Origin of the sequence: uncultured Pseudacidovorax sp., from assembly GCF_913773995.1 — a bacterium.
Lineage (GTDB): Bacteria > Pseudomonadota > Gammaproteobacteria > Burkholderiales > Burkholderiaceae_C > Xenophilus.
Genome location: NZ_CAJYES010000042.1, coordinates 1 through 52,274, shown reverse-complemented (window position 1 = coordinate 52,274; position 52,274 = coordinate 1). Strand labels below are relative to the sequence as shown.

The 52,274-nt window shown below is 70.5% G+C and carries 51 protein-coding genes; 32 read left to right on the top strand and 19 right to left on the bottom strand.

The window, feature by feature from the left end; translation table 11 throughout:
* Positions 1 to 312 precede the first annotated feature (312 nt).
* From QZ772_RS04195 to QZ772_RS04160, 8 genes are all read right to left on the bottom strand, one after another.
* Positions 313 to 1,485, bottom strand: a complete 1,173-nt coding sequence (locus QZ772_RS04195) for an ABC transporter substrate-binding protein (RefSeq protein WP_295523327.1) — start codon at positions 1,483 to 1,485, stop codon at positions 313 to 315.
* Positions 1,486 to 1,606: 121 nt separating this feature from the next.
* Positions 1,607 to 3,439, bottom strand: a complete 1,833-nt coding sequence (locus QZ772_RS04190) for a long-chain fatty acid--CoA ligase (RefSeq protein WP_295523335.1) — start codon at positions 3,437 to 3,439, stop codon at positions 1,607 to 1,609.
* Between the two features lie 163 nt (positions 3,440 to 3,602).
* On the bottom strand, positions 3,603 to 4,394 hold the full coding sequence (locus QZ772_RS04185) for an ABC transporter ATP-binding protein (protein WP_295523333.1): 792 nt from the start codon (positions 4,392 to 4,394) through the stop codon (positions 3,603 to 3,605).
* Positions 4,395 to 4,506: 112 nt separating this feature from the next.
* A complete protein-coding gene (locus QZ772_RS04180) occupies positions 4,507 to 5,325 on the bottom strand; it encodes an ABC transporter ATP-binding protein (protein WP_295523325.1) in 819 nt (272 codons plus the stop codon).
* On the bottom strand, positions 5,322 to 6,398 hold the full coding sequence (locus QZ772_RS04175) for a branched-chain amino acid ABC transporter permease (RefSeq protein ID WP_295523323.1): 1,077 nt from the start codon (positions 6,396 to 6,398) through the stop codon (positions 5,322 to 5,324). The genes QZ772_RS04180 and QZ772_RS04175 overlap by 4 nt, the downstream gene beginning before the upstream one ends.
* A gap of 3 nt (positions 6,399 to 6,401) precedes the next feature.
* Positions 6,402 to 7,277, bottom strand: a complete 876-nt coding sequence (locus QZ772_RS04170) for a branched-chain amino acid ABC transporter permease (protein WP_295523320.1) — start codon at positions 7,275 to 7,277, stop codon at positions 6,402 to 6,404.
* 49 nt (positions 7,278 to 7,326) lie between these two features.
* The gene (locus tag QZ772_RS04165) at positions 7,327 to 8,133 is read right to left on the bottom strand and encodes an AraC family transcriptional regulator (protein ID WP_295523318.1); all 807 of its coding nucleotides are present in this window, start codon (positions 8,131 to 8,133) and stop codon (positions 7,327 to 7,329) included.
* A gap of 358 nt (positions 8,134 to 8,491) precedes the next feature.
* Entirely contained in the window at positions 8,492 to 9,520 is a 1,029-nt protein-coding gene (locus QZ772_RS04160; RefSeq protein ID WP_295523316.1) for an OmpA family protein, read from the bottom strand.
* Between the two features lie 203 nt (positions 9,521 to 9,723).
* Here QZ772_RS04160 and QZ772_RS04155 point away from each other — a divergent pair, with 203 nt between their 5' ends.
* On the top strand, positions 9,724 to 10,572 hold the full coding sequence (locus tag QZ772_RS04155) for a 3-hydroxybutyryl-CoA dehydrogenase (RefSeq protein ID WP_295523314.1): 849 nt from the start codon (positions 9,724 to 9,726) through the stop codon (positions 10,570 to 10,572).
* 252 nt (positions 10,573 to 10,824) lie between these two features.
* Positions 10,825 to 11,064, top strand: a complete 240-nt coding sequence (locus tag QZ772_RS04150) for a hypothetical protein (protein WP_295523312.1) — start codon at positions 10,825 to 10,827, stop codon at positions 11,062 to 11,064.
* 109 nt (positions 11,065 to 11,173) lie between these two features.
* On the opposite strand, the gene QZ772_RS04145 is transcribed toward QZ772_RS04150, so the two are convergent.
* Both QZ772_RS04145 and arfB read right to left on the bottom strand, forming a co-directional pair.
* Entirely contained in the window at positions 11,174 to 11,416 is a 243-nt protein-coding gene (locus QZ772_RS04145; RefSeq protein WP_295523310.1) for a hypothetical protein, read from the bottom strand.
* 75 nt (positions 11,417 to 11,491) lie between these two features.
* Complete coding sequence (arfB, locus tag QZ772_RS04140) at positions 11,492 to 11,896, bottom strand: alternative ribosome rescue aminoacyl-tRNA hydrolase ArfB (protein WP_295523308.1); 405 nt, start codon at positions 11,894 to 11,896, stop codon at positions 11,492 to 11,494.
* Between the two features lie 173 nt (positions 11,897 to 12,069).
* On the opposite strand from arfB, the gene QZ772_RS04135 reads away from it, so the two are divergent.
* The 4 genes from QZ772_RS04135 to QZ772_RS04120 all read left to right on the top strand — a co-directional run bounded on the left by QZ772_RS04135 (position 12,070) and on the right by QZ772_RS04120 (position 15,142).
* Positions 12,070 to 12,888, top strand: a complete 819-nt coding sequence (locus tag QZ772_RS04135) for a crotonase/enoyl-CoA hydratase family protein (RefSeq protein ID WP_295523306.1) — start codon at positions 12,070 to 12,072, stop codon at positions 12,886 to 12,888.
* A 94-nt stretch (positions 12,889 to 12,982) separates the two neighbouring features.
* Positions 12,983 to 13,432 carry a MarR family transcriptional regulator gene (locus QZ772_RS04130; protein ID WP_295523305.1) on the top strand — a complete coding sequence of 150 codons (450 nt, stop codon included), beginning with the start codon at positions 12,983 to 12,985 and terminating at the stop codon, positions 13,430 to 13,432.
* A gap of 49 nt (positions 13,433 to 13,481) precedes the next feature.
* Positions 13,482 to 13,907 (top strand): organic hydroperoxide resistance protein, encoded by a 426-nt coding sequence (locus QZ772_RS04125; RefSeq protein ID WP_294377960.1) that lies wholly within the window; start codon positions 13,482 to 13,484, stop codon positions 13,905 to 13,907.
* 254 nt (positions 13,908 to 14,161) lie between these two features.
* On the top strand, positions 14,162 to 15,142 hold the full coding sequence (locus QZ772_RS04120; RefSeq protein WP_295523302.1) for an alpha/beta hydrolase: 981 nt from the start codon (positions 14,162 to 14,164) through the stop codon (positions 15,140 to 15,142).
* A 24-nt stretch (positions 15,143 to 15,166) separates the two neighbouring features.
* Here QZ772_RS04120 and QZ772_RS04115 read toward each other — a convergent pair whose 3' ends face one another.
* The gene (locus QZ772_RS04115; protein ID WP_295523331.1) at positions 15,167 to 16,054 is read right to left on the bottom strand and encodes a LysR family transcriptional regulator; all 888 of its coding nucleotides are present in this window, start codon (positions 16,052 to 16,054) and stop codon (positions 15,167 to 15,169) included.
* 127 nt (positions 16,055 to 16,181) lie between these two features.
* Between QZ772_RS04115 and QZ772_RS04110 the strand changes: the two genes are divergently transcribed.
* From QZ772_RS04110 to QZ772_RS04085, 6 genes are all read left to right on the top strand, one after another.
* Positions 16,182 to 17,906, top strand: coding sequence for an acyl-CoA dehydrogenase family protein (locus QZ772_RS04110; RefSeq protein ID WP_295523300.1), 1,725 nt, complete (start codon positions 16,182 to 16,184; stop codon positions 17,904 to 17,906).
* A 123-nt stretch (positions 17,907 to 18,029) separates the two neighbouring features.
* The gene (locus tag QZ772_RS04105) at positions 18,030 to 18,956 is read left to right on the top strand and encodes a tripartite tricarboxylate transporter substrate binding protein (RefSeq protein WP_295523329.1); all 927 of its coding nucleotides are present in this window, start codon (positions 18,030 to 18,032) and stop codon (positions 18,954 to 18,956) included.
* Between the two features lie 16 nt (positions 18,957 to 18,972).
* Positions 18,973 to 20,103 carry a CoA transferase gene (locus tag QZ772_RS04100; RefSeq protein ID WP_295523298.1) on the top strand — a complete coding sequence of 377 codons (1,131 nt, stop codon included), beginning with the start codon at positions 18,973 to 18,975 and terminating at the stop codon, positions 20,101 to 20,103.
* Positions 20,104 to 20,233: 130 nt separating this feature from the next.
* Positions 20,234 to 21,349 (top strand): DUF2855 family protein, encoded by a 1,116-nt coding sequence (locus QZ772_RS04095; protein ID WP_295523296.1) that lies wholly within the window; start codon positions 20,234 to 20,236, stop codon positions 21,347 to 21,349.
* A 144-nt stretch (positions 21,350 to 21,493) separates the two neighbouring features.
* Positions 21,494 to 22,513, top strand: coding sequence for a serine/threonine protein kinase (locus QZ772_RS04090; RefSeq protein ID WP_295523293.1), 1,020 nt, complete (start codon positions 21,494 to 21,496; stop codon positions 22,511 to 22,513).
* Positions 22,506 to 22,772 carry a cysteine-rich CWC family protein gene (locus QZ772_RS04085; RefSeq protein ID WP_295523291.1) on the top strand — a complete coding sequence of 89 codons (267 nt, stop codon included), beginning with the start codon at positions 22,506 to 22,508 and terminating at the stop codon, positions 22,770 to 22,772. Before QZ772_RS04090 ends, QZ772_RS04085 begins: the two co-directional genes overlap by 8 nt.
* On the opposite strand, the gene QZ772_RS04080 is transcribed toward QZ772_RS04085, so the two are convergent.
* Positions 22,753 to 23,343, bottom strand: a complete 591-nt coding sequence (locus QZ772_RS04080; protein WP_295523289.1) for a hypothetical protein — start codon at positions 23,341 to 23,343, stop codon at positions 22,753 to 22,755. The genes QZ772_RS04085 and QZ772_RS04080 overlap by 20 nt on opposite strands.
* A gap of 517 nt (positions 23,344 to 23,860) precedes the next feature.
* Here QZ772_RS04080 and QZ772_RS04075 point away from each other — a divergent pair.
* The 9 genes from QZ772_RS04075 (at position 23,861) to QZ772_RS04035 (ending at position 32,253) form a co-directional block, all read left to right on the top strand.
* Positions 23,861 to 24,229 (top strand): hypothetical protein, encoded by a 369-nt coding sequence (locus tag QZ772_RS04075; protein WP_017757875.1) that lies wholly within the window; start codon positions 23,861 to 23,863, stop codon positions 24,227 to 24,229.
* Between the two features lie 75 nt (positions 24,230 to 24,304).
* The gene (locus tag QZ772_RS04070) at positions 24,305 to 27,463 is read left to right on the top strand and encodes a hypothetical protein (RefSeq protein ID WP_295523288.1); all 3,159 of its coding nucleotides are present in this window, start codon (positions 24,305 to 24,307) and stop codon (positions 27,461 to 27,463) included.
* Complete coding sequence (locus tag QZ772_RS04065) at positions 27,460 to 27,921, top strand: hypothetical protein (RefSeq protein ID WP_295523285.1); 462 nt, start codon at positions 27,460 to 27,462, stop codon at positions 27,919 to 27,921. Before QZ772_RS04070 ends, QZ772_RS04065 begins: the two co-directional genes overlap by 4 nt.
* 68 nt (positions 27,922 to 27,989) lie before the next feature.
* Positions 27,990 to 29,189, top strand: a complete 1,200-nt coding sequence (locus QZ772_RS04060; protein WP_295523283.1) for a hypothetical protein — start codon at positions 27,990 to 27,992, stop codon at positions 29,187 to 29,189.
* Positions 29,186 to 30,193 (top strand): hypothetical protein, encoded by a 1,008-nt coding sequence (locus QZ772_RS04055; protein WP_295523281.1) that lies wholly within the window; start codon positions 29,186 to 29,188, stop codon positions 30,191 to 30,193. Before QZ772_RS04060 ends, QZ772_RS04055 begins: the two co-directional genes overlap by 4 nt.
* 194 nt (positions 30,194 to 30,387) lie before the next feature.
* Positions 30,388 to 30,648, top strand: a complete 261-nt coding sequence (locus QZ772_RS04050; protein WP_295523278.1) for a hypothetical protein — start codon at positions 30,388 to 30,390, stop codon at positions 30,646 to 30,648.
* Positions 30,645 to 31,265, top strand: coding sequence for a hypothetical protein (locus tag QZ772_RS04045; protein WP_295523276.1), 621 nt, complete (start codon positions 30,645 to 30,647; stop codon positions 31,263 to 31,265). The genes QZ772_RS04050 and QZ772_RS04045 overlap by 4 nt, the downstream gene beginning before the upstream one ends.
* On the top strand, positions 31,262 to 31,987 hold the full coding sequence (locus tag QZ772_RS04040; protein WP_295523274.1) for an OmpA family protein: 726 nt from the start codon (positions 31,262 to 31,264) through the stop codon (positions 31,985 to 31,987). Before QZ772_RS04045 ends, QZ772_RS04040 begins: the two co-directional genes overlap by 4 nt.
* Positions 31,988 to 32,007: 20 nt before the next feature.
* Entirely contained in the window at positions 32,008 to 32,253 is a 246-nt protein-coding gene (locus QZ772_RS04035) for a zinc-ribbon domain-containing protein (protein ID WP_295523272.1), read from the top strand.
* A 17-nt stretch (positions 32,254 to 32,270) separates the two neighbouring features.
* Here the strand turns inward: QZ772_RS04035 and QZ772_RS04030 are convergent, their stop codons facing one another.
* Entirely contained in the window at positions 32,271 to 33,671 is a 1,401-nt protein-coding gene (locus QZ772_RS04030) for a putative zinc-binding metallopeptidase (RefSeq protein WP_295523270.1), read from the bottom strand.
* 214 nt (positions 33,672 to 33,885) lie between these two features.
* Here QZ772_RS04030 and QZ772_RS04025 point away from each other — a divergent pair, with 214 nt between their 5' ends.
* The 4 genes from QZ772_RS04025 (at position 33,886) to QZ772_RS04010 (ending at position 39,066) form a co-directional block, all read left to right on the top strand.
* Positions 33,886 to 35,370 carry a DHA2 family efflux MFS transporter permease subunit gene (locus QZ772_RS04025; protein WP_295523268.1) on the top strand — a complete coding sequence of 495 codons (1,485 nt, stop codon included), beginning with the start codon at positions 33,886 to 33,888 and terminating at the stop codon, positions 35,368 to 35,370.
* Between the two features lie 108 nt (positions 35,371 to 35,478).
* A complete protein-coding gene (locus QZ772_RS04020) occupies positions 35,479 to 35,880 on the top strand; it encodes a VOC family protein (protein WP_295523266.1) in 402 nt (133 codons plus the stop codon).
* 38 nt (positions 35,881 to 35,918) lie between these two features.
* Entirely contained in the window at positions 35,919 to 36,683 is a 765-nt protein-coding gene (locus QZ772_RS04015) for a class II glutamine amidotransferase (RefSeq protein WP_295523264.1), read from the top strand.
* A gap of 133 nt (positions 36,684 to 36,816) precedes the next feature.
* On the top strand, positions 36,817 to 39,066 hold the full coding sequence (locus QZ772_RS04010) for a TonB-dependent receptor (protein ID WP_295523263.1): 2,250 nt from the start codon (positions 36,817 to 36,819) through the stop codon (positions 39,064 to 39,066).
* A gap of 13 nt (positions 39,067 to 39,079) precedes the next feature.
* On the opposite strand, the gene QZ772_RS04005 is transcribed toward QZ772_RS04010, so the two are convergent.
* Complete coding sequence (locus QZ772_RS04005) at positions 39,080 to 40,006, bottom strand: LysR substrate-binding domain-containing protein (protein WP_295523261.1); 927 nt, start codon at positions 40,004 to 40,006, stop codon at positions 39,080 to 39,082.
* A 230-nt stretch (positions 40,007 to 40,236) separates the two neighbouring features.
* Here QZ772_RS04005 and QZ772_RS04000 point away from each other — a divergent pair, with 230 nt between their 5' ends.
* Genes QZ772_RS04000 through QZ772_RS03990 form a run of 3 tightly spaced genes read left to right on the top strand, consistent with a single transcriptional unit; the run spans position 40,237 to position 43,203 of the window.
* Positions 40,237 to 41,094 carry a MaoC family dehydratase N-terminal domain-containing protein gene (locus QZ772_RS04000; RefSeq protein ID WP_295523259.1) on the top strand — a complete coding sequence of 286 codons (858 nt, stop codon included), beginning with the start codon at positions 40,237 to 40,239 and terminating at the stop codon, positions 41,092 to 41,094.
* Between the two features lie 45 nt (positions 41,095 to 41,139).
* A complete protein-coding gene (locus QZ772_RS03995; RefSeq protein WP_295523257.1) occupies positions 41,140 to 42,321 on the top strand; it encodes a CaiB/BaiF CoA-transferase family protein in 1,182 nt (393 codons plus the stop codon).
* A gap of 15 nt (positions 42,322 to 42,336) precedes the next feature.
* Positions 42,337 to 43,203 (top strand): CoA ester lyase, encoded by an 867-nt coding sequence (locus QZ772_RS03990; protein ID WP_295523255.1) that lies wholly within the window; start codon positions 42,337 to 42,339, stop codon positions 43,201 to 43,203.
* 80 nt (positions 43,204 to 43,283) lie between these two features.
* Here the strand turns inward: QZ772_RS03990 and QZ772_RS03985 are convergent, their stop codons facing one another.
* The 3 genes from QZ772_RS03985 to QZ772_RS03975 are packed head-to-tail and all read right to left on the bottom strand — an operon-like array spanning position 43,284 to position 46,688.
* On the bottom strand, positions 43,284 to 44,450 hold the full coding sequence (locus QZ772_RS03985; protein ID WP_295523253.1) for an acyl-CoA dehydrogenase family protein: 1,167 nt from the start codon (positions 44,448 to 44,450) through the stop codon (positions 43,284 to 43,286).
* Positions 44,451 to 44,481: 31 nt separating this feature from the next.
* Positions 44,482 to 45,435, bottom strand: coding sequence for a glutathione synthase (gene gshB / locus QZ772_RS03980; protein ID WP_295523251.1), 954 nt, complete (start codon positions 45,433 to 45,435; stop codon positions 44,482 to 44,484).
* Positions 45,432 to 46,688, bottom strand: coding sequence for a benzoate/H(+) symporter BenE family transporter (locus tag QZ772_RS03975; RefSeq protein WP_295523248.1), 1,257 nt, complete (start codon positions 46,686 to 46,688; stop codon positions 45,432 to 45,434). The genes gshB and QZ772_RS03975 overlap by 4 nt, the downstream gene beginning before the upstream one ends.
* Positions 46,689 to 46,826: 138 nt before the next feature.
* Here QZ772_RS03975 and QZ772_RS03970 point away from each other — a divergent pair, with 138 nt between their 5' ends.
* Both QZ772_RS03970 and QZ772_RS03965 read left to right on the top strand, forming a co-directional pair.
* Positions 46,827 to 47,243, top strand: a complete 417-nt coding sequence (locus QZ772_RS03970; protein WP_295523246.1) for a nuclear transport factor 2 family protein — start codon at positions 46,827 to 46,829, stop codon at positions 47,241 to 47,243.
* A gap of 10 nt (positions 47,244 to 47,253) precedes the next feature.
* Positions 47,254 to 48,204, top strand: a complete 951-nt coding sequence (locus tag QZ772_RS03965) for a polysaccharide deacetylase family protein (RefSeq protein WP_295523244.1) — start codon at positions 47,254 to 47,256, stop codon at positions 48,202 to 48,204.
* 21 nt (positions 48,205 to 48,225) lie between these two features.
* Here the strand turns inward: QZ772_RS03965 and QZ772_RS03960 are convergent, their stop codons facing one another.
* Positions 48,226 to 49,749: an amidase gene (locus tag QZ772_RS03960; protein ID WP_295523242.1), complete on the bottom strand. Its 1,524-nt coding sequence runs from the start codon at positions 49,747 to 49,749 to the stop codon at positions 48,226 to 48,228.
* Positions 49,749 to 50,765, bottom strand: coding sequence for a tripartite tricarboxylate transporter substrate binding protein (locus QZ772_RS03955; protein ID WP_295523240.1), 1,017 nt, complete (start codon positions 50,763 to 50,765; stop codon positions 49,749 to 49,751). Before QZ772_RS03955 ends, QZ772_RS03960 begins: the two co-directional genes overlap by 1 nt.
* Before the next feature lie 115 nt (positions 50,766 to 50,880).
* On the opposite strand from QZ772_RS03955, the gene QZ772_RS03950 reads away from it, so the two are divergent.
* Positions 50,881 to 51,837 carry a LysR family transcriptional regulator gene (locus tag QZ772_RS03950; RefSeq protein WP_295523238.1) on the top strand — a complete coding sequence of 319 codons (957 nt, stop codon included), beginning with the start codon at positions 50,881 to 50,883 and terminating at the stop codon, positions 51,835 to 51,837.
* Between the two features lie 150 nt (positions 51,838 to 51,987).
* The coding region (locus tag QZ772_RS03945) for a RidA family protein (protein WP_295523236.1) at positions 51,988 to 52,274 on the top strand (287 nt) is incomplete at its 3' end.

Here is a 52,274-nt window from a genome sequence, read left to right as displayed (position 1 = left end):
TGCTTCGTGAACTGACTCGCGGCAGTTGTTTGAGCGCAGCGCGAAGCGCGTAGCGAGTTCTGCCGCGGCCCGTCCATTCGAGCACCGCAGCGGAGTCGGCCCGCAGGGCCGACCGACCCCGTATGAGCCCACGCGCCCTGAGCCTGGCGCCGGCGCCCACCCCGGACCTCGCCCGCCCAGCTGAGCGCCAACGCCAGCATCCACACTCAGCTCAGCTCAACTCAGGCCAAGCCAGGCAAGCACCTGCCCAGCTCACTGCAGCTCAAGCCAGACCAGCACCCGCCCCCAACCCTCGGGTCTGATCCGCCCCCCTCACTCCGCCACGTAATCCGACACGACCTTCCACTTGCCATCCACGATCTGCGACAGCCGCGACGCGTTGTTGCCAAGCCGCTTGGTCGCTGTGAAGGTCATCTTGGGCGAGCCGAACATGTCCGGCTCGAAGGTGCTCGCGTCCATGATCTTGATGAAGGAATCGGTCGTCAGATTGGCCCCGGCCTTCTGCGCCACCTGCGCGAAGTCGTCCACGATGGAATAGCCGTAGACCGAGAACACCGTCGGGTCCTCGTTGAACTTGGTCTTGTACTTGTTGGCCCAGAAGCGGATCTTGTCGTTCTGCTCGTCGGTGTACGGGTTCTGCACCGTCATGGTGGCGTACATGCCGTCCATCGCCTTGCCGCCCAGCTTGTGGATCAGGTCGGTGTAGGCCGCGCTGGAACCCAGGAACACCGGGTTGAAGCCGGTCTTGCGCGACTCGCCGATGGTGCCTATGGTTTCGCGGATGATGGTGCCCAGCACCACCACCTCGCAGCCGGCCGCCTTCATCTTGGCCACCTGGCTGCTGAAGTCGGTCGCGCCGCGTTTGAAGCTGGTCTTCTCGGCCAGCTCCATGCCCGCGGCCTTCAGGCCCGCCTCGGCGCCGCGGTTCACCTCCAGGCCGAACTCGTCGTCCTGGTAGATGGTGCAGACCTTCTTGGCGTTCTTCTCCTTCACCATCTTCGGCAGCGCCATGCGGATCTGGTCGTAGTAGGTGGCGGCAAAGGAGTACTTGAGCCGGTTGAGCGGCTCGTACATCTCGCGCGCCGCCGTGATCGGGAAGAAGTTGATGATGTTCTTGTCGAACTGCACGGGCATGGCCGCCATGTTCTGGGCGGTGCCGATGTGGCCGGCCATGATGAAGATCTTGTCCTGGTTGACCAGCTTCTGCGCCGCCAGCACGGCCTTCTTGGGGTCGTAGCCCGAGTCCTCCACATAGAGCTTGAGCTTGCGGCCGTTGATGCCGCCCTGCTCGTTGATCTCCTCCACGCGCAGTTGCATGCCGTTGCGGGCCTGCTTGCCGAAGCCGGCCAGCGGGCCGGACAGGTCCTGGATGGTGCCGATGCGGATCTCGTCCTTGCTCACGCCCTGCTGCTGGGCATGGGCCAGCAGCGGGAGGCCGAGCGCGAGAAGGGCGACCGAGGTCGCGGCGGGGCGAAAGGTCTTCATGGGCTGTCTCCTTGGGTGGTCGGGGTATCGCGGGTTTGCAGACTGCGGGACGGGGCTTCGACAGGCTCAGCCCGACCGGATGGCGGCACATGGGCGGATGGGCCGCACGGCCCCTGTACTCCTACGCCGCATACATCGCCTCGATCTGCGCGGCGTACTTGGCCTGCACCAGCTTGCGCTTGAGCTTCATGGTGGGTGTCAGCTCCTCGTCCTCGGCACTGAGCTGGGTGTCGAGCAGGAAGAACTTCTTGATCTGCTCGACGCGCGCGAACTTGGCGTTGACGCGGTCGATCTCGCCCTGGATCAGGTCCTGCACCTCGCGGGCGCGCGTCAGGCTGGCGTAGTTGCTGAAGGGCACGTCGTGGTCCTGCGCGAATTTCTCGACGTTCTCCTGGTCGATCATGATGATCACCGTGAGGTAGGGCCTGGCATCGCCGATCACCACCGCATCGGTGATGTACGGGCTGAACTTGAGCTCGTTCTCCAGCTCGCTGGGCGTGATGTTCTTGCCGCCCGCGGTGATGATGATGTCCTTCATGCGGTCGGTGATGCGGAAAAACCCGTCCGCGTCCACCGTGCCCACATCACCCGTGTGCAGCCAGCCGTCGGCATCGATGGTCTCTGCCGTCTTCTCGGGCTGGTTGAGGTAGCCCATGAAGACGTTGGGGCCGCGCACGCGGATCTCACCCGTGCCTTCGTCGATGCGCACTTCGTTGTAGGCGGTGGCCGGGCCGATGGAGCCGGGCTTGATGCGGTCGGCCGGCATGCCGGTGGAGGCGCCACCGGTCTCGGTCATGCCCCAGACCTCCAGCATGGGCACGCCCAGCGCCAGGTACCAGCGGACGAGATCCGGCGAGATGGGCGCTGCGCCCGTCACCAGGAAGCGTGCGCGGTGGATGCCTATGAGCTTGCGCACGTTGTCCAGCGCCAGCACCCGCGCCAGGCGGAACTGCAGCCTGAGCGCGCCATCGACGGGCTGGCCGGCCAGCACGCGGTCGGCGATGCGCTCGCCCACGCCGATGGCCCAGGCATAGGCGGCGCGCTGCAGCGGCGTCGCCTCCTTGAGGGCGATCATCACGCCGGAATAGAACTTCTCCCACACGCGCGGCACCGCGAGGAAGACGGTGGGCGCGATCTCGCGCACGTTCTCCGGCACCGTCTCGGGGTTCTCGACGAAGTTGAGCACCGAGCCGGTGTACATGGCGAAGTACTCGCCGCCCATGCGTTCGGCCACATGGCACAGCGGCAGGAAGCACATGCGCTCGTCGCGCTCGTCCTGCGCGATCAGCGTGTTGTAGCCGCGCATGGCATACACCAGGCCGCCGTGGCTGTGCATCGCGCCCTTGGGCTTGCCGGTGGTGCCCGAGGTGTAGATCAGGATGGCCAGGTCGGCCGGCCTCAACTGCCCCACGCGCTCGTCGATGGCCTGCGGATGGAGCCGCAGATGCTCGCGGCCCAGGGCGCGCAGGTCGTGCAGCGACAGCACGTCGGGGTCGTGGAAGTCGCGCAGCCCCTTCATGTCGAAGACCACCACCTTGCGCAGCCGCGGCAGTTGCGCCCGCACGGCCAGCGCCTTGTCGAGCTGCTCGTCGTCCTCGACGAAGAGCACCGTGGTCGACGAGTCCTCGCACAGGTAGTGCACCTGGCTGGCCGAGTCGGTTGGATAGATGCCGTTGGAGACGCCCGCGCAGCTCAGCACCGCCAGGTCGGCCAGCACCCACTCGATCACCGTGTTGGACAGAATCGACGCACAGTCGCCGGGTGCGAAGTCCAGCGCCATCAGGCCATGCGCGATCTCGGCCACCGCCTCGGCCGTCTGCTGCCAGGTCCAGGCGCGCCAGATGCCAAGCTCCTTCTGCCGCATCCACACGCTGTCTCCGCGCAGGCGCGTGGCGTTCCAGAACACGGCGGGCAACGTCTCGCCGGGCACCACGATGTCGGCGCGCGGCGCCATGTGGGCCGTGTCCCAGAGGCCCGTGGGCACACGGGCAGGGCCGTTGGCGGGCACGGCAGAAGCGGCAGCCGGTGCCGAGGCATCCAGCCCGGCGCGCAGGAAGCCCGCTGCAGCACGGGCGAGTGTGAAGGTCGGAGTGCGCATGGTGCGGGCCTTTCGTCGTTCAACGCCAGGTCTTCTTTTTCTTCCAGCGCCGCTCGCCGCGGGCGCCGGTCTCCTGCATGCCGAGGTAGAACTCCTTGATGTCCTCTTTCTCGCGCAGGCGCTCGCAGCTGTCCTCCATGACGATGCGGCCGTTCTCGAGCACATAGCCATAGTCGGCCGCGTTGAGCGCCATGTTGGCGTTCTGCTCCACCACCAGCAGCGTGGTGCCGCGTTCGCGGTTGATGCGCACCACGATCTCGAAGATCTCCTTGGTGAGCTTGGGCGACAGGCCCAGCGAGGGCTCGTCCAGGAGGATCAGCTCGGGCGCGGCCATGAGCGCGCGCGAGATGGCCAGCATCTGCTGCTGGCCGCCGGAGAGCAGCCCGGCATCCTGCGTTGCGCGCTCGCGCAGGATGGGGAAGTAACCGAACACCGTCTCCAGGTCGCGCGCCACACCGTCGCGGTCGCGGCGGGTGTAGGCGCCCATCAGCAGGTTGTCGCGCACCGACAGCAGCGGGAACACCTCACGTCCTTCCGGCACATGCGACAGGCCCTGATGCACGATGAAGGCCGGGTCGCGCGCGGTGATGTCCCGGCCCTTGAAGTGCACCGAGCCCTTGCGCGGATCGATGATGCCGGAGATGGTCTTGAGGATGGTCGTCTTGCCCGCGCCATTGCTGCCGAGCACGGTGGCGATTTCGCCGCGCCGCACCTTGAGGCTGACGCCGCGGATGGCCTTGATGGGGCCGTAGGCGCTCTCGACGTTGAGCAGCTGCAGCACGTCCTGCGCGGGCTCGGCGCCGGCGCTCATTGCAAGGCCGGCATGCACCGGCAGCGTGGTCGACGCGATGGCGGTGCCGGTACTCATAAGCGCGCTCCTTCGTGATCCTCGGCGGAACATCCACGCGATGCGGCGGCGCGCGTCATGCCACCACCTTCGGCCGCCGCAGGCTGCTCACGTCTTCGGCGGTGCCGAGGTAGGCCTCGATGACCCGCGCATCGGCCTGCACCTCGCGCGCGCTGCCTAGCGACAGCACCTCGCCCTGGGCCATGGCCAGCACGCGGTCCGACACCTTGGAGACCAGCGTCATGTCGTGCTCCACCATCAGCACGGAGATGCCCAGCTCGTGCTGGATGTCCTGGATCCAGAAGGCCATGTCCGCGGTCTCCTCCACGTTCAGGCCGGACGAGGGTTCGTCCAGCAGCAGCAACTGGGGCTCGGTGCACAGGGCGCGCGCCAGCTCGACCACCTTGCGCACACCGTAGGGCAGGCCGGCCACGAGCGAATCGCGGTGGTGCTGCAGGTCCAGCAGGTCGATCACCTGCTCGGCCTTCTCACGCGCGGCCACCTCGGCGTCGCGCGTGGCCGGCGTGAAGAACAGCTCCGACCAGAAGCCGGTGCGCCGATGCACATGCCGGCCGATCAGCAGGTTGTGCAGCACCGTCGCATGCTCGAAGAGCTCGATGTTCTGGAAGGTGCGCGCGATGCCCAGCGCCGCGATGGCGTGCGGCGGCTGGTCGGTCAGCGTCAGCGGTGCCGGCCCGCCGTTCCAGGTGATGCGGCCGGTCGTGGGCTGGTAGATGCGGCTGATGAGGTTGAACACCGTCGTCTTGCCCGCGCCGTTGGGGCCGATCAGCGTGAACACCTCGCCGCGTCGCACGTCGAAGCTCACCTGGTTGACCGCCAGCACGCCACCGAAACGCACGCTGAGGTCCTGGGCGGAAAGCAGCACGTCGCTCATTTCAACCTGTCGGACTTGGTGAAGGACTTCTGCCGCTTGAACATGCCGCGGCGGTAGAAGGGAAAGAGCTGCAGCCAGGCGCGCACCTTGAGCCAGCGGCCATACAGGCCCATCGGCTCGAAGAGCACGAAGGCGATCAGCACCAGGCCGTACACCAGACCCTGCAGGCCCGGCGCCTGGCCGATGGCCTCGGGCAGCCAGTCCTTGCTCAGCGCGATCAGCTGCGGCATCGAGATCAGGAAGATGGCGCCCAGGAACACGCCGTGCACCGAGCCCAGCCCGCCGATCACCACCAGCAGCAACAGGTCGATGGACTGCAGGATGCTGAACTGGTCGGGCGAGAGGAAGCTGATCTTGTGCGCATAGAGTGCCCCGCCCAGCCCCGCGAGCGCCGCCGACAGGGCGAAGGCCAGCGTCTTGTAGCGCGCCAGGTGGATGCCCATGCTCTGCGCCGAGATCTCCGAATCGCGGATGGCCACGAAGGCCCGGCCGGTGGGCGCGCGCAACAGGTTGAGCACGCCCAGCGTGCACAGCACGGTGGTCAGCAGGCAGACGAAGTAGAAGGCCTCCGCGCTGCTGAAGTCGAGGCCGAAGAGCCTGGGCGACTTGACGTGCAGGCCTGCATTGCCGCCGGTCAGGCTTTCCCAGCGCGCGAACACCTCTTCGACGATGAAGCCGAAGGCCAGCGTGGCAATGCCCAGGTAGATGCCCTTGACCCGCAGCGCCGGCATGGCCACCACCACGCCCACCGCTGCGGACAGCAGCGCCGCCGCGACCATGGCCAGCGGAAAGGGCACCCCCAGGTTGACCAGCACGCCCTGCGTGTAGGCGCCCGTCCCCAGGAAGGCCGCGTGGCCGATGGAGAACTGCCCGGTGAAGCCCGCCAGCAGCATCAGCCCCAAGCCCACCACCGCGTAGATGAGTACGAAGTTGAGTTGCGCCAGCCAGTACTCGTCCAGCAACCAGGGCGCCGCCAGCAGCAGCACGCCCAGCAGCGAATACCAGAAACGATGTCCGCCGTGCTTGGCCAGGTCGATGTCCTGCGCATAGGAGGTCTTGAAGATGAAGCGCATGGCTCAGACCTTTTTCCGCAGCTTCTCGCCGAACAGACCGTTGGGCTTCACCATCAGCATGGCCAGCACCACGATGTACGGTGCCGTGTCCTTGAAGCCGTCGGGCAGGTAGAAGCCGGCCAGCGACTCCACCACGCCGATCACCAGCCCGCCGACGATGGCCCCTGGCAGGCTGCCGAAGCCGCCCACCACCGCGGCAGGAAAGGCCTTGAGCCCGATGAAGCCCATGTTGGCATGCACGAAGGTGATGGGCGCGAGCAGGATGCCCGCCACCGTGGCCACCGCCGCTGCCAGACCCCACACCAGCCCGTTGAGCCGCTTGACCGGAATGCCCATGTAGTAGGCCGCCAGCTGGTTCTGCGAACTGGCCTGCATCGCGATGCCCAGCTTGCTGTAGCGGAACATGGCAAACAGCAGCCCACAGAGCACGGCCGTGGCCGCGATCACCACCGCCTGCTCCACGTTGATCACCAGGCCGCCCAGGTTCCAGACCTGGTCCTTGTAGGGCACGGGCAGCGTGTGGGTCTCGGTGCCGATGCCGGGCACCATGGTGATCAGCCCGCGCGCCACGTAGCCGATGCCGATGGTCAGCATGACGATGGAGAACTGCGGCTGGCCCAGGATGGGCCGGATCACCACCAGCTCCAGCAGCGCGCCGAAGGCCACCAGCGCCGCCACCGCCAGCACCGCCGCCAGCCAGAAGGGCAGGCCCAGCAGCGTCATGGCCGCAAATGCCGCGAAGGCGCCCAGCATCATCAGGTCGCCCTGGGCGAAGCTGACGGTCTCGGTGGCCTTGTAGATGAGCACGAAGCCCAGGGCGATCAGCCCGTAGATGCAGCCCTGGGCGATGCCCGAGAGCAGGAGTTGCAGCACCTGCATGTGCGTGTGCGCGCGGCGTACGTCGCGATGAGGCGGATGCAGGGCGCGCTCAGGCCGCCGCGGGCCCGTGCGCGTCCATCACGGCCAGGCGGCGCGAGCCCGCGACGATGTCGCTGGGCGTGAGGCCGTAGACCTGCCGGATCGAATGGCTGAAGTGGGTGGAATCGGGATAGCCGGCCTCCAGCGCGATGTCGGTGAGGCTGCTGCCCTGGTGCACATAGCGCAGCAGGCTGCGCGCCCGCTTCCAGGCGCGGAACACCCGGAAGGGCACGCCCACCTGATCGCGGAACAGGTGCAGGAAGCGCGAGAAGGACAGCCCCACCGACTCCGCGCAGGCCTCCGCGGCCAGCGATTCGGCCGGATTGGCGCAGATGCGCGCGATCACCTGGGCGATGCGCGCGTCCAGCCGCCGCGGCACCAGCGCCTCGCCGAAGAAGAGCTGGTCGAAGTCGACGGGCGCCGCGGCTTGGCCGTGGCAGGCGGCCAGCAGCTGCGCATGGACCACCCGCACGCGGCGGACCATGGCCTCGTCGTGCACCGCCCCACTGCGCTGCAGCAGCGGGGGCAGGGCATCGGCATCGACCGACTCGGCCTCGACCACGACGTTGAAGACCTGCGGCTCGGGGCTTTCGACGCGATGGGGCACATGCGGCGGCACCACGAGCAGCTCGCCCGATTGCCAGGCGCCGCCATCGATGCTCACGCGATTGGGCAGGCCGCGCGGGGACACGTACACCGCATGGCCACCCAGGCTGCGCGAGCGCGTCGCGCCCAGCAGCCCCGCGTAAAAGACGCGCTGCGCCGTCAGCCACATCACGCGCTCGCTTGCGGCGCGGCTCGCCCTGCTCGTGTGCATCCTCGTGTCTCCTCCTTGCAGAAGGTATGGCCCCGAGAGGCCGCAGCCATGGTCGGGAACGGTGCCCAGCCTGGCTGCATCCGGCAGCCGGCTCGACGGAAAGCGCGCGCCATCGTAGTGGCGCACCTGGGCACTTGGAAGCGGACGGGTCGAGGGACTTACCCTAGGGCGCATGAACGGTGTCTCCGGCGGGTCGGGGGCCAGGGCTCTGAAGGCCCGGTCGGTTTCCACGAGGGTAGGCAGCAGCCCGCGTGCCGCGCTTGCGGCAACTGGCTGCCCGCCGGCCGCCGGGCATCGGGACTGACCCGGAGCCCATCGCATCGACGCCCCGCCGCTGGGGAGCGACGGATGGCCGCTTCTACTGCGGTACCAGCTCCACGCGCCGGTTCTTGGCCCGGCCGTCTTCGGCCGCGTTGCTGGCTACCGGCGCCAGATCGGCAACGCCGTAGGCGGCCAACCGATTGGCGGCGATCGCGTACTGCCCGACCAGCGCCGCATTGACCGCCTCCGCGCGTCGCTTGGACAGCGCGATGTTGCTTTCCAGCGTGCCCTGGTTGTCCGTGTGGCCCACCACCCGCAGCTTGAGCGCCGGCTCGGCCTTGAGCAGCTTGGCGATCTCGTCCAGCGCCGCCTTGGACTCGGGCTTGATGTCGGCCTTGGCGGTGTCGAACAGGATGCCGTAGAGCGCCACCCGGCCCGTGGCGGCAATGGCCTTGGACATGTCGCCTGCACTAACGGTGACCATGTTCTGCTTCATGGCACCGACCTCGATCACATCCACGGCGGCATAGGCACCCTTGACGGCCTTGTAGTCCTTGCTGGGGGCCGCCCACTGCACCGCCTCGACCACCACGTAGAGGTCGCCTTGCGGCCGCGGAATCCTGAAGCTGGCCAGCCGCGCCGTGGCAACGTCGGCAGTCGAGAAGGTGTAGGTGCTCCGACTGGTCTTGATCTCGTTCCAGCTGTAAGTGCAGAGGAAGCAACTGCGGCTCTTGAAATCGGCATCGCGGCCCGAGTCGTACAGCGTGCTGCCGCCGGCGGCCTGCACCTCGTTCTGGTAGTTGCGGATCAACTCGGCCGTCGAGGTGTCTCCCGCGGACTCGTACCAGAGCCGCGTCACCGCGCCCTCCACCGAAACACTGCTCGCCCAGCTGCGCTTGCGCGAGGTCGTGTCATAGCCCTTGAAGGTGCCTGTCGGCACCACGTATTCGTCGAAGCGCTTGAAGTCATAGCCCACGATGGTCGAGCCGGCGAAGCGCTTGAGCAGCGGGTTGTCCTTGGCGCCGGGCAGGTCCTGCGCCGCCGCGGATGCACCGAGCAATAAGAATCCGGCCACGGTCGGCAGGATCGACCGGAACAGGGGGGCGAAGAAGCAAAGGGTGCGCATGGTCGGCTCCGCGGACGGGTTGGCTGGATTCTTCCGAAACGCGGGCGACGCGCCTTCCTGTCGTTCGGCCTATGCAGCCCGGCTTGGGGCCTGCCCGCATGCACGGCTGCGCGACAGGCTGGCGGCGCACGGGCCGTTAGCATCGACCGCTGAGGCTTTCCCCTTTCTTCCTTTCGTCTTATCTACTCTCGAGGAGCGAATCAATGGACATCCAGACCGTGGGCATCATCGGTGCCGGCACCATGGGCAACGGCATCGCGCAGGCCTGCGCCGTGTCGGGCGTCAAGGTGGTGATGGTGGACATCAACCAGGCGGCCGTGGACAAGGGCCTGGCCACCGTCGCCGGCAGCCTGGATCGGCTGATCAAGAAGGAGAAGCTGACCGAGGCGCAGAAGGCCGACGCGCTCGCGCTGATCCAGGGCTCGACCAATTACGACGACCTCAAGGCCGCGCAGCTGGTGATCGAGGCCGCCACCGAGAACCACGAGCTCAAGCGCAAGATCCTCAAGCAGGTCGATGCGCTGCTGGCGCCCGAGGTGATCATCGCGTCCAACACCTCGTCCATCTCGATCACGCAACTGGCGGCCGACACCTCGCGCGCCGACCGCTTCATCGGCATGCACTTCTTCAACCCGGTGCCGATGATGGCCCTGGTGGAACTGATCCGCGGCTACCTGACCAGCGACGCCACCCACGACGCCGTCAAGGCGCTGGCCCTCAAGCTGGGCAAGCAGCCCATCACCGTGAAGAACGCGCCCGGCTTCGTGGTCAACCGCATCCTGGTGCCGATGATCAACGAGGCCTTCTTCGTGCTGGCCGAGGGCCTGGCCACGCCCGAGGACATCGACGCCGGCATGAAGCTCGGCTGCAACCACCCCATCGGCCCCCTGGCCCTGGCCGACATGATCGGCCTGGACGTGTGCCTGGCGGTGATGGAGGTCTACCTGGAGGAGTTCGGCGATTCCAAGTACCGGCCCTGCCCGCTGCTGAGGGAGATGGTGGCGGCCGGCCAGTTGGGGCGCAAGACGGGGCGCGGGGTGTATAGCTACTGACGCGCACAGCGCCGCCGGCCGGCCTGCAAGCGCGGCGGCGGCCCGGCGGCCCACTGCTGCGCGACATCCCCCTTTTCCTAAGGAACCTCCGATGCCCGCCCTACCGATCCGCCCGACCATCCTGGCCCGGTCCATGGCCTGCGCCGCCGCCTCAGTGCTGGCTGCGAAGCCGGCGGCGGAACCGCTGGCCGGCCACGGATGCCCCGGCAGGCGTCGCCGCGCGGCGGGCCATCCGCCGTATGGAGACGCACCGTGGTCAAGCTGATCCTCAAGTCCTTCCTCGCTGCCCTCGCGTTGTCGGCGCTCGCGGTGGCGGCCGGCCGATCCCTCTGGCCCGGGACGCCGGTCATGACCGTGCTTGCCTGTGCCGCACTGTTCGGTACGGGGCTGCTCTGTGGGGTGGTGATGTACGCCATCTTGGGCGGCCACTGGAACCAGTTCACCCTGCGCGCCGGCGGCACCGATCCGGCCTGGATGAAATGGGGTGGCTAGCCACCGGGCCTGACGGCGCTGCGCGAGGCATGCGCAGGCCAGAAGGCCGCGGACGACGAAAGAACGGGCCGCGCGCACTGAAAGGACGGCGCTGGCCCAACCTGCCCGTTCACGGCGGCCCATGCCGCTGCGGCGCTGCCGCGATCTCGAACACGCCTCCGTTGGTCGGTGTGGCCGACTCATGGAACACATCGTGAAGGTACTGGGCCAGTTCCTCCCGCGGTACCTCGGCCGGAATGGCCAGCTCCGCCGGCCGCCGCTTGCCGTCGTCGCCCAGGACGAAGCACATCCAGCGCGTGCCGTTGCGCTCGACGGCGATGAGTCGTCCGAACACGTTGAAGCGATGGGCCATGATGGGCTCCCGTGATGCAGCCCGCCCACTCTAGCGCCGCAGGCGCTGATCCCGAGCGCTGCGCCGCTGCCGGGATCAACCCTGAAGCGACACCTTGCCGCGGCCCGACTTGAGGGCCGACCGCAAGGCCTTGGACGCGAGCCGGCGCTGCTTCGAACCGAAGGTCGGCGCGGTCGCCCTTCGCGACCGGCGCTCGACGGCAGCAGCGGCGACGATCTCCTCCAGCCGGCTCAGGGCCTCGGCCTTGTTCTGGTCCCGGCTGCGGGAGGACTGCGCCTTGATGACGATCACCCCGTCCTTGGTGATGCGCTGGTCCTGACGTTGGAGCAGCCGCTCCTTGACCGCCTCGGGCAGGGAAGCGCGGTGGATGTCGAAACGCAGATGGACCGCACTGGACACCTTGTTGACGTTCTGCCCGCCCGGCCCCTGCGCGCGGACGGCCGTGAACTCGATGTCGCGGGGGTCGATGGTGAAAGGCATGGCAGACGGGCAGTCTAGGGGATGCGCATGGCGGAACGCGCGGGCTCTGGGCATCCGCGGATCGGAGCGGTCCGCGTCGGTGCGAGGACCGTCGTCTACGCGACCCCGATGCGCGCGCAGATGCCCTATGTTTCGCGGCTGGAGACAGACCCACCCCTCGAAACGCGCCCACCATGGACATCCAGACCCCCGCCCCACCGCCCGAAGGCTGCATCAGCTGCGAAGTCGTCGACACGCACATCCTGCTCATCGGCATCAACCGTCCGGCCAAGCGCAACGGCTGGACGCCGCGCATGTTCCGCGAACTGGCCGAGGCCTACACCCGGCTCGACGACGAGCCCGAACTGCGCGTGGGCGTGCTGCATGCCTTCGGCGACCACTTCACCGCCGGGCTCGACCTGCCGCAGGTGGTGGAGCATCTGCGCCGGGGCGAGAAGCTCGCGCCCATGGGCCTGGTCGAGCCGCACGACTTCGGCCTGCCCGGCTACCGCCGCCGCACCAAGCCCATGGTCGCGGCCGTCAAGGGCATCTGCTACACGGTGGGCATCGAGCTGATGCTGGGCGCCGACATCACGGTGGCGGCCGACGACTGCCGCTTCTCGCAGATGGAAGTGCAGCGCTGCATCCTGCCCACCGGCGGCGCCACGCTGCGCATGCCCGAGCGCGCTGGCGTGGGCAATGCGCTGCTGCATCTGCTCACCGCCGACGAGTTCGATGCCGCCGAGGCCTACCGCTGCAACTTCGTGCAGAAGGTGGTGCCGGCGGCCGAGGTGCTGGACGCCGCCGTCGGCATCGCCCGCCGCATCGCCGCGCAGGCGCCGCAGGCGGTGGTCGCCACGCGCTTGAACGTGCTCAAGGCCATCGAAATGGGCCAGGCCGCGGCGGTGGCCGACTTCGGCCCGGTGCAGCAACGGCTGCAGACCACCGAGGACGCGGCCGAGGGTGTGCGCGCCTTCGTCGAGCGCCGGCCGGCGCGATTCACGGGACGCTGAGGGCGCGCCACGGACAGGGAGACGGCCCTGTCAGCGGCATGGTCTTGCATGCAATTGTTTTGCACGCAATTAAATTGCGCGCACAATCTGGTCCATGCCCAAGACGCCCACCACCGCCGAACTGCTCAGCCTGGACAACCAGCTGTGCTTCGCGCTGTATTCGGCGTCGCTGTCGATGACCCGGCTCTACAAGCCGCTGCTCGACGAGTTGGCGTTGACCTACCCGCAGTACCTGGTGATGCTGGCATTGTGGGAGGGTGATGGGGTCACCGTGTCGGACCTCGGCACCCGGCTGTCACTGGACTCCGGCACGCTCACCCCTCTGCTCAAGCGCCTCGAAGCGACCGGGTATCTCACCCGCATGCGCGACGTGGCCGACGAGCGGCGCGTGCTGGTCCGCCTGACGGCCGAGGGCCGGGCGCTGCGGGCCCGGGCCGTGCAGGTGCCGCAGTGCCTGCTGGCCGCCAGCCAGTGTTCGCTGGAGGAGCTGTCGCAGCTCACCCGGCAATTGCAGGCGCTGCGCGACCGCGTGTCCGCTGCCTGATCGTTCCTTGCCTCCCTTTCGTTTTCCCAACCAACCCAGGAGAAAGACCATGACCCACAAGCTCGAAAAAGTGCTCTACACCGCCCAAGCCCACACCACGGGCGGCCGCGACGGCGCCAGCAAGACCAGCGACGGCGCCCTGGACGTGACGCTGAGCTCCCCCGGCTCCGGCAAGCCCGGCACCAACCCCGAGCAGCTGTTCGCCGCCGGCTACTCCGCCTGCTTCATCGGCGCCATGAAGGCCGTCGGCCCCAAGGTCGGCGTGAAGGTGCCCGATGACGTGAGCATCGACGCCAGCGTCTCCCTGGGCCCGATCAAGGGCGGCGCCGCCTACGGCATCGCCGCCAAGCTGGCCATCACCCTGCCGGGCCTGGACGCTGAGCAGAAGAAGAAGCTGGTCGATGCCGCCCACGAGGTGTGCCCCTACTCCAACGCCACCCGTGGCAACGTCGAGGTCGAGCTGTCGATCGCCTGATCGACGCACTCGCCTCGCGATGAAAGACGCCACCTTCGGGTGGCGTTTTTTTTTGCTTTTTGCCCCTGCGTCGGCGACGTCGGCATTCGCGCAAACCCGGCTAAACAGCGGCACGGAACCGGCAGCACACTTGCATCCGAGCGGGGCCGCCGCAAGCGCTGGCGATGTGCCCCGACGGCTGCCACTCGCCCGCCCGCTGCCCTGCGCCGACCGATGCAGGAGCCGGCTCGTTCCCATCTTCCCGACCACGACCGATGAAGCCCTTCCGCGCCGCTGCCCTGCTTGCACTGCTCGCCGCCCTGCTCGGCCCCGGCGCGCACGCCGCAGGCCTGGCGTTCATCGCCATACCTGCCGCCGCCGACGGCCCTGCGTTGCAAGGCGCCGTCTGGACGCCATGCGCCACGCCCGCGACGGACATCGTGCTCGAGCCGCTCGTGGTGAAAGGCGTGCGCGACTGCCCGGTGGCCGGCAATCGGCTGCCGATGGTCGTGATGTCGCACGGCACGGGCGGCTCGGCCATGGGCCACCACGACACGGCGGCCGCGCTGGCCGATGCGGGCTTCGTCGTGGCCGCCATCGCTCACCCGGGCGACAACTTCCGTGACCTGAGCCGGCAGGCACGGCTGTCCACCTTTGCCACGCGGCCCGTGGACATGCGGCGGCTCGTCGACCACATGCTCGGGCGCTGGCCCGGCCATGCGGCGCTGGACCCGCAGCGCATCGGCATCTTCGGCTTCTCGCGTGGCGGCTACACCGCCCTTGCGCTGGTCGGCGCCCAGCCGGACTGGACGTTGCGGCGCGACCTGTGTCCCGCCGGATCGACCGTGCCACTGTGCCAGGAGGCGGCCCGCGGCGAGGTGCCGCCGCCGCCCGTGCCGGACGTCCGCATCCGTGCCGCAGTGGTGGTCGATCCGCTGAGCATGTTCGCCGCGCCCGGGCTGAAGAACGTGCGCGTGCCGGTGCAGCTGTGGGCCTCGGAGTTCGGCGGCGACGGCGTCACGCCAGAGAGCGTGGCCGCCGTGCGCGATGGCCTGCCGACGCCGCCCGAGTGGCAGGTGGCCGAGGGCGCGGCGCACTTCGCCTTCCTGGCGCCGTGCTCGGCCGCGTTCACGCGCATGGCGCCCGAGATCTGCAAGGACGGCCCCGGCTTCGACCGCACTGCCTTCCACCAGCGCTTCAACGCAGCGGTCGTGGCCTTCTTCCGCCAGAAGCTGGCCACACCCGCGCCGCGCTGATCGGCTCGGCGGTCCGGCAGCGCTTCAGCCCGGCACCTCGTCCTCCTCCATCAGCGCCAGCAGCCGCTGCGCATGCACATGCGGCGGGCCGCGGCGCCAGATGGCGTGGGCCTCGGACTGGCCCGAGGCATCGGCCAGCGGGCGGAAGACCACGCCACGCAGCCCGGCGCGCTGCATGGCGGCCGGCACCAGCCCCACGCCCAGGCCTTCGGCCACCAGCGCCAGCACGGCCAGCCAGTGGCGCACCTCGTGCCGCACTTGGGGGACGAAGCCGGCCGCCACGCACAGGTCGAGGATGCGGCTGTGGTAGTCGGGTGACGCCTCGCGCGAGAAGAGCACCAGCGTCTGGTCGCGCAGGGCCGACAGCGCCACCTCGCGCCGGCTCGCCAGCGCATGGCCGCTGGGCAGACAGCAGACGAAAGGCTCGCGCACCAGGAGCCGCTGCGCCAGCTCGTCCGGGATGCGGCTGGTGTGGATGAAGCCCAGGTCCAGCTGGTCGTGCTGCAGGCGCGCCGTCTGCTCGGCCGAGTTGAGTTCGGTCAGGCTGAGCCGCACCCGCGGATGTGCCGCCTGGAAGCGCCGCAGCGCCTGCGGCAGGCCGCGGTAGAGCATGGCGCCGACGAAGCCCACCCGCAGCCGGCCCGCCGAGCCCTCGGCCACGTCGCGCACTTCCTGCGCCGCCTCGGCGGCCTGGGCCAGCAGCCGGGCGGCCGAGGCCTGCAGCGCCAAGCCGGCCGGCGTGAGACGCACGGCCTTGCTGGTGCGCTCGAAGAGGCGCGCGCCGAGGCGGGCCTCCAGCTGGCGGATGGCCACCGACAGCGGGGGCTGCGAGATGGCCAGCCGCTGCGCAGCGCGGCCGAAGTGCAGTTCCTCGGCCAGCACGGCGAAGTAGCGCAACTGCCGCAGGTCCATCGATAGCTCCTTCGAATGGAACATGTGTCAAACGATATTAGACCTGCATGGATCGGCTTCCAACAATGCGCGCAAGGCCCGCCCACCGTCCGTGTGGCGTCGGCCACCGAACCAGGAGACACGCGCCATGCCCGACACCCGCCCGCCCGCGGCCGCCGCCGCCATTCCCGACCGCCACGGCCAGAACCTCTACACCACCGATGACGAGCTGCAGCGCCTGCTGGCGCTGTACCTGCCAGCACCCTTGCTCGCGCATCTGCAGCCGCACCTGCACCGGTTGGGCGCCCTGGCCGGCGGCCCGCTGGACACGCTGGCCGCCACGGCCGACCAGAACCCACCGACGCTGAGCCTGCGCACCCGCACCGGCCAGGACGAACAGCGCATCGTCAAGCACCCGGCCTATGTGGAAATGGAGCGCCTGGCCCTGGCCGAGTTCGGCCTGGGCGCCATGTCGCACCGCGAGGAGACGCTGGGCTGGCGCGGCAGGATGCCGCCCGCGGTCAAGTACGCGCTGACCTTTCTCTTCGTTCAGGCGGAGTTCGGGCTGTGCTGCCCGGTCTCGATGACCGACTCGCTCACCCGCACGCTGCGCAAGTTCGGCAGCCCCGAGTTGGTGGCGCGCTTCCTGCCGCGGCTCACCTCGCTGGACTTCGACGAACTGGCCCAGGGCGCCATGTTCATGACCGAACAGGCCGCCGGTTCCGACATCGCCGCCACCGAAACGCGCGCCTGGCAGGACGAGGCCGGCCAATGGCGCTTGTCGGGCGACAAGTGGTTCTGCTCCAACCCCGACGCCGACTTCGCCATGGTGCTGGCCCGCGCGGGCGGCGCGCCGGCCGGCATGAAGGGCGTCTCGCTCTTCCTGCTGCCGCGCCGGCTGCCCGACGGGACGCTCAACCATTACCGCATCGTGCGGCTCAAGAACAAGCTGGGCACGCGGTCCATGGCCAGCGGCGAGATCCGGCTCGACGGCGCCATCGCGCACCTGGTGGGCGAGGCCGGCCGCGGCTTCGTGCAGATGGCCGACATGGTCAACAACTCGCGCCTGTCCAACGGCGTGCGCGCCGCCGGCCTGATGCACCGCGCGGTGGCCGAGGCCGAGTTCATCGCCCGCGAGCGCCGCGCCTTCGGCCGCACGCTGGCGCAGATGCCGCTGATGCAGCGCCAGCTCGACAAGCTGCGTGTGCCGGCCGAGCAGGCCCGCACGATGGTGTTCCAGACCGCGCGCACGCTCGAGCGCTCGGACGGCGGCGATGCGCAGGCCTACGGGTTGCTGCGCATCCTCACGCCGCTCATCAAGTTCCGCGCCTGCCGCGACGCCCGCAAGGTGACCGGCGACGCCATGGAGGTGCGCGGCGGCTGCGGCTACATCGAGGAATGGAGCGATCCGCGGCTTGTGCGTGACGCGCACCTGGGCTCGATCTGGGAAGGCACCAGCAACATCGTGGCGCTGGACGTGCTGCGCGCCATCCGCCGCGAAGGCTCGCTGCCGGTGCTGCGCGCACATGTCGAGGCATTGCTGTCCGAGGCCGGCGCCTCGCTCGCGCCGGCCTTCGCGCAGTCTCTGCGCGAGTCCATGGACCGCGCCTGCGCGCTCGCCGAGACCGCCACCCAGGACGGCGGCGACGTGCTGGCACGGCAGGCGGCCTCGGCCCTCTACCACTGCACCAGCGCCACCGCCATGGCCTGGGAAGCGGTGCGCACCGGCTCGGCAGACCGGCTGCGCTGGGCGCAGCTGGCGCTGCTGCACCGCGTGCTGCCGCGCGACCCGCTGGCACCCGATGCGCTGCCCGCGGGCTGGCAGGCGATGCCGGCCGCGGCGCCTGTGCCCGCCTTGCAGACGCCCGCCTGACGCGGGCTGCACCGAACCTCTTTCCCGATCCTGATGACCGACAACAAAACGGAGACACGCATGCCCCATCAAGCCCTTCTTCGCCGCCGCCAGTTTGCCCTGGCCGCCAGCGCCGCCGCGCTCATGCCCGCGGCCTTCGCACAAGCGCCCTTCCCGTCCAAGCCCGTGATGTTGGTGGTGCCGTTCCCGCCCGGCGGCCCGACCGACGCCATGGCCCGCACGCTGGCTGCCGAGATGAGCACCCGCCTGGGCCAGCCCATGGTGGTCGAGAACCGCGCCGGCGCCGGCGGCAACATCGGCGCCGAATACGTGGCGCGGGCCGAGGCCGACGGTCACACGCTGATGTTCGGCACCTCGGGCCCGCTGGCCATCAACGTGAGCCTGTACCGGAAGATCGGCTACGACCCCACCAGGAGCTTCGCGCCCGTCATCCAGGTGGGACACCTGCCCAACATCCTGGTGGTCAACCCCGCACTGCCCGCCAAGGATGTGAAGGAGCTGGTCGCCTATGCCAAGGCCAACCCCAACAAGCTGAGCTATGCCTCGTCGGGCAACGGCGCCTCCTCGCACCTGGCGGGCGTGCTGTTCAACAGCATGGCAGGCACCGAGATCCTGCATGTGCCCTACAAGGGCACCGGTCCGGCCCTCAACGACCTGCTGGGTGGGCAGGTGAGCATGACCTTCACCGACATCCTCACGGCCCTGCCCTACATCAAGGCCGGCAAGCTGCGCGCACTGGGTGTGGCCACCGCCAGCCGCTCGCGGGCGCTGCCCGAGGTGCCGACCATCGCCGAGCAGGGCTACAAGGGCTACGACGTCAGCGTGTTCTTCGGCATCGTGGCGCCAGCCGGCACGCCTGCCGATCGCATCGCACTGCTCAACCGGCAGCTCGCGGAGGTGCTGGCCTCGCCCAAGGTCAAGCAGTCCTTCGACGCGCAGGGCCTGGAGCCCGCGCCCGACACCTCGCCGCAGCAACTGGCCCGCTTCATCGCCGCGGAGACGGCCAAGTGGAAGGGCGTGGTCGCGCAGTCCGGCGCGCAACTCGACTGAGGCATCGCGCGCTCCTATGCATCTGCCTTCCCAAGCCGGCGCGCTGGCCGGCATCCGCGTGCTCGACCTGTCGCGCATTCTGGGCGGACCCTACTGCGGCCAGATCCTGGGCGACCATGGCGCCGACGTGCTCAAGGTCGAGCCGCCCGGCGGCGACGACACCCGCACCTGGGGCCCGCCGTTTCGCGACGGCGTGGCCTCGTACTACCACGGCCTCAACCGCAACAAGCGCATCCAGCACCTGGACCTGACCACGGCCGAGGACCGCGAGCGGCTGCTGGCCCTGGTCGCAGAGGCCGACGTGCTGATCGAGAACTTCAAGACCGGCACCATGGAGCGCTGGGGCATCGGCCAGGCCGACCTGTCGCGGCGCTTTCCGCGCCTGGTGTGGTGCCGCGTCACCGGCTTCGGCAGCGACGGCCCCCTGGGCGCGTTGCCCGGCTACGACGCCGCGGTCCAGGCCATGACCGGCATCATGAGCATCAACGGCGAGGCCGACGGCGGCCCGCTGCGCGTGGGCCTGCCGGTGGTGGACATGGTGACCGGCATGAATGCCGCGCTGGGCGTGCTGATGGCCTTGCAGGAGCGCCAGCGCAGCGGCCGCGGCCAGCTGGTGGAGGCGGCGCTGTACGACAGCGGCCTGGCACTGCTGCACCCGCATGCGGCCAACTGGTTCATGGACGGGCGCGCGCCGAAGCGCACCGGCAATGCGCATCCCAACATCTACCCCTACGACGCGCTGCGCACGGGCACCGACCCGGTGTTCGTGGCCGTGGGCAACGACCGGCAGTTCGCAGCCTGCTGTCGCGTGATCGGCGTGCCCGACCTTGCCGCCCATGCCGACTACGTCACCGCTGGCGCCCGCTCGGCGAACCGCGATGCGCTCAAGGCGGCGCTGGAGGCGCAGATGGCCGCGCTGGACGGCCGTGCGTTGGTCGAGGACCTGATGGCCGCCGGCGTGCCCGCCGCCCCGGTGCTGGATGTGGAAGCCGCGCTTCGGCATCCGCACACGGCGCACCGCGGCATGGTGGTGGAGATGGAAGGCGGCTGGCGCGGGCTGGGCTCGCCCATCAAGCTGGACCGCACCCCGGCGAGCTACCGGCATGTGCCGCTGACACCGGGCGACCGCTTCGCACCGCGGGACTGACTCCTTCGCGCGGACACGGGCGGCGCGCGCCCTCCGCTGCGTCACCCAGGCGACGGCGTCCAGGCTTGTCCCGTCGCGGGCCGGCCGCGCAGCCGCTAAGGTGCGCAGTCCCCCGCCGCAGACCTGCCCCATGCCCACCACCGACTTCCTCGTCCATCCCACCGACCTCGGCCAGACGCACTTGCGCGAGCGCGAGGACGCTCCGCTCGAACCTGGCCAGGTGCGCCTGGGCATCGACCGCTTCGCGCTGACGGCCAACAACGTCACCTATGCCGCCTTCGGCGACGGGATGGGCTACTGGCGCTTCTTTCCGACCGGCGACGAGGCCTGGCGCTTCGTGCCGGTCTGGGGCTTCGCGCGGGTGCTGCAGTCCACGCATCCCGGCGTGGCGGTGGGCGAGCGGGTATACGGCTTCTTTCCCACCTCGTCCAAGGTGGTGCTGACGCCCGGACGGCTGTCGCCGGAGCGCTTCACCGACATGGCGGCGCACCGGACCGAGCTGCCGGCGGTCTACAACCAGTACTTCCGCTGCACCAGCGATCCGCTCTACACCGCCGACACGGAGGACATCCAGGCCCTGCTGCGGCCGCTGTTCATCACCTCGTGGCTGATCGACGACTTCCTGGGCGACAACGCCTTCTTCGGCGCGGCCGAGGGCGGGCAGGCCACGGTGCTGCTCTCCAGCGCGTCGAGCAAGACCGCCTACGGCACCGCCTTCCAGCTGGCGCAGCGGCCCGACGTGCGCGTGGTCGGCCTCACCTCCGACGGCAACCGCGCCTTCTGCGAGGGCCTGGGTTGCTATGACGAGGTGCTGGCTTATGGCGAGCTGGACCGCGTCGCCGCCGACGCGCCCTGCGTCTACGTGGACTTTGCCGGCAACGGCGAGTTGCGCCGCGCCATCCACGAACGTTTCGGGCAGCTGCGCTACAGCATGGTGATCGGCAACACGCATGTGGACCAGCGCGCGCCCGAGGGCAGTGCCAAGACGCTGCCCGGGCCCCGCGCCACCTTCTTCTTCGCGCCGACGCAGATCAGGAAGCGCACCTGCAAGTGGGGCGCCGAGGCCTTCGGCCAGAAGCTGGCGCAGGGCTGGCGGGCCTTCACCGCCCGCGCCACGCAGGCCGATGCGCCCTGGCTGCAGGTCGAGCAGCACCGCGGCGGCGCGGCGTTGCAAGCGCTGTGGCCCACGGTGATGCACGGCCGCGGCGATCCGCGCGCGGCACATGTGGTGTCGCTCGCGCCCTGAGCATCACCGAAGGCCGCGGGCCACAGCCGGCAATACTCGGAGTTCGCGCCGCAAGGGCCTTGGCGGCGCGTCGACGCTGCCTGCTTCGCGGCTCGGCCGGCACAAGGCTGATGCAGCCGCTTCCACGGCGCCGACAATGCCCCGATGTCTGACACCTCGGCCGCGGCCCATCCCTACGAATCCCTCACGCCGGACGCAGTGCTCGATGCGCTGGCCAGCGTCGGCCTGTATGGCGACGGCCGGCTGCTGACGCTCAACTCCTACGAGAACCGGGTCTACCAGGTGGGCCTGGAAGACCGCTCGAACGTGGTCGTCAAGTTCTACCGGCCCGGCCGCTGGAGCGATGCACAGATCCAGGAGGAGCACGACTTCGCCACCGAACTCGCGGCCGACGACATCCCCGTCGTCGCGCCGCTGGCGCTGGAAGGCCGCACGCTGCACCACCATGGCGGCTTCGCCTTCGCCGTCAGCCCCTCGCGCGGCGGACGCGCGCCCGAGCTGGACGACTTCGAGGTGCTGGAATGGGTGGGCCGCTTCCTGGCGCGCATCCACGCCGTGGGCCGCAAAAAGCCCTTTGCCGAGCGGCCCGCGCTGGACTTGGCCAGCTTCGGCACCGCCTCGCGCGACTGGCTGCTGGCGCACGACATGGTGCCACTGGACGTGCAGAAGGAATGGGAAGCCGCCTGCAACGAGGCGCTGGCGATGATCGGCGCCACGGCCCTCGACACGGCCAAGCCCGCCGGCGAACTGCGCTGGCTGCGCGTGCACGGCGACTGCCATCCCGGCAACATCCTCTGGACCCCCACCGACCGCCCCGGCGGCGGCCCGCATTTCGTGGACCTGGACGACGCCCGCACCGGCCTGGCCGTGCAGGACCTATGGATGCTGCTCTCCGGCGACCGCGCGCAGCGCACCGCGCAGCTGTCCGGGCTGCTCGACGGCTACGAGCAGATGCGCGAGTTCGACCGCCGCGAACTGGCGCTGATCGAGCCGCTGCGCACGCTGCGCCTGCTGCACTACAGCGCCTGGCTGGCGCGCCGTTGGCAGGATCCGATCTTTCCGATCAACTTCCCCTGGTTCGGCAGCAGCGACTACTGGAAGGGCCAGATCCAGATGCTGCAGGACCAGTGCGAGGCCATGGCCGAGGAGCCGCTGTATGCCTGAGCCTTCGCCCGCTCACAAAAGTGCCGCCATCGATCCCAGCCGCTGCCCCGTGTGCGGCCAGCCCAATGCCTGCGGTGCCGAGGCGGCCCGTTGCCACGGCGAGCCGTGCACCGACTGCTGGTGCATGACGGTGGCCATTCCGGCTGCGCTGCGGGCCCAGGTGCCGGCCGAGGCGCAGGGCCTGGCCTGCATCTGCAGGAACTGCGTGGCTCAGGCCTGCCTCGCGCCAGCGTCGACGGTCAAAGCGGCAGGCACTTGAGCTGCACGCCGGGCGCCTGCAGGCGCTCCGCATACAGGCCTTCGCGCGCGGGCGACAGCAACGCATGCAGGCCCTCCATCAGCGGCACGGTGTCGCCCGCCTTGGCCTGGCGGTAGCAGCGGCCCAGGTTCTCCAGGCTGGCCTTGAGCGCCTGGCCCCGCGCGGCATCGCTGCGCGCCAGCGCGTCGGCCTGGGCGTTGAGCCAGTCCTCCTGGGCCTTGAGGCTCTGGTCGGGCAGTTTGGCGGCTTCCTCCTTGGGGATCATGGTGGCGTACAGACGCTGCAGGCTCTGCTCGCCACCCTGGGCCATGCGCAGGCTCGCGTCGTAATGCACCTCGAAGCTGCCCTGGCGCCAGATCACCCGGCGCACCTGGTAGTCGAGCTGGCCCTCTGCCCCGCCCAGGGTCTGGATCAGTTCGCGGGCCTTGGCGTTGTCCGGGTCCTCGCCGAAGTTCTGGCGCAGGGCCTGGGCGATGGCGGCGTCGCCGGGGTAGCGGATGTCGCCGCCGGCCGCATTGCGCTCGCATCCTTGGAGCAGCACTGCGCCGGCCAACACGGCGGCCAGCGCCATCGGCAGGCGCCGGGGCCTCGTTGTTCTCAAAAGCATTGGTCTGAAAGTCAATGGAACACGGCCGCAGTGTGCGGGCCGGATCGCCGGGCGCGCGCCAGAGAAGGCCGACGGGCGGTTACGGCCACGCCGGGTTTGTGAACGCCTGTTTCCAAACTGTGTGCCGCCTGACCTCGAATTCGTATCCGCGGCACCCCTTCGGGTTTGACAACACCCTTCAGCTTCCGTTAAGGCTCGCCGCCCCGTCGTCGACCCCAAAAACTGACCACTTTGGTGCACAACTGGGCTGGGAGGGAGCTGAGGACGACGCGTCCGTTGCGTCCTGGCCTACCCGGTCACGACCACGAAATTCTTCACACTCCAGCGCGGGATTTGGAAGCAAACGCAAAAAAATGTGAGCAACACAGCGACTTACATCTATGTCAAAGCGACATCCGGGACGCCGATAGATTGCGGTCCGTGGTCCCGAGCGGACCGCGCTTCAACCCATCTCTCATCGCATCCAACAGGAGTCCTTTCCATGAAGAAATTCGTTGCAGCCGGTGCCGTCGCCCTCATGGCCGGTCTGTGCGCCCCCGCCTTTGCGCAAAGCGGCGCCGTCACCATCCCGGGCGTGGGCAAGGCCAGCGGATCGACCGGTTCCGAGATCACCAACAGCCGCATCACCGTCAGCGGCAACAAGGCGCGCGACGTGCTGGCCGGCGGCGGCGAGGCCGGCGTGATGAAGGTCGGCGCCAACGTCAGCATGACCGGCATGGCCAACGTCAACTCCGTGAACATCACCGGCTCCAAGGTGCGCAACAGCGAGATCACCGTCAGCGGCAACGAGGCCGACACCATCAAGGCCATCGGCGGCACCGCCAACGTCAACTCCGTCAACATCAACTGAGTGGACGCCCTCGCTTGGTGTGCCGGGACGGCCGCCGGGCGGGAGGGCTGACCACCCCGCCGTCCCGGACACCGGATGGAGACCGTGCCCGTGCCCCAGGCCCCGAGAAAGAAGAACACCGCCCTCGTCCATGCCCTCGCCCTCGTGTGCGGCGGCCTGGCCGGCCTGGCGACGACCGGCGTGCAGGCGCAGGAGAGCGTGCTGCACGGCCTCGGCTGGATCACCGAGCGCCCCGGTTCCACGCTGCAGGGCGGCAGCAGCGCCCGCAACACGGGAAACCGCGCCAGCGGCGAGGTGATGGCCGGCGGCGGCAAGGCCACCGCGGGCGCCGGCATCGCCGGCTCGGCCGAGCTCATCGCCACCTCGCAGGCCAACATGATCGGCCTGTCCGCGCTCGAGACGCGCAACACGCAGGTGTCGGTTCTGCAGAACCAGGTCAGCGGCTTCGTGCGCGCCATCGGCGGCGCGGCCTCGGCCAACAGCGTCCTGCTGTCCGGCGGCCAGGGGCGTCGGCCGCTGGCCGACAGCCGCATCCAGATCCAGAACAACCAGGCGAGCCGCATCGAGGCCCACGGCGCCAAGGCGTCGGTGGCGCTCGGTGCGGGCTCGCTGCAATTGCCCGGGCGCGCCACCGCCAACGGCCTGCTGGCCGACGAAAGCGACCTGCGCCGCCTGCGCGCAGACATGACGGGCAACCGCGCCGAAGGCGTGGCCTCGCTCGGCGGCGCGGCCATCGCCAACGGCAGCACGCTGGCTCGCACGCCGGTGGACGACCTGCAGATCACCCAGACGGACAACCGGGCCCGCGACGTGCGCGCCGGTGGCGGCAGCGCCAGCGTGGGCTGGGGCGTGATCGCCTCGGCGCAGCTCAGCGGCGTGGCCGCGGCCAATGCGCTCACGGCGGCCAACAGCCGCCTCGAAGGCGCGCGGCTGCTGCAGCAGGGCAACCAGGCCGAATCGATCACGGCCACCGGCGGCAGCGCCCTGGCCAACAGCCTGAACCTGGCCGACTACCAGGGCGCGGCACTGCGCCAGTACAGCGCGCAGATTGCCAACAACCGAGCGAGCCGCGTCGATGCCGACGGCGGCAGTGGCTCGGTGCTGGGGGGCGCGCTGGCCGATGTGCAGATGGCCGCGGTGGCGCTGGCCAACAGCATCTCGGTGCAGGGCGGCAGCGCCGAGGGCAGCACCCGGCACACGGTGAGCGGCAACGTGGCCGACGGCGTGCGCGCCAACGGCGGCGCGGCCGTGGCCAACAGCGTGTGGCTGCGCAAGGCCACGACGCGCTCGACCAGCGTGGTCATCCAGGACAACAAGGCCGACAGCGTGGCCACCACCGGCTTCCAGGGCAGCGCGGCCGGCGGGCTGATCGCCTCGGGCGAGCAGAACGCCATGGCGCTGGTCAACAGCCTGGCCGTGCTGGGCTCCGAAGTGGACGCGGGCCGGGTCGATATCCTCGGCAACCAGGCCTCGGGCCTCTCGTCGCGCGGCGGCAAGCTGGTGGCCAATGCCGTGAGCGTGGAAAAGGGCGAGGGCGGCGCATCGCGCCTGTCGGCCCGCACCACGGTGCAGGACAACAGTGCCCGCCAGATCGCCACCGGCGCCGCCTCGGGCGGCGTTGCGGGCGGGCTGGCCTCGACCGACCAGAACGCACGCGCGGCCGTCAATGCCGTGGTGCTGCACCAGAACGCGCGCGCCGACGGCGGCTCCACCCTGCAGGTGACGGGCAACCGCGCGTCCAACGTGAGGGCGCCGGGCGGCACGGCGCTGGTCAACGCCCTGGGCGTGTACCGGGACTCCCAGCTCTCGGGCAGCCCGGTGACGCTGGCGGACAACCAGGCCAGCGACGTGACGGCGGGCGGCGGCTCGCGCCAGGCGATGGGCGCCGGCTCGGCGAAGAACGGCATCCTGGTGGCCAACGGCCTGTACCTGGAAGGCGAAGGCGGCGCGCGGCTGACCTCGTCGCCGCTCACGGTGCGCGGCAACACGGCGCGCCAGCTGCAGGCCGATGGCGGCCGGGTGAATGCCAACGCGCTGGCCGTCAACGGCCAGGGCGATGTGCAGGCCAGCCCGGTCACACTGACCGGCAACCAGGCCAGCGACGTGCGCAGCACTGGCGAGCAAGGCACGCTCTTCGGCAAGGCCGTCAGCGGCGGCGTGGGCCAGGCCTATGCCAACGCGGTGCAGGTGCTGGGCCGGCTGCGCGGCAGCAGCCTGGCCCTGGCCGACAACATGGCCGGCCAGGTGCGTGGCGACCAGGCCCTCGCGGCGGCCAACAGCGTGCTGCTGGACGAGAGCTCGACACTGGAAGGCAGCAGCGTCAGCCTGCGCGGCAACCAGGCGCAGGGCGTGCAGGCCCAGGGCGGCCATGTGGCGGCGGCCAACAGCCTGGTCAACGAAGGCCGCATCAGTGGTGCGCAGATCGGCATCGACGGCAACCGCGCCACCGTGCAGGCCGATGGCGGGGACGCCATCGCCAACACGGTGCGCAACCGCGGCAGCATGGCCGGCAGCCGCGTGACGCTCAGCGGCAACCAGGGCCAGGTGGCGCGCAAGGGCACGGCCAACAGCGTGGACAACAACGGCACGCTGGCCGGCGGACAGATCACCATCCTGGGCAACCAGGGCAGCGTGCAGGACGGCGGCACCGTCAATTCCTTCGTCAACAGCGGCCGTGCGACGGGCAATGTGCACATCGCCGGCAACACGGGCACCGCGCGCGGCAACGGCAGCCTGGCCAACAGCGTGCGCAACACCGGCAACCTGGCGGCCAACATCACCATCCTCGGAAACCAGGGCACGGCCAGTGGCGGCGGCGTGGTCAACAGCGTGGTCAACCGCGGCAACCTGAGCGGCGCGGTGGCCATCGTCGGCAACCGCGGCACGGCCTCCAACGGCGGCACGGTCAACTCGCTGGTCAACACCGGCACCATGGCCGGCAAGGTGACCATCGCCGGCAACCAGGGCTCGGCCGGCATGGGCGGCACGGCCAACTCGGTCATCAACCGCGGCAGCATCACCGGCAGCGTGACCATCGTGGGCAACAACGCCCGCGCCGGCATGGGCACCACCACCGCCAGCGTGCGCAACTACGGCGCGCTGGCTGGCGCGGCCGGCGTGACCGGCGGCGCCCCCTGGGCGGCCAGCGTCGGCAAGACGATCACCCTGCCCTCCACCGGCGTGGTCAACCGCAGCGTGACGGTGGGCCCGGCGGTGACGGTGCTCAACATGTGATTCAACCCACTCTGGAGACCTTCTTCATCATGCGCGCACGCACAACCCTTCCGCTTCTGGCCGCAGCCACCGCCCTGCTGCTGGCCGGCGGGGCGCAGGCCCAGCTCGTCAACTACAGCGAGCAACTGGGCAACTACAAGGACAACAAGGACGCGGGCGTGAAGCTGATCGATGGCGTCACGCCCGGCGTCACGGCCCGCGCCCGGGTGGCCCGGGCCCTGGAGCAGAACAAGGTGGTGGACCAGCAGGCGCTGGTGCAGCCCGACGGCACGCTCAAGCTGCCGGCCAACCAGACCAACCTGGTGATCCGCACCGACTACAGCAACGTCCAGCAGGGGGCCGACGGCCAACTGCGCATCGCGAGCCCGACGATCCAGGGCAACGTGAGCGGCAACGTGACGCTGTTCGTCGACGGCAAGGGGGTGGAGAACATCACCGTGCTCAACAACGGCCGCTGACGCAGCACCACCGGCCCGCGCGGGCCGCACCACCGCGCACCGATAACAACAACGCTCCTTTGCCGACCATGACCTTCGCACTCGCCCGCGGCGCCCGGATCAGCGCCCGCCTCGCCACCCTCGCCGCCGCCGCTGCGCTCGTCGCAGGCTGCGCCACCACGGAGAACGCCCTCAAGGACGCCGACCAGCTACTCGCCGAGCGCGAGGCCGCCCGGTCCCTGCCCACCGCCAACCTGAGCCAGTACGCCGCCGCGCTCACGCGCTTCGGCACCATGCTCGACGTCTACAAGGACGGCGACCCGGTCGTCTACATGCAGACGCGAAACATCCTCGATGCGACCAACCTCTCCAACCCGCTGGTGGGTTCGGAGATCCCGGGCGACATCACCGAGATGGTCCGCACCGCCGTCAACCGCATCGGCGCGCGCATCGTCTACGTGCCCTACCACCCCGACTACCTGATCTCGCAGGCCCAGCTGGGCGCGCGCTTCGGCGTGACCATGCCGGACTTCCTGATCACCGGCGCCTTGACCGAATTCGACCGCGCGCTGTCGGGCGCGGGCCGCTCCAACTCGGCCAGCGTGGACTTCGGCAAGGGCAAGGGCGAGACCAACATCGGCGCCGACTTCAAGCGCACCGCCATCCTCTCGGCCCTGGCGCTGGACCTGAACCTGGTGAGCTTCAGCACCCAGCAGATGGTGCCGCGCGTGCAGGCGTCGAACGTGATCAAGGTGCTGAACTTCAGCTCGGAGGACAACGCCAGCCTGGGCTTCTACGGCGACGCCTTCGGCTTCAAGCTGGAGGGCAAGTACCTGCAGGGTCGGCACTCGGCCATCCGCACGCTGGTGGACCTGAGCGTGCTGGAGCTGATGGGCAAGGCCACCAACACGCCGTACTGGCGCTGCATTCCCGGCGGCACGCCCGACCCGGTGGTGGTGGACAACATGCGCAAGTCTTTCGAGGCGCTCACGCCGCAGGTCAAGATCGGCCTGATCCAGGTGACGCTGCGCAAGTACGGCGAGAACGTGGCCATCAACCAGCAGCTGGACGCGCCCACGCAGGAGGCGCTGCGCCGCGTGTATTCCAGCCGCTATCCGCAGCTGGGCGACACGGTGGACGTGCTGAGCTGGCAGGGCTTCGAGCCGCTGTTCTTCGGCGTGCCAATGCCGTGGGACGGCCAGCTGGCCGCGCCTTCGCCGGCCACCGTCACGCCGGCGGCCGGCACGGTGCCGCCCGCGGCGGCCGCGCCGGCGAGGACGGGCGCATGAGGCTGCCACAGGCCTCTTCCGCCTGCATGCGCGGCGCGACTGCCTCGGCGCCAGCGCAGCATCCGACCGCGCTTGCGGCACGGATGCTGGCGAGCGTGGCAATGGCCACCATGCTGTGCATCGCAAGTGCACATGCGCAGACCGTGATCGGCAATCCGGGCGCCAACGTGAGCAGTGGCGCAGCCGTGAGCAGCGGTGCCGCAGGCGCGGTCGTCAGCGGCTCGGCGGCGGCCACGCCGGTCACGCCCGCAGGCGCCAACACGACGCCTTCTGCCGCCGCCGAGGCGGGCGCGCGTTTCGTCGAGTCGTGCCAGCAGGCCATCGAGCGCGGCATGGTCAACCCCGGCTGCCAGGGCCCGCTCTACGGCAGCGAGATCTCGCGGCTCAAGGAAGACGCGCTGCGCACCCAGAACCCCGCCCTTCTCACCCTGCTGGGCGACGCCTACCAGAGCAACCGCAGCGGCATCTCCGACATCGGTCAGGCCTACCGCTGGTACCTGCTGGGCGCGGTACGCGGCGATCCACGGGCCATGCAGCGCCTGTCGGACCTGTACCGCAACGGCCAGGGCGTGCCCAAGGACAACATCAAGGCCCTGGGTTACGCCCGCCTGGCGCAACGCCTCGCGCTGCCCGGCAGCCAGAACGCCCAGGGCGCCGCCGAGACCATCAACAGCCTGGGCCAGGAGATGGCGGCGGAGGAGACGGCGCTGGCCGACCGCTTCGCCAGCGAGCTGGAGGCGCAGATGCGGCAGGCGCCCGGTGCGACTGCATCCGGCGCGCCCGCAGTGCCGGGCATTGCAGCGCCGCCGCCTGCGGCCGCGCTGGGGCCGGCCGGCCCCAAGCTCTCCGGCCCGCCCGGCCTGGGCGCCCTGCGGGCCGCCGAGGCCAGCGCGCAGACGCCGTCGCCCGCGCCAGCGCCCGCCCCTGCACGTTCGCCGCTCGGCGGCTTTCCTGGACAGGAGGCGCTGCAAGCGACGCCCGCGCCGTCGTCGCCATCGCGCTGAGCGCCAGGTTCCGGCCGCCCCTCTGCATTCCCCGTGACGAGACCTTCGCCATGATCAAGAGACCTTCCACCCCTCCCGCATCCCCCGCCCGCAGCCCCTTGCGGGCGCCCCGTGTCGGGGCAGCACTCGCCGCCGGCCTGGTGGCAGGCGCCGGCTGGGCCGCCGGCCTTTCTTCCGAGCGAAGCACGACCACCATGATCGAACGTCCCGGCCCCGGCACCAACCGCATCGAAGTCACCGGCAACAGCGCCAGCAACGTGCAGGTGCGCTGCGCCGACGGCACCGCCACCACGGCCGGCGCCAACGTCAACAGCGTCGACATCGACAGCCGCGCCCTGCAGGGCCGCACCGTCGTCGTCACCGGCCGCAACACGCGCGACGTGAAGGCGGGCGTCGACTGTGCCCAGGGCGGGGCCGGGGCGGCAGCCAACGTCAACAGCGTCAACATCCGATGAAGCCCACGCACGCCTTCCCACTCGCCGCCCTCGTACTGGCCGCGGGCCTGCTGGCCGCCTGCTCCGACCAGGACAGCACGCCGGCAGCGTCCACCCCCACGCCGTCACCTGCCGCCGCGCCAATGACCAGCCCGGCGCCCGCAGTGCCCCCTGCGGCGGCGCCTGCAGCAAGCGGCGCTTCCGCGCCTGCGCCCGCGCCTTCTGCTGCGCCCGCCGCCGCCACCCCCACCAGCGCACGCCAGTTGCCCCTGTCCGTGCAGGGCGTGGCCAGCGCCGGCCTCACCGTTCGCGTGAAGGGCGTGGAGCTGGGGCCGGATGCGACCGTGCTGGACGTCAGCGCCTCCTTCGCCAGCCCGCTCACCAACTGGACGCAGATGGCGTCCGGCGACACCTACCTGCAGGACGAGGCCGGCAACAAGCTGATGCTCAAGCGGCCCGAGGACAACCGCTACCTCAAGATCAAGACCGGCGACACCATGGAAGGCCGGTTGGTCTTCCTGGGCGCGGTGCCGGCCGATGCGCGGCAGGTCAAGCTCGTCATCAACGAAGGCAGTCCGCCCGACGACACCAACAGCCCCGGCCTGGAGATGGTGCTGCCGCTCAAGGCCGGCGGATGAACCGCGCGGCAGCCGTGGTCGGCGCGGCCGGGCTGCTCGTCGCCTGCGCCGCGATGGCACAGGCGACCCCGGCGTCGGCCGCAGGGGGTGGCGGCTATCAGGTGCGGCGCAGCGCCCAGTCGCTGGCCGGAACGCCCACGCGCTGGCAACCAGCGGCTGGCGCACCCGTCAGCGAATGGCGCCCGGCCGGCACCGGCAGCAGTTGGCAGCGCGCCGCGTCCGAATCCACCTTCGGCAAGGCCGGCACGCCCGACACCACGCTGCGTCTGGCGGAGGTGCCGCCCGCACGCCTGGCCCGCACCCGCACCTTGCTCACCGAGCTGAACGCCCGGCCGACGCCGCAGAAGGCCATCGTCGTCGACCTGCCGGCGGACGTGCTCTTCGACTTCGACAAGGCCGATCTGCGGCCGGACGCCGAGCCCGCACTGGCCCGCGCGGCCGAACTGCTGCAGGGCTATCCCGATGCCCCGGTGCGGGTGCGCGGCCACACGGATGCGCGCGGCAGCGATGCCTACAACGAGGCGCTGTCTCTGCGTCGCGCGCAGCGCGTGGCCGAGCGGCTGGCCGCCGCGACGGGCACGAGAAAGCTGGAGACCGAAGGCCTGGGCCGGCGTGAGCCCATCGCCGCCAACACCCGGCCCGATGGCCGGGACGACCCCGAAGGCCGGCAGAAGAACCGGCGTGTGGAGATCGTGATCGGCCCGCGCGCCTCCAACGGATGAGCGCACAACGAGGAGATGCCATGGCGCTGATCGACTGCCCCGACTGCGGACGCCGCGTGTCGCCGCGCGCGCCGAGCTGCCCCAACTGCGGCGCGCCGATCGCCGCCACGGGTCATCCTGCCGATCGACGTCTGGTGATGCCAGGACTGCTCGGCCGACTGACGGCGGTGCTGGGCGCCTGGCTGGTGTTCCCGTGGGTGGCGCGGCTGCTCGCCTTCCTTGCGGGCATCGCCCTGCTGATCGTGATGTTCACGACGGCGCGCTGAGCGCACCGCCGCTTCGATCAGGCGGCGAGCGGCTGCTGCGGCAACGGCTCGTCCGCGTTCGCGGCAGGTGCCTCCGCGGACATCGCCGCGGCGCCCTCGACCGGGACGGGCGCCTGGTCCTGCTGCGACACGGCGGGCTCGGGCGACGGATCCTGCACCGGCACCGGATCGCCGGCCGGCGGCGGCTCCTGCACCGGCGCCGGCTCGCCACTCTCGGCGCGCACCGGCGCCGGCTGGCCGCGCTGCGCGGTCACCAGTTGGTAGATGAACTGCAGCTTGCCCACCGCCGCATGCGGCAGCACGAAGGGATAGAAGTCCGGCTGGCCCATGCTGCGCGACAGCTCGTTGAGCACGTTCGTCAGCCGCACCCAGCCGTTGAGGAAGTCCAGGAAGCGGTCGGCGTCCTCGTGCTCGGGCTTCCAGAGGTCTTCGCGCGTGAAGAGGTCGCTGGTGAGTTCGACGTTCACGGCGTTGACGCCGAAGCTCAGGGCGGTGTCCACCGTGTCGGCCATGTGCAGGTAGTGCGCCCAGGTCTCGGCCCAGTCCTCCCAGGGATGGGTGCTGGCGTAGCTGGTGACGTAGCGCAGCGCCCAGTCGGCCGGCGGGCCGTTCTCGTAGTGGCGCTGCAGGGCCTGCCCGTAGTCTTGCGTCTCGTCGCCGAACAGGGCGCGGAAGTCCTGCAGCCAGGGCGTGGGCGCGACCAGGACGTCCCAGTAGTAGTGGCCGATCTCGTGGCGGAAGTGGCCCACCAGCGTGCGGTAGGGCTCGCGCATCTCGGCGCGCGTCTTCTCGCGCTGGGCGTCGTCGCCTTCCTCGATGTTGAGGGTAATCACGCCGTCCTGATGCCCGGTGAGCACGCGCGGTGCGCCTGGCAGGTTGGAGAGGAAGTCGAACGCCAGGCCATGCGCCGGATCGGCCAGCCGGGTGCTGATCGGCAGGCCCAGCGCCAGCAGCTGCGACATCAGGCGGCGCTTGGCCGTCTCCATCTTCAGCCACAGCTCGGAATTCTCGGGCACCGACAGGTCGGGGATGGTGCGTGTGGCGCTGCAGGCCAGGCACAGGCCCGGCGCGAGGCCGTGGGTGTGCGCCAGGCCCGGGTCGGCTTCCTCGTCGTCGGGGACCAGCCAGTTGCAGCCGGCGGCGGTGCTGAAGTTGGCGCAGCGCCGGTAGCGCGGCCCGGCCGGCTCGCCGAAGACGGTGAACAGTTCGGGATCGTCGGTGGGCGCCAGCGGCAGCACACCGACCCGCGAGGTCACGTAGCCCAGTGGCGTGCCGCAGGCCAGGCACTGGCTGTTGCGCAGATAGACCGGCCGGCCGCACTGGCAGACGTAGGCGCGGCTGACGGCCGGCGCGGCCAGTTCGTCGGCCAGCGCGCCGCCACTGTGCACCTGGGCGGAAGAACTGTCGGATGTGAGCATGGGCACTCCCCTGTTGTGAATCGATATCGGGACGAGGGAGCGCACGGCGTTCGACACATGCGCCAGCGATGCGCTTGTGCCCTGCTCCGCCCCCGGACCGCAGGATTGTTCAGACGCCCCCTCGCGTCGCTCGGCGGGCGAAGCCCCGTATGCTTGTAGGACCGGACGGGCCACCCGTTCCCGCGGGGGCGCCGCTCCCGACGGCCCCTGCTCCATGACCGCCCCCACGCCCTCTCCCGCCTCCGCCCCGCCCGCCCATTCGCCGCTGCGCCAGCGCTATGGGCCGCGCTACCGCTGGCTGCTGCTGCTGTCGGTCATGGTGGGCACGATGGCCTCGATCATGTCCTCCACCGTGGTCAACGTGGCCATCCCCGACCTGAGCCGGCACTTCGGCCTGGGGCAGGAGCGGGCGCAATGGGTCAGCTCCGGCTTCATGGTGGCGATGACCGCCTCCATGCTGACCACGCCGTGGCTGCTGGCGCGCTTCGGCTACCGGCGCACCTATGTCGGCACCATGGTGCTGTTGCTGACCGGCGGGCTGCTGGGCGGGCTGGCGGACCTGTTCCCGCTGGTGCTGGCCGCGCGCGTCATGGAGGGGCTGGCGGCGGGCGTGGTGCAGCCCATCCCGGCCATCATCATCCTGCGCGCCTTCGAGCCGCACGAGCAGGGCCGCGCCAGCGGCTTCTTCGGCATGGGCGTGGTGCTGGCGCCCGCGGTGGGCCCCAGCATTGGCGGCGTGCTGGTGGACCTGGCGGGCTGGCGCTCCATCTTCTTCATGGTGGTGCCCTTCTGCCTGGCGGCCTTCTGGCTGGCCTGGAAGTTCGTGCCGCCCACGGCGCCCGGCGGCGCCCAAGCCGGCCGCAGCCATGCGCTGGACTGGCGCGGCCTGCTGATCGGCACCGCGGGCACGCTGTGCCTGCTCAACGGGCTGGTGGAACTGCGCGGCGATGCACCCGGCCAGGCCGCGCTGCTGCTGGTGCTGGCCGCCGCCGCCCTGGCCACCTTCGTGTGGTGGGAGCGGCGCCTGGCCGCGCGCGGCGGCGAGCCGCTGATGGACATGCGCCTGTTCACCCACCGGCAGTTCGCCATGGGCACGGTGGTGGCCTTCATCTACGGCACGGCGCTGTTCGGCTCGACCTACCTGCTGCCGGTGTTCATGCAGGTGGCGCTGCACCTGTCGGCCTCGCACGTGGGCACGATCATGCTGCCGGCCGGCATCGTGCTGGCCTTCACGATCGCCGGCGTGGGACGGCTGGCCGACCGACATCCGACCTGGCTGCTGGTGAGCACCGGCCTGCTGCTGCTGGCCGCCAGCTTCGCGCTGATGCCCACGCTGTCGCTGGCCGGGCCGCTTTGGCTGCTGACGCTGTATGCGGTCATCGGGCGCATCGGGCTGGGCTTCATCCTGCCCTCGCTCAACATCGGCTCGATGCGGCCGCTGCCCAAGACCATGATCCCGCAGGGCGCCAGTGCCATCAGCTTCCTGCGGCAGCTGGGCGGCTCGGCCGGCGTGAGCCTGTGCGCCGTGGTGCTGGAATGGCGGCTGTCGGCGCACGGGGATTCGCTGGCGCAACTGCAGAGCAGCCCGGCACGGCTGGCGGCCTTCGACGAGGTGTTCCTGATCCTGGCGGCGCTGTGCGGGCTGGCACTGCTGGCGGCGCTGCAGCTACGGGAGCGGCACCACCGCGGCGCGCTCTGACGACAGTGTGCGCGACAGCCGCGACCGGACGGCTCGGGTCTAATCGGGGCCGCCTTTTTTCCCCAACCCGGGCGAGCTCGCCCGACAACAACGAAGGAGATCCCGCAGATGCTCAACCATGTGATGGTCGGTAGCCAGGACATCGAACGCGCCAAGCGCTTCTACGACGCCGTGCTCGGCGTGCTGGGTGCACCGGAAGGCGTGCGCAACACCGGCCCCGGCGGCCACCAGCGCGTGTTCTGGCGCCACGACGGCAACACCTTCGGCATCACCGAGCCGATCAATGGCGAGGCCCCCACCGTCTCCAACGGCGCGACCATCGGCTTCAAGTGCACGTCGCCCGAGCAGCTGATCCAGTTCCACGACGTGGCGGTGGCCCACGGCGGCACCTCCATCGAGGACGCGCCCGGCCCGCGCGGCGAGGGCCATGGCGGCGTGCACCTCGCCTATGTGCGCGACCCCGACGGCCACAAGCTCTGCGCGCTGTACCGCCCGGGCCGCAAGGCCTGAGTCCCTTTCTCTTTTCCTGCATCCGCCCCGCCGCCGCCATGTGCCAGCTCCTCGGAATGAACTGCAACGTGCCCACCGACGTGCAGTTCAGCTTCACCGGCTTCGCCCAGCGCGGCGGCCGCACCGACCACCATGCGGACGGCTGGGGCATCGCCTTCTTCGAGGACCGCGGGTTGCGCCACTTCGTGGACCACCTGCCGGCCTGCGATTCGCCGGTGGCGGAGCTGATCCGCCGCTACCCCATCAAGAGCCGCAACGTCATCGCCCACATCCGCAAGGCGACGCAGGGCGCGGTCAACCTGCAGAACTGCCATCCCTTCGTGCGCGAGCTGTGGGGCCGCTACTGGGTGTTCGCCCACAACGGCGACCTGAGGGACTTCCGCCCACGGCTGCACGGCAACTTCCATCCCGTGGGCGGCACCGACAGCGAGCATGCCTTCTGCTGGCTGATGCAAGAGCTGGCCAAGTCGCATGCCGACGTACCGAGCGTGGACGAGCTGACGCTCACGCTGCGTGAGCTGGCGCCGCGCATCGCGAAGCACGGCACCTTCAACTTCCTGCTCTCCAACGGGCAGGCACTGTGGGCGCACGCGTCCACCAACCTCTGGTCCATCGAGCGGCAGCATCCCTTCACCCTCGCGCAACTGGCCGACGAGGACCTGTCGATGGACTTCGCCCAGCACACCACGCCCGACGACCGCGTGGCGGTGGTGGTGACGGCGCCGCTGACGACCAACGAGACCTGGGTGCCGTTCGCGTCCGGGGAGCTGCGGGTCTTCGAGAACGGCAGACGCAGGGGCTGACACCCCCGATCCCCTTCGCGGCTCCCTTTGAGAGATGGCCCCGCTGCAATGGCGGGCTTGCGCCTGCGCCGCCTTGCGTTGACGATGCGTTAACTAATAATAACAATTCGCATTCTCTTCAACACCCATCTCCATGACCCGTCTCTTCACGCCGGGGCCGCTGGCCCTGGCCGCCGGCCTGGCCCTGCAGGCGTTGGCCGCCTCGGCCCAGACCCCGCCCGCCGCGACGACCGCACCCACCACAGCCGGCACGCTGTCCACCGTCACCGTCGAGGCCAGCGCCGACGCCTCGGCCGAAGGATTGACCAAGCCCTATGCCGGCGGTCAGGTCGCCCGCGGCGGACGCGTGGGCCTGCTGGGCAACGTCGACCTGATGGCCACGCCCTTCGCCACCACGGCCTACACGCAGGAACTGATCCAGAACCAGCAGGCCCGCAGCGTGGCCGACGTGCTGCAGAACGATCCCTCGGTGCGGGTGGCGCGCGGCTTCGGCAACTTCCAGGAGTCGTACTTCATGCGCGGCTTCATCGTGAACTCGGACGACATCGCCTACAACGGCCTGTACGGCCTGTTGCCGCGGCAATACATCGCCTCGGAACTGTTCGAGCGCGTGGAGGTGCTGCGCGGCGCGAGCGCCTTCCTCAACGGCGCCACGCCATCGGGCGGCGGCATCGGCGGCAACATCAACCTGCTGCCCAAGCGCGCGGGCAACGAGCCGCTGACGCAGGTGACGGTGGGCGGCGCGAGCGGCTCGCAGGGCTATGCCGCCGCCGACATCGCGCGGCGCTTCGGCCAGGACCAGAGCCTGGGTGTGCGCGTGAATGCCGCCCACCGCGACGGCGGCACTGGCGTCGACGGCGAGTCGGTCAAGCTGAGTGCACTGTCGGTCGGCCTGGACTGGCGCGGCCGCGATGCCCGCGTGTCGGCCGACATCGGCCACCAGGAGCACATGCTCGAGGCGGCCCGGCCCAACGTGACGCTGGGCAGCGCCGTCACCGTCGTGCCGCGCGCGCCCGACGGCCGCAGCAACTACGCCCAGCCCTGGACCTATTCCATGGAGCGCGACACCTTCGGCTCCCTGCGTGGCGAGTACGACATCACACCCGCCGTCACCGCCTGGGCCGCCGCAGGCGCACGGCGCAGCGCGGAGAGCAACGCGCTGGCCAATCCCACGGTCAACAACGCCTTCACCGGCGCCAGCACGGCCACGCGCTTCGACAACACCCGCGAGGACGACGTGAAGACGGCCGAGCTGGGCCTGCGCGGCAAGCTGCGCACGGGCAGTGTGGGCCATGAATGGGTGCTGGGCTATTCCTGGTACGACCTGCAGAAGAAGAACGCCTATGCCATGGGTCTGGCGGCAGGCTCCTCGGTCGCCAGCAGCATCTACACGCCGGTGGCCCGCTTCGCGCCGGGCCTCAGCTACCTGGGCAACGACCTCACCAGCCCCGCGCTCAACGGCACCACCACGCTCAAGAGCTGGGCACTGGGCGACACGCTGTCCTTTCTGGGCGACCGCCTGCGGGTGACGCTGGGCGCGCGCTACCAGACCCTCGAATCGACCAGCATCCCCTACGTGGTCGCCAATGCCGGCCGCTTCGTGGCGGGCAGCACCGGCATCAGCAGCTACGACCAGAGCCGCACCAGCCCGGTGGCGGGCGTCGTCTTCCGGCTGCAGGACAACCTGTCGATCTACGCCAACTACATCGAAGGCTTGGCGCAGGGCGACACGGCGCCGACCGCCACCAACGGCGTGGTGGTGGTCAACGGCGGCCAGGCGCTGGCCCCGTATGTCTCCAAGCAGAAGGAAGTGGGCCTGAAGTACGACGGCGGCCGCATCGGCGCGACCGTGGCCGTCTTCAGCACCGAGAAGCCACGCGCCTACCTGGACACGGCGACCGGCATCTTCTCGGCCCGTGGCGAGGACCGGCACCAGGGCGTGGAGCTCAACACCTTCGGGGAGATCACCCGCGGACTGCGCGTGCTCGGCGGCGTGACCTGGCTGGATGCCGAGCAGAAGAACACCGGCAGCGCCACCACCGACGGCAAGCGCGTCATCGGCGTGGCGCGTGCCCAGGGCAGCCTCGGCCTGGAGTGGGACGTGCCCGGCGTGCCGGGCCTGGCCCTCACCGGCCGCGTCGTGCGCAACGGCAGCAGCTATGCCGACGCGGCCAACACCCTGCGCGTGCCCGGCTGGACGCGCCTGGACGTCGGCGCGCGCTACCTCACTGAAGTCGCCGGCAAGCCCGTCACCTTCCGCGCCCGCATCGACAACGCCACCGACCGCAACTACTGGGCCTCGGTGGGCGGCTATCCGGGCTACGGCTACCTGGTGCAGGGCGCACCGCGCACCTTCAACGTGAGCGCCACGGTCGACTTCTGAGCAGCGCGCGGGTTCAGGGCCCGATCCAAGTGGCGGGCCAGGCGCCGGAGCGGGTCATGTCCCGCAGCACGTCCACCACCAGCGCATCGACCGCGGCGCAGGCCACGGTCTGCGGGCGCGCGGTGCCCAGGACGCGCACCACGCGCCGCCGCATGCCGGGCCCGTCGATGGCGACGGTGCGCAGCCGGCCCGCCGCCACCTCCTCGGCGACGGCGCCGGCCGCCAGGATGGTGCTGCCGATGCCCTCCTCCACCGCCCGCTTCACGCTGCCCAGCGACTCGATCTCGGCCACCACGTCCAGCTGCACGCCCGCGGGCGCGCAGGCCTCGTCGATCAGCCGGCGCAGGCCATGCTCGCGGCCCGGCAGCACCAGCGGCCAGCGGGCCAGCGAGGCCAGGCCGATGCGCCGGGGCACCCGGCCCTGCGCCAAGCCGGTCACCAGCACCAAGCGGTCATCCAGCAGGGGGCGCTTGGCCAGGCCGGGTTCCTGGGCATCGCCGTACAGCAGGGCCAGGTCCAGCCGGCCCGACAGCAGCCATTCGCGCACGAAGCCGCTGTAGCCCTCGACCAGCTTGAGCCGCACCTGCGGCAGGCGCTCGCGGCAGGCGCGCAGGATGGGCAGCGTGGCCACCAGCGCAACGGTGGTGGGCAGCCCGATGGCCACCTCGCCCTGCGGCACGTCCAGCGACTCGCGCACGGCCAGGCGTGCCCGCTCGGCATCGGCCAGCACCACCCTGGCGTGCTCCAGGAAGACCGTGCCCGCAGGTGTGAGCGTCATGCCGCGGCTGGAGCGCACGAACAGCGGCGCCCCCAGCTCCGCCTCCAGCGCGGCGATCTGCTGGCCCAGCGCCGGCTGCGCCACGTGCACGCGCGCCGAGGCCTTGAGCAGGCTGCCCGCCTCGCTCACGGCGATGAAATGACGCAGTTGCCGCAGTTCCATGTCGGGGTTCCTGTCGGTGGGCGGAAGGCGATGGGGCGGGCCGGCTGCATGCCGGACGCACGGCGCAGCCCCTGGACGCACGCCGCCTCGCAGCAACGACTGCGCGACTTCCCGCTATCTGCAGACGGTCTAGCCGCTAGCCCGAATCAGTATTTCACAGCTAGCGCTCGGGCGACCAGAATCGGCCGCATCGCCAGCGCCCCGGACGCCGGCCGCCCACGGAGACCCGCATGCCCCAGGCCCTCGACATCGACCTTCTGCGCCCATGGATCGGCCGCACCGAGCAGCTGCACGACCATGTCACGGCCGCGCCGCTGCGCGCGCTCACCGCCACGCTGGACCGCGACGACGCGCCGCAGGCGCCCGGCGCGCCGATCCCGCCGCTGTGGCACTGGCTGTACTTCCTCCCCGCGGCGCGGCAATCCGAGCTGGGGCCGGACGGCCATCCGCAGCGCGGCGGCTTCCTGCCGCCGGTGCCGCTGCCGCGGCGCATGTGGGCCGGCAGCCAGCTGTCTTTCCACCGGCCACTGCGCGTGGGCCAGAGCCTGGTGCGCAGCTCGCGCATCGCCGACGTGCGCCTCAAGGAGGGCCGCACCGGGCCGCTGGTGTTCGTCAACGTCGACCACCGCATCGAGGCCGATGGCGAACTCGCCATCGAGGAGCGCCACGACATCGTCTACCGCGATACGCCAGCGCCGGACGACCTGCCACCGGCGCCGGTGGCGGCCCCGACCGATGCGGCCTGGGTGCGCCGCATCGCGCCCGACGACGTGCTGCTGTTCCGCTACTCGGCCCTGACCTTCAACGGCCACCGCATCCACTACGACCGGCGCTACGTCACCGAGGTGGAGGGCTATCCCGGCCTGGTGGTCCATGGCCCGCTGATCGCCACGCTGCTGCTGGACCTGCTGCGCCGCCAGCGCCCCGAGGCCACGGTGCGGCAGTTCAGCTTCCGCGCGATGAAGCCCACCTTCGACACCGAATCCTTCGAGGTCTGCGGCGCGCCCGAGGGCGACGGCACGGTGCACCTGTGGGCGCGCGACCACCTGGGCCACCTGACCATGGACGCCCGGGCCACGCTGGCCTGAGCGGCACGGCCCGCGCTGCCCCAAAACCCGACGCTGGAGGCTCTCTTGGCCCGTCCCCTCGATGGCGTGACTGTCGTCACGCTGGAACATGCGATCGCCGCTCCCTTCTGCACCCGCCAGCTGGCCGACCTGGGCGCGCGCGTCATCAAGGTCGAGCGCCCCGGCAGCGGCGACTTCGCCCGCGCCTACGACACGCGCGTCAACGGCCTGTCCTCCCACTTCGTGTGGACCAACCGTTCCAAGGAAAGCCTGACGCTGGACGTGAAGCACCCCGCCGCCGCCGACGTGCTGGCCAGGCTGCTGGAAGGCGCCGACGTGCTGGTGCAGAACCTGGCGCCGGGCGCCGCGGCGCGGCTGGGACTGTCGTACGAGGCGCTGCACGCGCGGCACCCGCGGCTGATCGTGTGCGACATCTCCGGCTATGGCGAGGACGGGCCTTATCGCGACCGCAAGGCCTACGACCTGCTGATCCAGAGCGAGTCCGGCTTCGTCTCGGTGACGGGCACGCCCGAGTCGCCCGCCAAGGCCGGCTGCTCCATCGCCGACATCGCCGCGGGCATGTACGCGTACACCCATATCCTGGCCGCGCTGCTGCAGCGCCAGGCCACCGGCGAGGGCAGCCACATCGACGTCTCGATGCTGGAGAGCATGGTGGAGTGGATGGGCTTTCCGATGTACTACGCCTTCGACGGCGCGACGCCGCCGCCGCGTGCCGGGGCGGCGCATGCCACCATCTTTCCCTACGGGCCCTTCAAGGCCGGCGATGGCCGCACCGTGATGCTGGGCCTGCAGAACGAGCGCGAATGGGCGGTGTTCTGCCGCGTGGTGCTGCAGCAGCCGGAGCTGGCCAGCGACCCGCGCTTCGACGCCAATCCGAAGCGTGTGGCCCAGCGCGACGCGCTGCGCACGCTGATCGAGACGGCCTTCGCGCCGCTCACGGCGCCGCAGGTGCGCCAGCGCCTGGACGAGGCGCAGATCGCCAATGCCAGCGTCAATGAGATGCAGGACGTGTGGGCCCATCCCCAGCTGCACGCCCGCGCGCGCTGGACGCAGGTGGACACGCCCGCCGGTCCCGTGCCCGCCCTGTTGCCGCCGGGCCGATCCAGCGCCTTTGCCGCGCGCATGGACGGCGTGCCCGCGCTGGGCGCGCACACCGAGGCCCTGCTGCGCGAGCTGGGCTGCAGCGAGACGATGGTGAACACGTTGCGGGCCGACGGTGCCATCTGACAAGGGCGCCATGTCATGAACCTGCCTGCCCCGTCTGTTTCCTCCAGCGCCCTCGCGCAGGCGCGCAGTTTTCTGTTCGTGCCGGGCAACCGGCCGGAGCGCTTCGAGAAGGCCGTGCGCAGCGGCGCCGACGCGGTCGTGCTCGACCTGGAAGATGCCGTGCCACCGGCCGACAAGGATGCGGCCCGTCAGGCGGTCGTGTCGGCCTGGCCGGTGCTGGCGGCCCTGGGCACGCCGCTGGTGGTGCGCATCAATGCGGTGGCGCAGCCGCTGGGCCTGGCCGACCTGGCGGCACTGGCTCCCCTCGCGGCGTCACGGGCTCCATGGGCCGTGATGTTGCCCAAGGCGGAATCGGCGGCGGACGTGCGGCAGGTGCGGGCGGCGCTCGGCGCGGCGGTGCCGGTGCTGCCGCTGATCGAAAGCGCCGCCGGCTGGCAGGCCCTGCCCGGCATCGCCGCCGCGCCCGACGTGCTGCGCCTGGTGGTGGGCCACATCGACTTCATGGCCGACACCGGCCTACTGTGCGGCGAGGACGAGGCCGAGCTCGCGCCACTGCGCTTCGCGGTGGCCATGGCCACGCGGCTGAATGCGCTGGCGCCGGCCGTCGATGGTGTCACCGTCACCATCCAGGACGAGGGCCGGCTGCGCAGCGACACGCAGCGGTCGCTGCGCTTCGGCTTCGGCGCCAAGCTGTGCATCCATCCCGCGCAGGTGGCGGTGGTGCATGAGGCCCTGGCCCCGACGCCACAGCAGGCCGACTGGGCGCGGCGCGTGCTGGCCGCCGATGCGGCCGCCGGCGGCGCCGCGGTGCAGGTGGACGGCCGCATGGCCGATCTGCCGGTGGTGCTGCAGGCACGGCGCCTGCTGGCCAGGCAGCGGTGAGCTCGGCCCGGCAGCCGGGCCGGGCACCGTCAAGACATCCACGGCGGCGGTGACGCCGCCCTGCGCAACGCCGGCCGGCGTCAGAAGGAGCGCGGCAGGCCGAGCACGTGCTCGGCCACGTACGAGAAGATCAGATTGGTGGAGATGGGCGCCACCTGGTAGAGCCGCGTCTCGCGGAACTTGCGCTCCACGTCGTATTCGCAGGCGAAGCCGAAGCCGCCGTGGAACTGCAGGCAGGCATTGGCCGCCTCCCAACTGGCCTTGGCCGCCAGGTACTTGGCCATGTTGGCCTGCGCGCCCATGGGCTGGTGCGCATCGAACAGCTCGCAGGCCTTCCAGCGCATCAGGTTGGCCGCTTCGACCTCGATGAAGGCATCGGCGATGGGGAACTGCACGCCCTGGTTCTGGCCGATGGGCCGGCCGAAGACCTGGCGCTCGCGCACATAGTGCGTCACGCGGTCGATGAACCAGTAGCCGTCGCCGATGCATTCGGCCGCGATCAGCGTGCGCTCGGCGTTCAGCCCGTCGAGGATGTACTTGAAGCCCAGGCCTTCCTGGCCGATGAGGTTCTCCTCGGGGATCTCCAGGTTCTCGAAGAACAGCTCGTTGGTCTCGTGGTTGACCATGTTGGCGATGGGCCGCACCGTGAGGCCACGCTGCTGCGCCTCTGTCAGGTCGACCATGAAGATCGACATGCCCTCGGACTTCTTCGTCACCTCGGCCAGCGGCGTGGTGCGCGCGAGCAGGATCATCCAGTCGGAATGCTGGACGCGGCTGATCCACACCTTCTGGCCGTTGACCACGTAGCGGCCGTCCTTCTTGACGGCGGTGGTCTTGATCTTGGTGGTGTCGGTGCCGGTGGTGGGCTCGGTCACGCCCATCGACTGCAGGCGCCATTCGCCGCTGGCGATGCGCGGCAGGAAGCGCTGCTTCTGGGCCTCGGAGCCGTGGCGCAGCAGCGTGCCCATGTTGTACATCTGGCCGTGGCAGGCGCCGGCATTGCCGCCGCAGCGGTTGATTTCCTCCATCACCACGCTGGCCTCGGTGAGGCCCAGGCCCGAGCCGCCGTATTCCTGCGGGATCAGCGCCGCCAGCCAGCCGGCGCGGGTGAGCGCATCGACGAAGGCCTCGGGGTAGGCGCGCTGCGCGTCGATGTCGCGGAAGTAGGCGTCGGGGAATTCCGCGCACAGGGCGCGCACGGCATCGCGGATCTCGGGGTGGTTGTGGGACTGTGTCTGCTCGATCATGGCGTGGCGCGCGGCCGGGCCGCGCCGGTCCTCAGATCGGGGCCTTCACCTGCGCCTCCAGCGCATCGACGAACAGCGCCGGCACGTCGCAGCCGGTCTGGTCGTGGATCTCCTGGAAGCAAGTCGGGCTGGTGACGTTGATCTCGGTGAGCGAGCCGCCGATCACGTCCAGGCCGATCAGCAGCAGTCCGCGCGCGAAGAGCTTCGGGCCGATGGCCTCGGCGATGCGGCGGTCGTCAGCCGACAGCGGCTGGGCCACGCCCTTGCCGCCGGCCGCCAGGTTGCCACGCACCTCGGTGCCCTGCGGGATGCGCGCCAGGCAGTAGGGAACCGGCTGGCCGGCGATCACCAGCACGCGCTTGTCGCCCTGGCTGATCTCGGGCACGAAGCGCTGGACCATGATCGTCTCGGCGCCGCCCTTGTTGAGCGTCTCGATGATGGAGCCGAGGTTGAGCGCGTCCTGCTTGACGCGGAAGATGCCCATGCCGCCCATGCCGTCCAGCGGCTTGAGGATGATGTCGCCGTGCTCGGCATGGAAGGCGCGCACCGCCGCGTCGCTGCGCGTGACCAGCGTGGGCGCGGTGAATTCCGGAAACTCCATGATCGCCAACTTTTCCGGGTGGTCGCGCAACGCCCGCGGCTTGTTGACCACATGCGCGCCCTCACGCTCGGCCTGCTCCAGCAGGTGGGTGGCGTAGATGTACTCGGCGTCGAAGGGCGGGTCCTTGCGCATGAGCACGGCGTCGAAGTCCTTCAGGGCCACGCGCTCGCGCAGGTCCACCGTGTACCAGTCGTCGGCATCGCCGGTCAGGGTGATGCGCAGCACCTCGGCCTCGACCACGCCGCCGGAGCGCCAGCCCAGGTCCTGCGGCAGGCAGGCGGCGATCCGGTGGCCGCGCCGCTGGGCCTCGCGCATCATCGAGAAGGTGGTGTCCTTGTAGGTCTTGAACAGGTCGAGCGGATCGGCGACGAAGAGGAAGTTCATGATGGCTTGTGCTTGTTGTCGTGGCCGCCCTGGCGGGCGTCCAGCCTGATCTTGCAGGCAGGAGCGATGTCCTTGCCGGCGGGGGTCTTTGACCGGCCGGCCTGCTGCACCAGCAGCGCGGCCGCACCGGCCACCACGCCCCAGAAGGCCGAGCCGATGCCAAAGAGGGTCACGCCCGAGAGCGTGACCAGGAAGGTGATGAGCGCCGCCTCGCGGTGGGTCTCGTCGCGCAGGGCCGTGGCCAGGCCGCCGCCGATGGTCGACAGCAGCGCCAGTCCGGCGATGGCCGCCACCAGTTCCTTTGGGAAGGCCGTCAGCAGCCCCGCCACCGCGGCGCCGAAGCAGCCGATCAGCACATAGATGAGCCCGCAGCACACGGCGGCGGTGTAGCGCTTGTGCGGATCCTCGTGCGCCTCGCGGCCCATGCAGATGGCGGCGGTGATCGCGCTCAGGTTGAGCGCATAGCCGCCGAAGGGGGCCAGCAGCAGCGTGGCCACGCCGGTCAGCGTGATGAGCTTGCTGATCGGCATGTCGTAGCCCGCGGCGCGAATGGCCGCCACCCCCGGCAGGTTCTGCGAGGCCATGGTCACGACGAAGAGCGGCAGCGCCAGGCTGACGGCCGCCTGCCACGTGAACTGCGGCATCGTGAAGACCGGCATGGCCAGCGAGAAATGCACTGTGCTCCAGGCCAGCTGGCCGCGCACGGCCGCATAGGCGACGGCCACGGCCAGCGTCAGCGGCACGGCGTAGCGCGGCAGCCAGCGCTTGCCTGCCAGGTAGGTCGCCAGCATCAGCAGTACCAGCGGCAGCGCCGTCTGCGCCGCCGTGAAGGCCGAGAGGCCGAAGCGCGCCAGCACGCCCGCCAGCAGGGCCGAGGCGATGGCCATGGGGATGCGGTTCATCACCCGCTCGAACCAGCCGGTGGCGCCGGCCAGCGTGATGAGCGCCGCGCAGACGATGAAGGCGCCCACGGCCTCGCCCATCGAATAGCCCGCGCCTGCGGTGGCCAGCACGGCGGCGCCGGGCGTGCTCCAGGCCACCATCACGGGCTTGCGCAGCCACAGCGATGGGATGGCGGTGGCCAGGCCCATGCCGAGGCCCAGCGCCCACATCCAGGAGGCGATCTGGGCGGAATCGGCGCCGAAGGCCTGCGCGGCCTGGAACACGATGGCCACCGAACTGGTGAAGCCCACCAGCACCGCGACGAAGCCGGCGGTGAAGGCGGGCAGGTTGACATCCCGGATAAAACGCATAGCCGACGATTGTGCCGGGCGGGCCTGTCGGAGGCAGGGCTGGCCCCGGATCGCAGGCGCACCGACACTGGCGCCCTCCACCGGCCGGGCACGTGGCTTGCAGCGCCCGGCCCTTTCGCCAAAGACCGGACCACGCCCATGACGACCCCCGCCCCTCCCACCACCCCCGCCGAGATCGTGGACGAGTTCCTGCGCCTCGTGATGATTCCCGACCCGGCCTCGGCCTCGCGGTACACCGCGCCGGACATCCGCATCCGCTTCACCGGCAACCGGCCGATGACCGCGCCCGGCGACACCTCGGCCTTCAACGCCAAACGCTACGCCTGGGTCAAGAAGAAGATCGAGCGCACCGAGACGGTGGCCGGCGGCACGGAGGACGAGACCGTGGTCTACAGCCTGGGCACGCTCTACGGCGCCTGGCCCGACGGCACGCCCTTCGAAGGCAACCGCTACGTCGACCGCTATGTCGTGCGCCGCGGCCTGATCGTGCAGATGGACGTGTGGAACGACAGCGCCGAATGGCTGCTGGTGCGCGCCGGCCTGGCGACGCTGTGAGCCGCGCACGATGACCGCCGCGCCGCACGACCCCGCCCGCACCCGCTGGCCCGAGCGCCTGCCGGGGCATGACCGCTTCGACTACCGGCCCATTACCCGCCGCCACGACTACGCCTGGCCCAATGGCGCGCGGCTGGCGGTGTACCTGGGCTTCAACATCGAGCACTTCGCCTTCGGCGATGGCCTGGGCGCCTGCATCGGCCCTGCGTCGCCGCATCCGGATGTGCTCAACCACGGCTGGCGCGAATACGGCAACCGCGTGGGCGCCTGGCGCTGCCTGGAACTCTTCGACCAGCTGGGCCTGCCCACCGGCACGCTCATCAACACCGCCCTGTACGACCACTGCCCCGAACTCGTGCAGGCCTTCGCGGCCCGCGGCGATGAGCTGATCGGCCACGGCCACAGCAATGCCGAGCGCCAGGGCCAGCTGTCGGAGGACGAGGAACGCGCCCTGCTGCAGCGCTGCCGCACGCGCATCGAACGCGAGAGCGGCCAGGCACCGGCGGGCTGGCTGTCGCCCTGGATCTCCGAGAGCCGCCTCACGCCCGACCTGCTGGCCGAGACGGGCTACACGTACACGCTCAACTGGTGCCACGACGACCAACCGATGCGCATGCGCACCCGCGGCGGCGGGCGGCTGTGGGCCGTGCCCTATCCGCAGGAGTTGAACGACATCCCCATGATCGTGGCGCGCCAGATGGACTCGCGCGCCTTCTGCGACATGGTGGTGGACAACTTCGAGGAGATGCTGATGCAGTCGCAGGCCCAGCCGCTGGTGATGGGGCTGGCGCTGCATCCGTACATCGTGGGCCAGCCCTACCGGCTGCGGCACCTGCGCGAGGTGCTGGGCCACCTGGCCCGCGCGCGCGACGAGGGCCGCGTGTGGTTCACCACGCCCGGCGGCATCGCGCGGCATATGGAGACCGCGGCCGCGGATGCGCCGGCGGGGGCCTTCGACTGAAGGCCCTACCGCGCGCCCAGGTCACACGACCGAGGCGGCGCCGGCTTCGGTGGGCCGGCTGGCCCGCGGATCGTCCGGCGCGGCGGTGACGATGCTGGTGAGCGGCGGATCGGCCGGCCGCAGCTTCGCGATGTCCGGCCGCGGCCGCGCCAGCGTCGGCGACGAGGAGAAAGCCTGCTCCATGGCCAGCGAAGCCGACAGCAGCGGCAGGTCGCCACGGAAGGCGCCGGTCACCTGCAGGCCGAATGGCATGTCGCGCTCGTCCGTCCCGCAGGGCAGGCTGATGGACGGGTGCGTGGTGAGCGTGACCACGTAGGTCAGCGCCAGCCAGCGGTAGTAGTTCTCCTGCGGGCGGCCGTCCACCTCGGCGGCGTACGGCAGCGTCCACGGGAAGGGCGAGACCGGCGTGGTGGGCGACATGACCAGGTCGTAGCCCTCGAACACCTTCTGGAAGCGGCCGATGATGCGCGTCTGCTCGGTCTGCGCCCAGGCGCTGTCGAGCAGGCTCATGCGCACGCCCATCTCGTAGTTGGCGCGCGGGTTGGGGCCCAGGCTCTGGGGGTTGCGCTCGTAGGTCTCGCGCATGCCGGCCACGAAGGCCTCGGCGCGCAGCACGTCGAAACAGCGGTGCACCTCGCCCAGCGCGAACGGCACCTGGTCGCAGGCGGCGAAGAGGTGGCGCATGGCGGCCATCTTCTCGCGGAAGGCGCGGCGCACCACGGGGTCGACGTCGCAGCAGCCGAAGTCCTCGGTCCAGGCCACGCGCAGGCGCGACAGGTCGGCCGTGCGCGGCGCCAGGAAGGCCATGGCGTCGAGCGGATGACTGAGCGGATCGCCCGCATGCGGGCCGGCGGTGGCCGCCAGTTGCAGGCAGGCATCGGCCACGCTTCGGCCCATGGGCCCGACCACCGAGATGGGCGACCAGCCCATCGGCTTGCGCACGCTGGGCACCACGCCGGGCGAGGGCCGCAGGCCGACCACGCCGCACTTGGCAGCGGGGATGCGCAGCGAGCCGCCGGTGTCCGAGCCGGTGCACACCGGCAGCATGTCCAGCGCCAGCGCCGCCGCCGAGCCGCCCGAGGAGCCGCCGGCATTGAGGTTGGTGTCGAAGGGGTTGCCGGTGGCGCCCCATACCGGATTGCGGCTGTTGGCGCCCGCGCCCATCTCGGGCACGTTGGTCTTGCCGGCCACGATGGCGCCTGCAGCGCGCAGGCGGCGCACCAGCTCGATGTCCTGCGCCGGCACATGGTTGCGCAGGCTGGGCGTGCCCGAGGTGGAGAGCAGGCCGGCCGTGGGCTCCAGGTCCTTCACGCCGAGCGGCAGGCCGTGCAGCAGGCCGAGCGGCTCGCCGCGCATCACCGCCTGCTCGGCGGCGCGGGCCTCGCCGCGTGCGCGCTCGAAGCAGGTGGCGGTGACGGCGTTGACGAAAGGATTGACCTGCTCGATGCGCGCGATGCAGGCCTCCAGCAGTTCGACGGGCGAGAGCTGGCGGGCGCCGATCAGGCGGCGCTGCTCGACGGCGGAGAGTTCGACGATCTGGGCCATCAGTCCGCCCGGATGTTGGCGCGCTGGGCGACGGCGCGCATCAGCGGCAGTTCGTTCTCGATCTGCTTCGCCGACGCGGCCTGGCCGGCAAAGGCCGGCTCGGCACCCTGGGCCGCGAGCGCGGCCTTGGTGTCGGGCGAGGCGACGATCTGCGCGATGGCCTTCTCCAGCCGCTCACGCACCGGCGCGGGCGTGCCCTTGGGCGCGACCAGCATGATCCAGGTGTCGACGTTGATGTCGGGATAGCCCGCCTCGGCGAAGGTGGGCACGTTCGGCAGCTGCGACGAGCGCTTGGCCGTGGTCACGGCGATGGCCTTGACCTTGCCGCCCTTGAGCTGCGGAATGGCGGCGGTGACGGTGTCCACCGAGAAGGGCACCTGGCCGCCGATCAGGTCGGTCATGGCCGGGGCGCTGCCCTTGTAGGGCACATGCAGCATCTTCGCGCCGACGGCGCCCAGGATGATCTCGCCGGCGAAGTGCGAGGTGGTGCCGGCGCCGAAGGAGGCGTACGAATACTTCTCGGGCGAGGCCTTCGCGGCGGCCACGAATTCCTTCACCGTGTTGATGAGCACGTCCTTGTTGGCCAGCAGCACCAGCGGGATGCGCGCCACGATGGCGATGGGGTCGTAGCTCTTGACCGGGTCGTAGGGCAGGTTGCTGCGGATGGCCGGATTGGCCGTGAAGGTCGAGGGCGAGCCCAGCAGCAGCGTGTAGCCGTCCGCGGGCGCCTTGGCGACGTAGCCGGCGGCGATGGCCGTGCCGGCGCCCGGGCGGTTGTCCACCACCACCGGCTGGCCCAGGGCGGTCGAGATCCGCTGGCCCATCAGCCGGCCGATGACGTCGGCGCTGCCGCCGGGCGGGAAGGGGATCACCAGCGTGATCGGCCGGCTGGGGTAGTCCGGCTGCGCCATGGCAGGAAGCGCGCCGGCGCTGGCGGCCAGCGCGAGCAGGCTGCATACGGCGGCGCGGCGGGACACCGAGGCAGGACGGAAAGCGGGGATGGACGCGAAGGTCATGGCGCAGGCCTTTCGGAAGACGATGGCGGCATGCTAGAAACGCGCCTCCCGTGCAGCAAGCACAAGGCTCTTAAAGCTTCATTGCCGATTCGGCAATGTTCTGGCACCGCATCCGATGGCTTCTCCCCCGCCCGCGTCCACCCCCGCCGCCAAGCCTGCACGGCGCGATCCCAACCAGCGCGTGCTGCAGGAGGTGGCCCTGCGCTACTTCCTGGAGGTGGCACGCGCCGGCTCGGTCACCGAAGCCGCGGCCCGGCTGGAGGTGGCGCCCTCGGCCGTCAGCCGCCAGATCGGCCGGCTGGAGCGCGAGCTGGACACCCTGCTCTTCGAGCGCCGCGCTCGCGGCATGACGCTCAATTCCGCCGGCGAGCTGCTGGCCGCCCATGCCCGCCGCGCCTGGCTGGACATCGAGCGCGTGACCGACGACATCCTGGCCCTGCGCGGCCTGCGCCAGGGCGAGGTGCGCATCGTGGCGACCGAAGGCTTCGCCTACGAATTCCTGCCCGCGGTGGTGGCGGACTTCCAGGCGCGCTGCCCGGGCATCCGCTTCCAGCTGGACATGGCGGTGCAGCGCGAGGTGGCGCGCCGCGTGCGCGAGGGCCTGGTCGACATCGGCGTGACGGTGAGCCTCAGCTCCGAAAGCGGCCTGCAGGTGGCCTTTCGTCATCCCTCCCCCGTGATGGCGGTGGTGGCACCCGGGCATCCGCTGGCCGATCGCCGACAGCTGTCGCTCGCCCAGTTGCCGGCCTGGCCGCTGGCGCTGCCGGCCGGCACATCCACGCTGCGCCAGTTGCTGGACATCAGCTGCAGCCGCCAAGGTCTGGTCCTGCAGCCGGTGATCACCAGCGACCATCTCTATCCGCTGATCCAGTACGTGACCCACACCCAGGCCGTCACCTTCTGCGGCGAGCTGGCGCTGCGCCAGCAGCTGCACAACCGTGCCGTGGTGGCCATCCCGCTGCGCGACCGTGAGATGAACGAGCGCCACTTCGAGGTGCAGACCATGGCCGGGCGCCATCTGCCGGATGCGGCGCGGGCCTTCATCGATCACCTGCGCAAAACGTTGGAGTGACACGATGGCAGTCGCTGCCTTGCGCTAACGGCAATCCGATCTTGCGAAGCTCACATTGGTCGGCAACGCAGGCGGCGGAATAATCGCCTTCGGCGCTCGATCGCGCCGCCTCCCCACCCTCAGGGCCGGCGCCCTGCGCCGGCATCGTTCATGACCCAGACCTCCGCCCTGCCCTTCTCCAAGGTCCGCTCCGTCGGCCCGCTCGTCTTCCTTTCCGGCGAACTGGGCATCGCCGCCGACGGCTCGGTGCCGGCCGGCATCGAGGCGCAGACGCGCCTGTGCCTGGAGCGCATCGCGGCCACGCTCGCCAGCCATGGGCTGGCCCTGTCGGACGTTGTGAGCGTGACGGCCTACCTGGTCGATGCGGCCGACTTCGCCGCCTTCAACGGCGTCTATGCCGCCGCTTTCGCCGAGCCGCGGCCGGTGCGCACCACCTT

Excerpts from the sequence above, each read along its gene's own strand:
- QZ772_RS04195 (WP_295523327.1), bottom strand. The coding sequence starts at position 1,485 with ATGAAGACCTTTCGCCCCGCCGCGACCTCGGTCGCCCTTCTCGCGCTC.
- QZ772_RS04145 (WP_295523310.1), bottom strand. The coding sequence starts at position 11,416 with ATGGCCCATCGCTTCAACGTGTTCGGACGACTCATCGCCGTCGAGCGC.
- QZ772_RS04015 (WP_295523264.1), top strand. The coding sequence starts at position 35,919 with ATGTGCCAGCTCCTCGGAATGAACTGCAACGTGCCCACCGACGTGCAG.
- QZ772_RS04160 (WP_295523316.1), bottom strand. The coding sequence starts at position 9,520 with ATGCGCACCCTTTGCTTCTTCGCCCCCCTGTTCCGGTCGATCCTGCCG.
- QZ772_RS04135 (WP_295523306.1), top strand. The coding sequence starts at position 12,070 with ATGGACATCCAGACCCCCGCCCCACCGCCCGAAGGCTGCATCAGCTGC.
- QZ772_RS04060 (WP_295523283.1), top strand. The coding sequence starts at position 27,990 with ATGACCTTCGCACTCGCCCGCGGCGCCCGGATCAGCGCCCGCCTCGCC.
- QZ772_RS04010 (WP_295523263.1), top strand. The coding sequence starts at position 36,817 with ATGACCCGTCTCTTCACGCCGGGGCCGCTGGCCCTGGCCGCCGGCCTG.
- QZ772_RS04190 (WP_295523335.1), bottom strand. The coding sequence starts at position 3,439 with ATGGCGCCGCGCGCCGACATCGTGGTGCCCGGCGAGACGTTGCCCGCC.
- QZ772_RS04005 (WP_295523261.1), bottom strand. The coding sequence starts at position 40,006 with ATGGAACTGCGGCAACTGCGTCATTTCATCGCCGTGAGCGAGGCGGGC.
- QZ772_RS04045 (WP_295523276.1), top strand. The coding sequence starts at position 30,645 with ATGAAGCCCACGCACGCCTTCCCACTCGCCGCCCTCGTACTGGCCGCG.
- QZ772_RS04025 (WP_295523268.1), top strand. The coding sequence starts at position 33,886 with ATGACCGCCCCCACGCCCTCTCCCGCCTCCGCCCCGCCCGCCCATTCG.
- QZ772_RS03950 (WP_295523238.1), top strand. The coding sequence starts at position 50,881 with ATGGCTTCTCCCCCGCCCGCGTCCACCCCCGCCGCCAAGCCTGCACGG.
- QZ772_RS04040 (WP_295523274.1), top strand. The coding sequence starts at position 31,262 with ATGAACCGCGCGGCAGCCGTGGTCGGCGCGGCCGGGCTGCTCGTCGCC.
- QZ772_RS04075 (WP_017757875.1), top strand. The coding sequence starts at position 23,861 with ATGAAGAAATTCGTTGCAGCCGGTGCCGTCGCCCTCATGGCCGGTCTG.
- QZ772_RS03965 (WP_295523244.1), top strand. The coding sequence starts at position 47,254 with ATGACCGCCGCGCCGCACGACCCCGCCCGCACCCGCTGGCCCGAGCGC.
- QZ772_RS03955 (WP_295523240.1), bottom strand. The coding sequence starts at position 50,765 with ATGACCTTCGCGTCCATCCCCGCTTTCCGTCCTGCCTCGGTGTCCCGC.
- QZ772_RS04020 (WP_295523266.1), top strand. The coding sequence starts at position 35,479 with ATGCTCAACCATGTGATGGTCGGTAGCCAGGACATCGAACGCGCCAAG.
- QZ772_RS04110 (WP_295523300.1), top strand. The coding sequence starts at position 16,182 with ATGCCCGACACCCGCCCGCCCGCGGCCGCCGCCGCCATTCCCGACCGC.
- QZ772_RS04085 (WP_295523291.1), top strand. The coding sequence starts at position 22,506 with ATGCCTGAGCCTTCGCCCGCTCACAAAAGTGCCGCCATCGATCCCAGC.
- QZ772_RS04000 (WP_295523259.1), top strand. The coding sequence starts at position 40,237 with ATGCCCCAGGCCCTCGACATCGACCTTCTGCGCCCATGGATCGGCCGC.
- QZ772_RS04120 (WP_295523302.1), top strand. The coding sequence starts at position 14,162 with ATGAAGCCCTTCCGCGCCGCTGCCCTGCTTGCACTGCTCGCCGCCCTG.
- QZ772_RS04130 (WP_295523305.1), top strand. The coding sequence starts at position 12,983 with ATGCCCAAGACGCCCACCACCGCCGAACTGCTCAGCCTGGACAACCAG.
- QZ772_RS03970 (WP_295523246.1), top strand. The coding sequence starts at position 46,827 with ATGACGACCCCCGCCCCTCCCACCACCCCCGCCGAGATCGTGGACGAG.
- QZ772_RS03975 (WP_295523248.1), bottom strand. The coding sequence starts at position 46,688 with ATGCGTTTTATCCGGGATGTCAACCTGCCCGCCTTCACCGCCGGCTTC.
- QZ772_RS04035 (WP_295523272.1), top strand. The coding sequence starts at position 32,008 with ATGGCGCTGATCGACTGCCCCGACTGCGGACGCCGCGTGTCGCCGCGC.
- QZ772_RS04185 (WP_295523333.1), bottom strand. The coding sequence starts at position 4,394 with ATGAGCGCCGGCGCCGAGCCCGCGCAGGACGTGCTGCAGCTGCTCAAC.
- QZ772_RS03960 (WP_295523242.1), bottom strand. The coding sequence starts at position 49,749 with ATGGCCCAGATCGTCGAACTCTCCGCCGTCGAGCAGCGCCGCCTGATC.
- QZ772_RS04105 (WP_295523329.1), top strand. The coding sequence starts at position 18,030 with ATGCCCGCGGCCTTCGCACAAGCGCCCTTCCCGTCCAAGCCCGTGATG.
- QZ772_RS04095 (WP_295523296.1), top strand. The coding sequence starts at position 20,234 with ATGCCCACCACCGACTTCCTCGTCCATCCCACCGACCTCGGCCAGACG.
- QZ772_RS04070 (WP_295523288.1), top strand. The coding sequence starts at position 24,305 with ATGGAGACCGTGCCCGTGCCCCAGGCCCCGAGAAAGAAGAACACCGCC.
- QZ772_RS04165 (WP_295523318.1), bottom strand. The coding sequence starts at position 8,133 with ATGCACACGAGCAGGGCGAGCCGCGCCGCAAGCGAGCGCGTGATGTGG.
- QZ772_RS04090 (WP_295523293.1), top strand. The coding sequence starts at position 21,494 with ATGTCTGACACCTCGGCCGCGGCCCATCCCTACGAATCCCTCACGCCG.
- QZ772_RS04125 (WP_294377960.1), top strand. The coding sequence starts at position 13,482 with ATGACCCACAAGCTCGAAAAAGTGCTCTACACCGCCCAAGCCCACACC.
- QZ772_RS04175 (WP_295523323.1), bottom strand. The coding sequence starts at position 6,398 with ATGCGCTTCATCTTCAAGACCTCCTATGCGCAGGACATCGACCTGGCC.
- QZ772_RS03985 (WP_295523253.1), bottom strand. The coding sequence starts at position 44,450 with ATGATCGAGCAGACACAGTCCCACAACCACCCCGAGATCCGCGATGCC.
- QZ772_RS04180 (WP_295523325.1), bottom strand. The coding sequence starts at position 5,325 with ATGAGCGACGTGCTGCTTTCCGCCCAGGACCTCAGCGTGCGTTTCGGT.
- QZ772_RS04170 (WP_295523320.1), bottom strand. The coding sequence starts at position 7,277 with ATGCAGGTGCTGCAACTCCTGCTCTCGGGCATCGCCCAGGGCTGCATC.
- QZ772_RS03990 (WP_295523255.1), top strand. The coding sequence starts at position 42,337 with ATGAACCTGCCTGCCCCGTCTGTTTCCTCCAGCGCCCTCGCGCAGGCG.
- QZ772_RS04155 (WP_295523314.1), top strand. The coding sequence starts at position 9,724 with ATGGACATCCAGACCGTGGGCATCATCGGTGCCGGCACCATGGGCAAC.
- arfB (WP_295523308.1), bottom strand. The coding sequence starts at position 11,896 with ATGCCTTTCACCATCGACCCCCGCGACATCGAGTTCACGGCCGTCCGC.
- QZ772_RS04030 (WP_295523270.1), bottom strand. The coding sequence starts at position 33,671 with ATGCTCACATCCGACAGTTCTTCCGCCCAGGTGCACAGTGGCGGCGCG.
- QZ772_RS04080 (WP_295523289.1), bottom strand. The coding sequence starts at position 23,343 with ATGGCGCTGGCCGCCGTGTTGGCCGGCGCAGTGCTGCTCCAAGGATGC.
- QZ772_RS04100 (WP_295523298.1), top strand. The coding sequence starts at position 18,973 with ATGCATCTGCCTTCCCAAGCCGGCGCGCTGGCCGGCATCCGCGTGCTC.
- QZ772_RS04115 (WP_295523331.1), bottom strand. The coding sequence starts at position 16,054 with ATGGACCTGCGGCAGTTGCGCTACTTCGCCGTGCTGGCCGAGGAACTG.
- gshB (WP_295523251.1), bottom strand. The coding sequence starts at position 45,435 with ATGAACTTCCTCTTCGTCGCCGATCCGCTCGACCTGTTCAAGACCTAC.
- QZ772_RS04055 (WP_295523281.1), top strand. The coding sequence starts at position 29,186 with ATGAGGCTGCCACAGGCCTCTTCCGCCTGCATGCGCGGCGCGACTGCC.
- QZ772_RS04050 (WP_295523278.1), top strand. The coding sequence starts at position 30,388 with ATGATCGAACGTCCCGGCCCCGGCACCAACCGCATCGAAGTCACCGGC.